Source organism: Halomonas tibetensis, from assembly GCF_042643535.1.
GTDB classification, from domain to species: Bacteria; Pseudomonadota; Gammaproteobacteria; order Pseudomonadales; family Halomonadaceae; genus Halomonas; species Halomonas tibetensis.
Genome location: NZ_JBHRSQ010000004.1, coordinates 113253 through 170235, shown reverse-complemented (window position 1 = coordinate 170235; position 56983 = coordinate 113253). Strand labels below are relative to the sequence as shown.

The following is a 56983-nucleotide window of genomic DNA, read 5'->3' as shown; positions in this document are numbered from 1 at the left end:
CCAGGCCGGCAGCTTGACCCCGCCAGACAAGCCCGACGCGGCTATCAATACCCACCGTTGCTTCGCCCTGGCTGCTGCAGGGAGATCGGGCATCACAGACTGCCAGCGCCTGACTCTGGACCGAACTGCTCATGGTCATTGCCAAGGCCAGGATAATAACTGCACCGAAAGTTCTCATGGCCGCGCACTCGGATAGGTGGTGGGGAGAGTGGTCTGCACTTCCAGCCATATCTGTTCTTCATTCAGGGGATTGTTTCCCCATAGCCTGTCCTGCAGCCGGTTGCCGGAGTAGCTCAGCGTGAGTGCCAGGCCGGACCGGTTGGTGTCGGGCTCGCGAATGGTCCAGTTGAGCTGGCCACTGGCGTAGCGGTTTACCTCTCGCTGAGCAAAAAACGGGTCGTCCTGAGCATTGTAGTGATCGAGGCTCAGATCGATGCGTGCGGACAGGCGATCGGGAATCAGGTCTGCCGTGGCCCCAAGGCTGTAAAGCTGCTGGTCGATACTTTCTCCGCCTGCCCGATAGCGCGTGCGAGTATCCTGAATGCCTGCCGTGATGTAGTAGCGGTCAGACAGCTCAAGGCCCAGCTGCCAGCCGAGATGCTGTAAATGGGTGTCCGGCTGCCAACCGGTGTGGTCGGTCAAACGATCGATTCCCGCCTCCACCGACCAGTTCCAGCGTGGTTTCTGGAAACTGGCAGATACCTGTACGCCTTCGGTGGTCAGGTCTTCGGGAAAATAGCTGGACGGTGTCGACAGGTGCTGACGTCTTGTGCGGTTCAGGGACAAGGTGTAGCTGGGTTGTCCGAGATGGGCCAACAGACTGCCAGGTTCTGGCTCCTCGTAGTCGCTGAAACCTAGCTGTGCCTGCCAGCGCTTTGTTTCCGTGGTGGGATAGCTGGCATTGCGGTCAAGATTATTCTCTTCAAGCGTGTAGCTGGTATCCCAGAACCATTTGTCATGTTCGCCGGAAACGAAAAGACGGCGCATGTAAAGATCGTTGGGAAGCGTGCGATGAGCAATGCTTCGATAGAAGGCCCCCACCTGTTGAGCCTCTGCGCCGAGACGCCAGTAAACGGGAGTGTCTGCTTCCGATGGCTTGGGGTCGAGGGTGACGAGTCCTGACCAGGCACTATCACTGACCGCTTCGAAGCCGAAATCGCGACCATCGAAGTCATAGTGGCTGTTGGCATGCTCGAGCCGCATGCGAAGTGATCTGTCCATGAAAAAACCATCCATGACGGCGTTCCATGCATATCCATCGTGGACACTGTTGGCCGGATTTGCCGGCCAGCTGCTGGCGTTTGTTCCGCTTACGCGTCCGCTGAGGTAGGTGGCGCTGAACTGAATCTCCGTGCTTTCCCCTGGCTCCCAGCGACTCTGCCAACGTCCTCCGGTGATTCGGTTGTCGGCATCTTCCAGTCCGATCCCGTCTCGGAGCCCCAGGGCTCGAGTCCCTTTCATGCTGAAGAGTTTAAGGTCGCTTTGCATGCGGTCGAGCCTGATATCACCGGCCATGCCGCGCTGTTGATAGCCGTCCATGACAAGGCTTGATTCGCCCATGCTCTGGTCCCCGGCGGTGACGCTGGTTGAATCGGTCTCGGCAAGGATCGTCATGCGCGTCATGTCCAGGCGCCGCCCCGTGGTGCCCTGGCTGGCTCGGTTGACGTATTCCAGGTCGGCCTGTCCCTCGAAACGCAGATGATCCGTCTCCAGCTCGGAATACCATTGGCTGAAGCCGCTGGCGTTGAACGCCTCGGGGCCGCCCATGTTGTGCTCTGCCAGCCGCTGATTAACGGTCAGTTCCGTGTTTCCCTCCAGGCTGACGCTCTTGAGACTGCTGCTATGGCGGACCTCGAAATGCCAGTAGCCGATTTCTCGCACGGTGCCGTCCTGACCATAATACATCAGGCGAAGGTGATGTTCCCCCGTGTCCAGTTTACGCACTGGGCGGTAGAGCAGGTCATCATTGCGCCATTGCACCATGTCGCTGATGTCGATGTCGTCGAGCTCCAGGTGGAGCTGCGTCCGCTGGTCAGTCGTCAGAGGTGAGGAAAACGTCAGCTTCAGGTCTGCATTGGCAGGCAGAAAGCTTCCGGGTGCCGATTCGCTGAACTCGGCACTCCAGTGCTGTGGTGGGGGTGATGCCAACGCCGTTAGTGCCGGAATGAGACACAGCATTGGCAAGGCGCATGCCGTTGGTTTCATGTCCCTATGCCCCTTGATGATTATTATGCGGTGGCCGAGAAGGTGGTGAAGGCTCTGAATGTCTGGCCAAGAACGAGGGCGCTGATACGAGTCCGTGAGCGTTGGAATGGCATGCTGGCCTCCAGGGCATTGTTCTTCGTCTGATCGAAACGTACCGGGTTCACAGGTAGGTCGTTGGGACGAGGGAAGGCGTTCACTGTTTTTAACGCTGAGCATTATTCTTTTTTCAGCCTAGTGGCTTATTGACGAGCCGCCAGCGTCGTCTTTATGCACTGTCAACGGCCTCAGGACGATGAAAGATGCGGCGGTCACGGGGTCGGTCCTCTTGAGGTATTGTCAGCTCGGGGCGGGCAGTTCACCATCCTTCGCTTACCCTTTAAAAAAGATGGAGCGCCGCTATGAGCAATACCCCTCAGGATTCCCGCCGCCGCCACTCCGCCACGGTGGTGGATGGCCCAGGCAAGGCGGCCAGCCGCGCCATGCTGCGCGCAGTGGGCTTCACCGACGACGACTTCGCCAAGCCCCAGGTGGGCATCGCCTCCACCTGGAGCAACCTCACCCCCTGCAACAGCCACATCGACGAGCTGGCACGCCACGCCAGCGACGGCGCCGATGCGGCGGGCGGCAAGGGGGTGATCTTCAATACCATCACCATCTCCGACGGCATCGCCAATGGCACCGAGGGCATGAAGTACTCGCTGGTGTCGCGGGAGGTGATCGCCGATTCCATCGAGACGGTGACCGGCTGCGAGGGCTTCGACGGCCTGGTGGCCATCGGCGGCTGCGACAAGAACATGCCGGGCTGCGTGATGGGGCTGGCGCGCCTAGACCGGCCCAGCGTGTTCGTCTACGGCGGCACTATCCTGCCGGGCAAGGGCCATACCGACATCGTCTCGGTGTTTGAGGCCATGGGTGCCCACAGCCGCGGTGATATCGACTTGATCGAGCTCAAGCAGATCGAGGAGACGGCGATTCCCGGGCCGGGTTCCTGCGGTGGCATGTACACCGCCAACACCATGGCCTCGGCCATCGAGGCGCTGGGCATGAGCCTGCCGGGTAGCTCGGCCCAGAATGCCGTCTCCAATGACAAGCGCGAGGACTGCGAGGCGGCCGGTGCCGCCGTGCTCACGCTGCTCGAGCGCGATATCCGCCCCTCGCACATCATGACCCGCGAGGCGTTCGAGAACGCCATCACCGTGGTGATCGCGCTCGGCGGTTCCACCAACGCGGTGCTCCACCTGATCGGCATGGCCAGCACCATCGGGGTAGACCTCTCGCTCGAGGACTTCACCCGCATCGGCAAGCGCGTGCCGGTGCTGGCCGACCTGCGCCCCAGCGGCCACTACATGATGAGCGAACTGGTGGCCATCGGCGGGATCCAGCCGATGATGAAGCTCCTGCTCGAGGCCGGCCTGCTGCATGGCGACTGCCTGACGGTGACGGGGAAAACCCTGGCCGAGAACCTGGCGGAGGTGGCCCCTTACCCCGAGGATCAGAAGATCATCGCGGCGCTGGACAGCCCCCTCAAGGCCGAGAGCCACCTGCGCATCCTGCACGGCAACCTGGCGCCCGAAGGGGCAGTGGCCAAGATCACCGGCAAGGAGGGCACGCGCTTTGCAGGCACGGCGCGGGTGTTCGGCTCCGAGGAGGAGGCCCAGGCACGCATCAACGATGGCACCGTGGTCTCCGGCGACGTGGTGGTGATCCGCTACGAGGGGCCGAAGGGCGGGCCGGGCATGCGCGAGATGCTCACGCCGACTTCTGCGATCATGGGCAGGGGCCTGGGCAGCGAGGTGGCGTTGATCACCGACGGGCGTTTTTCCGGTGGCAGCCACGGCTTCGTGGTGGGCCACGTGACCCCCGAGGCCTTCGACGGCGGCCCGCTGGCTCTGGTGGAGGACGGCGACCGGATCACCATCGATGCCGAGGCCGACACCATCGAGATCGATCTCAGCGACGACGAGCTGATGCGCCGTCACGCCGCCTGGCAGCAGCCGGCACCGCGCTATACTCGCGGCGTGCTCGCCAAGTATGCCAAGACGGTAAGTTCGGCCTCCACCGGGGCGGTCACCGACGCCCTCGACTGAGACTTTTGCGCGTCTGAGCGCGGGCACCGATACAATAGCGCCCCCGCCGGGAGACCGGCGGGGGCGTTTGCTTGCATGACGCCACATGACGATGCCTCGGCTGCTGGAGAGATGCGTCTTGGAGCGTCTTCCGGGGCAGTTTGTTTGCTCAGACAGTTAGCCGGATCGACGTCGGCTCATCGGTGGGCTTTCTCGAGCGCTCCTCTAGGCGACCAATAACCGCGGCCCTGTCGTAGCCGAGTGCTCGCAGCGCCTCCAGGCAGTCCGTAGCGCGGTTGGCGGGAACGCTGGCCAGAAGGCCGCCTGCGGTCTGGGGATCAAACAGCAGCGGGTAGCGGGGATGCTCGACCCAGTCAGCCTGATCGTGAATGGCGCGGCGCAGCCGAAGATTGGCGGGCTGCAGGGAGCTCAGGATGCCGGCGGCGGCGGTCTCTTCGGCGCCATCGAGGATGGGCAGGGCCGCCAGATCGAGCTCGGCATCCACGCCGGAAGGCATCGTCATCTCCACCAGATGGCCCAGCAGACCAAACCCGGTGAGGTCGGTGCAGGCACTGGCGCCGTGCTCGCGCAGGCAGGCTGCGGCCTGCCGATTCGACTGGCACATGTTCTTCAGGGCGGCGTCGATCCAGCGCCCCCGGGCGGCCAGCCGGGCATGGGCGGCGAACAGCGTGCCGGTGCCCAGGGGCTTGGTCAGGATCAGCACCTCCCCGGGTCGCATCCCGCCCTTGCGCAGTACCTCGGTCATGTCTTCATCGACCAGGCCGTTGACGGCAAACCCCAGCGCCAGTTCGCTGCCCTCGCCGGTGTGCCCGCCGACCAGGGCGCAGCCGGCCTCGTTGAGCACCTCCACGGCGCCGGTCATCATCTGGCGGACCGTCTCCTCCACCTTGGCCTCGAGCCCCTGAGGCACGGTGGCGATGGCCGTGGCGGTCTGAGCCTCGGCGCCCATGGCGAAGATGTCGCCCAGGGCGTGGTTGGCGGCGACCTTGCCGAACACGTAGGGGTCGTCGATGAAGGCGCGGAAGAAGTCCACGGTGTGCACCATGGCCTTGCCCGGCGGCACTCGAACCACGGCGGCGTCGTCCGGCGCGTGCAGGCCGATCAGCACCTCCTCGCGCGCCACCGGTGCCAGATTGGCGATGGCCCGGGACAGCACCGAAGCGCCGACCTTGGCCCCGCAGCCGCCGCAGCGCATGGCGGCTGCCGAGATCGCCTGATCGTTTTCGGCCTCGTCGAGGGGGACGCGGTTGGCGCCGAGCGGCTTCGCGGGGCCTTCCGGCATCGATGGCAGGTCATTGAGCTGAGGCATAAATCGGGACATGAAGCGTCGGTCGATGCTGTCCTTCCAGCGCCATACCCAGTTGCCGGCGAGGCAGAGGCCGCCCCGGGAGGCCACGGCGTGGCGATCGCCGGTGCTGATCAGGGCGAGCCATTTGGCCTGGGGGTGGTAGGGCGTGAGCGGCCTTCCGGTCACGGCGGCACGGAGGTTGTCGGCCAGCGGTCGGCCCTGGCGCACCGCGAACACCCCGGCCTTCTCGCGGGGGTGGTGGATCTGGCTGGCGATGTCGCCAGCGGCGAAGATGCGCGGATCCGACGGCGAGCGCAGGGTATCGTCGACCTGAATGAAACCGTCGTCGTCGAGGGCCAGGCGGGTGTCGCGCAGCCAGGCGGCCCCACCGGCGTTGGTCACCCAGACGATCTCGTCGGCGTCATGCCAGTGATCATCCGCGTCTTTCAACCGCCCCGCGGCCACCTCGACGATGTCCGTACCGGTACGTACGGCAACATTGCGTCTGACGAGGGTATCGCGGAAATGCGCCTGTACTCGGGCGTTGTGGGTCGGCAGGATCGACTCGCCGCGGGTATAGAGCGCGAAGGAGAGCTCGGCCGGGTCGCGCCCCCGGGCGGCCAGCTCTTTGCCCAGCCGGAACTGCATGGCGAGCAGCAGTTCGACGCCGCCGGCACCGCCACCGACCACCGCGACGCGGGTTTGCCCCGGGTGCTCCTCGATGCGATGGAGCAGCGTCTGCCAGCGGTCATTGAAGCGGTGAATCGGCTTGACCGGGATGGCATGGTCGCCGGCGCCGCCGACCAACTCCATACGTGGGGTCGAACCGATGTTGATCGACATGACATCGTAGGACACCGGGGGGCGTGAGCGGCACAGCACTGTCCGCGCATCATGGTCGATGCCGATGGCCTCGTCGCTATAGAAGCGGGCTCCGGCATACTCTGCCAGGCGTCGCAGGTCGATGTGCACGTCGTCGTAGCGGTAATGCCCGGCGATGTAGCCCGGCAGCATGCCCGAGTAGGGGGTATGGGTATCGCGGCAGATCAGAGTGAGCCTGACGCCCGGTTCGGGTTTCATGGCGAAGCGTTTGAGCACCCCCACGTGGGTGTGCCCGCCGCCGACGAGGACGATATCCCGTAACGCGGGTAACCCCGGGGGCTGCTGCGATGGCTGCATGGTAAGGCTCGCTCCAGATTGATGAGGCAACACAGTGATCAGGCAATGGGGTGATCAGCCAATGGGGTGATCAGGCATTGCCTCTCAGTCTAACCGCCAAGGAGGACCAGCGGGCGGTCGGCCCTGCCTTTCACGACGACGCCCCCGCCGGTCTCCCGGCGGGGGCGTTCTGTGGTGCCAGCGTGGCGCTGGCATGGGGGGCTCAGGCGCGGCTGACCTTCACCGGCAGGCCCTGGCGCACGCTGGCGCCGCTGATGGGTTCGAGCCAGGTGCCGTCCACGTTGCGGGTCGGGTCACGGAAGCCCAGGTCGTTGATGTTGATGCCGGCGCGCAGCCAGGGCATGTCCGGCTGGGACTCGCCGTCGATCACATGGGGCGTGGCGCCCAGGTCGCGGTGGCCGTAGCCGTGCTCGATGCCCAGCGAGCCGGGCATGACGCTTTCGCTGACCAGCGCCAGGCCCACCACGCTGCCTCCGGGGCTCTCGATGCGAATGGTATCGCCATGGCCGATGCCGAAGCGCTCGGCGTCCTCTCGATGCATCTGCACCGGGTTGTAGGGCTTGATCATGCGCAGCCGCTCGTTGCCGATGGCGTAGGAGTTCATCAGGTTGGACTTGAACGAGAACGCCAGCAGCGGCCAGTCCTCTTCGGTGAACACCTCACGCATGGCCTGCTTGTTGGCCAGCAGCGGCAGGCTGTGGCAGGGCGTGCCGCGGTTGGGCTTGCCGCTCATGGTGTCGATGCTGGTGCCCACGGTCTCGTTGTAGACGCAGAGCGTCCGGCGCCAGGCGTTGGTCAGTCGCTCGCCTTTGAAGTGATCGCTGGCGTCCTCGAAGCGCCCGCCGCGGGCGTAGAGGTAGGCCACCCGGTCGCGCTCCTCCTGCTTGAGCGTGCGCTCGAGGCGTGGCAGCAACGGGTCGAGTCCGGCATGGGCGATGTCGCTCTCGCTGGCCTCGGGTAGCGGTTCGCCCTGGAAGGCGATATTGGCCGCAGCGCGCAGGTAGTAGTCCTCGGCGCGGTTGAGCGGGTGCAGGCTGCCGTCGGCATCGGGGATCGCTTCGTCGCCGAAGCCCGCCAGGCCCAGGCGCTTGGCCACGGCGATGAAGAAACTGTCCATGGTGACCGGCTCGCCCTCGGCGGTCTTCTGCTGTCGGGGCTCCACCACCGGCCAGCAGGCAGTGGTCATCTTGCCTAGCGCACCCTTCCAGGCGCCTGTAAAGCCCCATACCTCGTACATCACCGAGTCGGGTACGACATAGTCAGCGTAGCGGTTGGTTTCGTTGATGAAGCCGTCCACCGCCACGAATAGCCCCAGGCGCTTGGGGTCCTTGAGCTTGTCGGCGATCATCGCCTCGAGCCCGGCCTGGCCGTAGATGGGGTTGGCCATGCAGCCGATCACCGCCTTGATCGGGTAGGGGTAGCCGTCCAGCGCCGAGGGAAGGTGCTCGGTGAGGGTGGGCGGAGCGAAGGAGCGCCACGGCGCCTTGGCCGGGTAGGGGTTCTCGCCCGCCGCCACCTTGCGCTGGTACTCCGAGGAGCGCTCGTAGGGGAAGCGCGAGCGGGAGAGGAACACCCCCTGGGGGCCACGCTTGCCGGGGAAGTTGGCCAGGTCATAGCGCGGGCCGGCGCCGGTGCCGTTGAAGGTCCCGCCGCCCACGGCGCTGCCGCCCTTCATGTTGTAGTTGCCGGCCAGCAGGTTGAGCATCTGCACGCCGAAGGCGGCGTAGAAGCCGTTGCCGGACATCATGCCGCCGTGGCAGTTGACCACGGCGCGGCGGCCGTGGCTGGCGTAGCGGCTGGCCAGCTCGACGATGGTCGCCTCGGGAATGCCGCAGTGCTCGGCATAGGCGGCCAGCTCATGCTCATGGGCCGCCTCGCGCAGCAGGGTCATGCTGCTCTTGACCCTTACGGTGGCTCCGTCGGGAAGTGCTACCTCGCGGTCGACGAACAGCTCGGCGGCCATCGCCTCCTCGCCGTGCACCAGCTCGCCGTCGACCACCACCATGGGGGCGTCGGCGTCGCTGTCGGCTTCCGCCAGGCCCAGATCGCTGGCACGCAGGAAGTGTCCGCGACGCGAATGGTTTTCGGTGTCGATCACCAGGTGGGTGGCGTTGGAGTGGGTCGCCTCGCCGGCGGCGTCCGCGGCGGCCTTGCCCGGCAGTTCCAGGAATGCCTGGGCGTAGCCTTCGTTGTCGAGCAGCCAGCGAATCACCGCCATGGCGAAGGCGCTGTCGGAGCCCGGGCGGATAGGTACCCAGCGGTTATTCTCGGCAGCGTGGGAGGTGGAGGCGTTGAGCGCCGGGTCCACCACCACGTACTCCAGGGTGCCGGCGGCGCGGGCCTGGGCGATCAGCCGACCCTGGCGCTTGAAGGGGTTGCCGGCCTGGCTCGGCGCGGTGCCGATGTACATGATGAAGCGCGCGTTCTGGATGTCCGGCTTGACGTGGGCGTTGGCACCCAGGTCGTTCATCACCGCGCCGGAGCCCATGCGGAAGGCCAGGCCGCAGTAGGAGCCGTGGTGGCCATAGTTGCGGGTGGCGAAGGCGTTGAGGGTGAAGCGCTTGAGCAGATCGGAGCGGCCGTAGTCGGTGGCTTCCATCACCATCAGCTGGTTGGCCCTGGGTCCGAATTCCGGGTTCTCCGGATCGATCAGGGTGTCGTGGTCGTGGATGGCGCGCAGGCCGTCTACGTGACCCTCGCCGAACAGGTCTCCGCCCTCGCAGACCTCCTCGATCAGCTGCTCGAAGGAGATCTTCTGCCACTCGCGGGCGCCGCGTTCGCCCACCCGCTTGAGGCAGTGGTCGACCCGGAAGGGACTGTAGAGCTGGCTCATCATGGCGTTGCCGCGGGCGCAGGCGGTGGAGCGGTTGACCTGGCCCTGGCCGCCGTAAGCGCTGACGTGGCGCAGCGCCTCGGACACCGGGGTGCGCATGGGCAGGTGGTCGTCCGCGGAGAGCGGGTGATAGGGGTTGCCGGAGACGCGCAGCACCCGGTCGCTTTCGTTGTCGACGCGGACCCGCACGCCGCACTGGGTGGTGCAGCCGTAGCAGATGGTGAAGGCGGTCCGCTGGTCCGGGTTGAGGGTCAGCTCACCGGTATCGAGGTCGACCCGATACTCCGGCGCCAGAGAGTTGCCGTGGATGCGATCCTTGGGCTTCTCGCCGGCGCTGCCGGTGACGCCCTTGGCCATCTTGGCAAGGGGGTCGGAGTAGCCGGCGACGAAGGTGGCGGCACCGCCGGCGGCGACAGCGCCCTTCATGAAGCGGCGGCGTGAGGTATCGACAGGGGGCTTAGCCATGGCTGGGGGCTCCTTCAGTGGTTGCCGCAGCGCTCCGGGCGTCGGGGTGTGCAGGGCTATCGGATGGTGCAGGGCTATCAGGGGGCAGGTCGGTAGCGCTGCCGCCCTGGCTCGCCTGGCGCCAGGGAATCAGCAGGTCGATCACCAGGACCGCGGCAAGCCAAAGGCCGAAGGTGCCGACGATGCCAAGCAGACCGGAAGAGCCCGCGGGAATGCCGTAGTGGTGGAAGCCGGCGCTGTTGCGTGCCACGTGTTGCACGTCCATCAGCACCACCCAGCGGAACATCCAGCCCATGTGAATGGCCACCAGGCCCAGCACCCAGGCCCAGGCGAAGAGCGCCGGACGGCGGGCGGCGGGGCGGGTGAGCAGATAGAGCACGGCGCCGAACAGCGCCACGCCGGTCAGGCCACCCCACAGGGCGGTGCTGCGCCAGGAGGGGCTCTCCCGCACGGACTCCAGCGCCGCGGCCACCGAGCCGACGTTGGCGTTGATGCCATCGAGAAACCAGCTCCCGGCGACGAGACCCGCCACCACGCAGGCGCCCAGCAGTACCTTGAGCATCTGGGTGTTGGTGGCCATGTCCCGCATGCCGCTGACTCGGTTGAGCACCAGGGTCAGACCGGCAGCGGTGATGAAGCCGGTGGCGACCAGCATCGGCGGCAGCCAAACGGTGTTCCACAGCGGGCGCGCCTTGACGATGGCAAGCTCCGCCCCGGTGTAGAGCATGATGCCGGTGGAGAGCACGAGGGTGCCCAGGCCCACCAGCACCAGCAGCGCGCGAGGGGTGGCGCCATTGCCCAGAGAGAGCCAGCGTGCAGTGAGCCCCATAAGGCCGTCTGCCTGGCGGTTGGCCTGCAGCGCGGGACGCCAGGCCAGCCAGCTGAGCACAAGCACGCCCACCACGTAGAGCGGCAGGATCAGGCTGCCGATGGACATCCAGGAGCTCGAGGTGGAGAAGGCGTAGAAGTGCCAGAAGCGCAGCGGCTGGTGAAGGTCGGCGAGCAGCGCCACCGGGGCCACCAGGGTGGTGGTCAGGCAGGCCAGCAGGGCGAGGCGCGCGGTAGGCAGCCACTTCTCCTTGCCGAACACCAGCGCCGGGGCGGCCAGCCACAGAGTGGCGTAGGAGATGGCGATCAGGAAGAAGTACTGCACGGCCCAGGGGTACCAGGCGATGGCGTAGCGCGGAGCGAGCAGCTCAATGGCCATGGAATTCATAACCCATCTCCTTGCCTTGGGGATCGAGGACTTCCAGGGCCACCGGCTCGGCGAGCGGGCGCGTGGTGAAGCGCTCGTCCATGCCGAGATAGAAGACCTGGGGCAGGGTGTTCTTTTCAGGCTGCAGCACCATGAGCGCGTCGCGGTGCTCGGCGATCATGCGGCTGATCTGGCTTTCCGGGTCGCGCATGTCGCCGATGATCCGCGCGCCGCCCACGCAGCTCTCCACGCAGGCCGGCAGCAGGCCGGCTTCCAGGCGATGGGCGCAGAAGGTGCACTTGTCGGCGGTCTGGGTCTTGTCGTTGATGAAGCGTGCGTCGTAGGGACAGGCGTTGACGCAGTAGGCGCAGCCCACGCAGCGGTCGCTGTCTACCACCACGATGCCGTCCTGGCGTTGAAAGGTGGCTTCCACCGGGCAGACCGGCACGCAGGGCGGGTTTTCGCAGTGGTTGCACAGGCGCGGCAACATGAAGGTGGCCAGCTCGCCGGTCTCCTGGTGCTCCACCTCGTACTGGGAAACGGTGGTGCGAAACTTGCCCAGCGGGGCGTCGTTTTCGATATGGCACGATACGGTGCAGGCCTGGCAGCCGATACACTGGCGCAGGTCGATGAGCATGCCGTAGCGCTTGGTGGGATCGCCTTCTCGGCGCGGCGGCTGGCTGTTGATTCCGGCGCTGGCAACGCTTGAAAGCGGTATCAGGGCGGCACCCGCGCTGAGGCGGGCCAACTGGCCGAGAAGGGAGCGGCGAATATGATCCATGGCGCCTCCGGTGGCTGGGTGTCGCGGGGAATTGCCCTGCGGCGGTAAAGAAGGATGACACCGGAAAGATTACCTTCGACCAAGGTCGGGGCGCTTGATATGAATCAAGAGATTGTTAGCATGCTCTTAATGTTCGCGTAATGTTCGCGCAAGTCTCTGGCGGGAAAAAACGACCCATAAACGCACACGCCCCAACGGGACATCGTCGGGGCGTGCGATTTGAATGGGGTGCGACGGCGTCAGTGCGAGGTGGGCTGTCGATCGATGGTGCGGTGGAGAAGCTGCAACTCTTCGACCGATAGATGCTCGATGCGGCCGGAGAGCAGATCGCTGACCTTCTGGGCCGGCAGGCCGGCGCGTCGGGCAATGTCTCGGCAACCAAGGTCTGATACGGCGATCAGCCGGCTCACGATGCGCATGAGGCGTGAGCGTTTTTCCAGGTCCCTGACGTCGAGGTCAGGGCTACTTCGCGGGGGGTCGGAAAGATCCGCGCCGTGGGTGTGACGTGCAGTACTCATGATGCTCCAGTGGGCGATTGCGACATGCACACTATGGCGGCTGTTTGGCGATTTTGCCAGTGTCGATTCGATGATGTTTTGGTGGCACGCTCATGGCGGGCTCCGGTCGTCCGCGGGGTGCCGCGAGGCACTCCGCGGATGGCCTAGAACAGCAGGCCGGGCAGCCAGAGAGCGATGCTCGGGTAGGCGACTATCAACGCCAGGCCGAGGATCTGCAGGGCGACAAAGGGCAGGGCGGAGCGGTAGATATCCACGATCGTTATGGACTTCGGGGCGACCGATCGCATGTAGAACAGGTTGTAGCCGAAGGGGGGCGTCAGGTAGGCGGACTGCATGCTTAGGATGAAGAGCACCGCAAACCAGGTGGTGTCGAAGCCCAGTTCGCGCACGATGGGCACGTAGAGCGGCACCGTGATGAACAGGATGGCGAAGTCATCCAGGAACATGCCCAGCAGGAAGAAGCTGAATAGCATGAAGATGATCACGGTATAGGGGGACAGGGAAAAGTCATCGATCATATCGCTGATGACCATGCCGGCACCGAGGCCCATGTAGATTCGGCTGAAGAAGACCGCGGCAATGGCAATCCAGATCAGCATGCCGGTGATCTTTGTGGTGCTGAGCATCACATAGCGCAGCAGCCCCCAGCTGAGTTTGCCGCGCATGGTGGCGATCAGCAGGGCCCCGGCAGCGCCGACCGCGGACGCCTCGGAGGGTGAGGTCACGCCGCCGATGATGCAGCCGAGAACCGTGACCACCAGCAGTCCCGGCGCAATGATATGGCGTAGGGACTGCAGCTTCTCCCTGGTCGTGTAGCGTTCCTCCGGCGGCGTGGCAGGCCCGAGCGATGGATTGAGCCGGCAACGGATAAGAATGTAGATCATGTAGATACCGGCCAGCATCAGGCCCGGCATCAGGCCGGCTGCGAACAGCTTGCCCACCGATTCCCTGGCCAGGAAGGCGTAGACAATCATCAGCACGCTGGGTGGAATCAGAAAGCCCAGCGCGCCTCCGGCCATGATGGTGCCGGTGACCAGCCGCTTGTGATAGCCACGCTTGAGCATGGCCGGCAGCGCGATGATGCCGAGGCTGACGGTGGCCGCGCCGGAGACGCCGGCCATGGCGGCGATCAGTGCACAGATCAGCACCGTGCCCACCCCGAGCCCACCGGGGACGCTGCCCATCAGCTTGTGGATCATGCCAAACAAGTCATCGGTGATACCCGACTTCTCGAGTACGAGGCCCATGAAGATGAACAGCGGCAGGGAGACCAGCAGGAAATTGTCCATGGCGCTGTAGGCAGAGGCCAGGAGCAGGTCCACGCCGCCCGGGCCGAACATTACATAGGCGCTTCCCATGCCCGATATCATCAGTGCCAGGGCCAGCGGGGCTCCCATTGCCATGAGCACTATCATGGAAAAGAACATGATGGCGGTTACTGTGAGGGGCTCTAGGTTAGCCATATTGCAGCCCTTCTATTGGCACGCTTGTGCGGCGTGCCATGAATGAGGTGGTTCGCGGAGAGAGACTCATTGGTCTGGTTCATCCTCGTCGCTGCGGGGGTCCTGGAACGTAACGCCGGCCAGGCGCAGGCCTGCGCGTAACAGCTCCGCCAGGCATTGCAGCATCAGCAGGGCCACAGCCAGCGGTATGGTCGCCTTGATCGGCCACAGCGGTGGGCGCCATACGCTGCGATTGGAGAATTCTCCGATGCTCCATGCGTGGTAGGCAAAGTCCACGGCCATCTGAAGGACGATCGCGAGGACCACCAGGGAAAGGGTGAAGATCACCACGTCGCAGAAAGCCTGGGCACGACCCGGCAACAGGCGATAAATGACGTCGCTGCGCACGTGGCCCTGATGACGAAGGGTGTAGCTTCCCGCCAGGATGCTGAGTGCACCGAAGAACATGGTCGAGAGCTCATGCCCCCAAATGGTGGGGGAGTTGAGCATGTAGCGAGCCACGACTTCAAAAATCAGTACACCGATGATGCCTAGCGTCAGCCAGGAGGTGGCCCTCCCGACCCAGTCGGAAAGACCATCCTGCACCCTTAAATAGCGGGTGACTTTACTCACTCAGCCGTCCTTGCTCGATGGCGTTGTTGATCAGGATCTCCACAGCACGGGCATTGCGCTCGGATTTCTCGGCTTCCGCTTGCCAGATAGGCAGCGCGGCCTCGGCCATACGCATGGAATCTTCTTCCGGCAGCACGGCGAATTCGAACAGCTCACCCTCGTCGATGATGCGCTGGTTACCCTCTTCCAACCAGTTGTGAACATCCTCCAGGTACTGGTCAATCCCGTCTGTCAGGATTTCCTGCTGCTCTTCGGTGAGGCCTTCCCAGGTTTGCGGATTGATCAGGGCGTTCTCGGTCCAGCCCGGGTTGAGCAGATTGATATCGGTGTAATACTTCGCGACTTCCTGAAGTTTGAGCTGCTCATATTCCACCGGTCCGCCATAGATGGCACCGTCGATGACGCCTGTCGAGATGGCGATATAGAGCTCCTCGCCCGGCAGGAAAACCGTCGGAATATCAAACTTTTCCAGAACAGTGGCAATGGAGCTGGTCGCGCGTAGGCGCATGCTGGCCAGGTCTTCCAGGCTGGTAACGGGCTCACGGGTCAGCAGGCCATAGTCGCTACCGAAGCCGCGGCCGATCAGCTTGACGCCCTGCTCTGCATAGGCTTCTGCTACCAGCTCATCGAGACCCTGTCGGTCGAAGATGTCGCGGGCTTCCTCAACGTTTACCCAGGCACCGGGCAGGCCACCTTCGATGGTGCCGATGCTGACGCGCCCCGGCCAGTAGCTGCCTACACCGTGAGCGATATCGATGGTGCCGCGCGCCACGGCATCCACGAACTGATCGCTGTCGACCAGTTCGCCGCCGCGGAAGGACTGGATGCGGATCGAGCCGTTGCTGGCCTCGCTGACCCGATCACGCAGGTCGGCGGCGATCTGATCAACTTCTGTGCCATAGAAGGTATGCATGCGCAGGCGCACGGTGTCGGCATAGGCCAGCTGGCTGGCAACGACCGATACGGCTACCGAAGTGGCCAGGGTACTTTTGAGTAAGGTTGAAAGCTTCATGGAAGGTGCCTCTTTCTGCTGCAGTTGGGAGTTGTATATTGTTGCCTGTAGATCTGTGCCACAGACCATATCTGCTCCTCGAGTAAAGCATATGGAAAAGGCCTGTTCCATAAAAATTTCGACATAAATAGTATTATGTCGACACTTGTTGCTTTGATTGCTAAGTAACTTTTGTATCGCAGAAAGTCACTATTTTTTAGCTACGTTGACATAATTTAAAAATGTAGATATTTTTAAGGGGAACTCTCACCGCTCATCCCCTGGAGCCCCCGACATGACCGTTCTCGCCCAGCTTCCCGCCCTCGCCATGCCCCTTCCCGCCGACATTCGAGGCTTTACCCTGGCGCCCTCCGCGGCGTCGCCGCGCCTGCTTCAACTGACCATTACTCGCGATGTGGTCGCTGCCTTCCTCAAGGCCGTCGCCGAGTGGCCTGTTCAGGCGCTTGAGTACAAGTCCATGCTGCGCTTCCGGGTGGCGAAGATCCTCGACGACCTGTGCGATAACACCCTGCAGCCGGTGCTGGTCAATACCCTGGTGGATCGCGCCACCGGTGGCTTTCAGGTGGTGCCCGAGGGACTGGATTCTGTCGAGCAGGCCGACGACATGGTCAAGGTGGCAACTGCAGTAGCGCATCTGATGGGGCGTTCCAACTACGACGCCATGAGCGGCCAGTACTTCGCTCGCTTCGTGGTCAAGAACGTTGATAGCTCGGACAGCTACCTGCGCCAGCCGCACCGGGTTATGGAACTGCACAACGATGGCACCTTCGTCGAGCAGGACACCGACTATGTGCTGATGATGAAGATCGACGAACAGCACATGGAGGGCGGTAACTCCCTGCTGCTGCACCTGGACGACTGGGAAGGTCTGGAGCGCTTCTATCACCACCCGCTGGCGCGCCGTGAGATGCGCTGGACCGCGCCGCCCAGCAAGAACGTGGGCAAGGATATCTACCATGCGGTCTTCGACGTAGATGCCAGCGGTCTGCCGATCATGGCCTACATTGATCAGTTCGTGCAGCCCAAGAACTTCGAGGAGGGCAACTGGCTCACGGATCTTTCCGAGTCACTGGAGAACAGTCCGGCGATTCTTTCAGTGCCGAATCCGGTTGGCAGTTTCCTGCTGATCAACAATCACTTCTGGCTGCACGGCCGTGATCGTTTCACGCCGCATCCGGAGCTGCGCCGCGAATTGATGCGCCAGCGCGGCTACTTCACCCACGCCAAGACCCTGCGCAAACCGCGTCAGGTCTAAGGGTAACGTCGCAAGCAGCGAGTTACCCTGACCAGGCCACGCCGTGACCACGGCGTGGCCGTCTTATTGCAGGAGCGAGGAAGGCATGTACGATTTCATTATCGTGGGCGGCGGCATCCTGGGGATGTCCACCGCCATGCAGCTCAAGCAGACCTATCCGGAACGGCGCATGCTGCTGCTGGAAAAGGAGGCGGGGCCTGCACAGCACCAGACCGGACACAACAGCGGGGTGATCCACGCTGGGGTCTACTACACGCCCGGCAGCCTCAAGGCGCGCTTCTGCCTGGAGGGCAATCGGGCCACCAAGGCCTTCTGCGACACCCACAAGATTCCCTACGACAGCTGTGGCAAGCTGCTGGTGGCCACCAGCGAGCTTGAGATGCAGCGCATGGCTGCGCTGTGGGAGCGCACCGAAGCCAACGGCCTCACGCGCGAGTGGCTATCGGCCGAGGCGCTGGCCGAGCGAGAGCCCAATATCACGGGGTTGGGTGGTATATTTGTGCCCTCCAGCGGCATCGTCGACTACGCCGAGATCACCCGGGCCATGGCCGCCGAGTTCGAGCGGATGGGCGGGGAAATCCGCTACGGCTGCAAGGTCACCGGCCTGGAGGAGCGCCGTCATGAAGTGGTGGTGACCACCGATACTGGCGAGTTCACGGGGCACTATCTGGTGACCTGCTCGGGACTGATGGCCGACCGGGTCATCCGCCTGCTGGGGCGTGACCCGGGCTTTACCATCTGCCCCTTCCGCGGCGAGTACTATCGGCTGCCGGCCAAACACAATGACATCGTCAACCACCTTATCTACCCCATTCCCGACCCCTCCATGCCGTTTCTGGGCGTGCACCTGACGCGCATGATCGACGGCAGCGTGACCGTCGGTCCCAATGCGGTGCTGGCGCTCAAGCGCGAGGGCTATCTCAAGCGCGATGTCTCGCTCACCGATATGGCGCGGATGTTCACCAACCCCGGTATCCTCAAGGTGCTGGGCAAGAACCTGCGGCCGGGCCTGGTGGAAATGAAGAACTCGCTGCACAAGCGTGGCTACCTGGAGCTGGTGCGCAAATACTGCCCGGGTCTGGTCCTTGAGGATCTCGAGCCCTATCCGGCCGGGGTGCGCGCCCAGGCGGTCTCTCGCGATGGGAAGCTGGTGGACGATTTCCTGTTCGTGAATACCCGTCGCACTCTCAATGTGGGCAACGCCCCGTCGCCCGCGGCCACGTCTGCCATTCCCATTGGGGCCCATATCGTCGAGCAGGTTAAGACGATGGTGGAAGAGTGAGGTGATGTACCGAGCAGAGGTGCGATCCCGCGGCGCTGCAGGGCTCACTTGCGGAATTGCCGAATAAAACCAGGAACGTAGAAATATGGCCGTTGGCTTCTCACGCACAGGGCGTGCTAGCTTTCGTTCTGGCGTGATGATTTCTCGCGCCGATAACTCTACAAGATAATCGGGTTTCAGCCCGGAGGATTGCCATGCAAGCCATCAAGTACGCCGTCGCCGCCTCGCTGATTGCCACGGCCCCGCTGGCCGCGGCGCAGCAGCTCTCCATCGCCACCGGCGGTACCGGCGGCACTTATTACCCTCTCGGCGGCGGCTTGGCCGAGATGATCAACAACCACATCGAGGGTGCGAGCGCCGTGGCCGAGGTCACCGGGGCGTCGGTAGAGAACATGGGCCTCGTATGGCGCGGCGATTCCGACCTGGCGCTGGCGCTGGCTGATACTGTCTACCAGGCCCATAACGGCACCGGCGACTTCGAAGGGCGTCAGCTTGACAATATCCGCGCTCTGGCATCGGTCTATCCCAACGCCGTGCAGCTTGTCTCCCTGGCCGATTCCGGTGTCGAGACCCTTCAGGACCTGAAAGGTAAGCGTGTCTCCGTCGGCGCCCCGGGCAGTGGCACCGAGCTCAATGCCCGCGCGTTGCTGGAGGCCAACGGCATCAGCTACGACGATTTCGATCCGCGCAGGCTGAACTTCAACGAGACGGCCGACGCCATTCGCGACGGCGATATCGAGGCCGGCTTCTGGAGCGTGGGGCCGCCCACCAGCTCCATCCTCAACCTGGCCACCACTCGCGACATCCACCTGATTCCCCTTTCCGACGAGGAGGTGGCCAACGCTCGCGAGGCCGAGCCGGTCTTCGCTCCTTACCGCCTGCGCGCTGGCCTCTACGACGGCATGGACGACGCGGTTCAGACCATCGGCATTCCGAATGTGTTGGCGGTGAGCAGCGAGATGGACGACGATCTGGCCTATCAGATCACCAAAATCCTTTTCGAAAACACTGACGAGCTGATCGCGGTGCATCCGGCTGCCAACGACACCACCGTGGAGTTCAGCATCGATTCGACCCCGATCCCCTTCCATGCTGGCGCCCTGCGTTACTACGAGGAGATCGGTGCCGAGGTTCAGGACCACCAGCGCCAGTAAATCGACCGGGCCGGGCGCTTCAGTGCGTTCCGCGATCCTGACTGCAAGCCGCCGCGCCTTCGTGCCGGCGGCTTTGCTGCTATGCCTGCTGTTGCCGCTTTCGGTGCTGGCCGCGGAGGGCTGGCTCGAAGTGCATGACGATGACGGCCGCCGGATCGCCGCGTTGCCGATGCCCGAGGGTGAGGGCTGGTGCCTGGAGTGGAACCATTCGGTGGAAGGCTTCGCGGTGCTCGACTGCTACCGCCATCGCGACGGCCGCATGGTCCTCGAACGCAGCCACCTGCCCGACTTCGCCGCGGGGCTGGATCATATCCCCGGCCGCGGTCGCCAGGTCTCCGACGGCGAGGGCGGCTACTGGATCGAGGCGATCGACGAGCCGGTTCCAGGCAACGCCTATCTCCTGAGGGTGGGGAGCCTGCGAGTGGATCACCGTTTGGTAGTCGAGGGTCAGCGCATCAGTTTGAGCCGCCTGGCCGCCAACCGGCGGGTCACAATTCGCCTGACCCTACCGGACTGAAACACGACCCTTCGAGATAAACACGATGAGCGATTCGGACAACTCACCCATTGTCCCCGGCAGCCAGGCGAACCATGCCCGGCCGGTACTGTGGCTGATCACCCTGGTGGCGGTGGGACTCTCGCTGTTCCAGCTTTATTCTGCCGGCATTCAGCCATTAGGGCTGTTCTATCAGCGCAGCATTCACCTGATGCTGATCATGCTACTGGCCTTCCTGATGTTTCCGGTGTTCGGGCCTCAGCGCCGTCGCGGTGCTCTGGGCTGGGCCATCGACTGCCTGTTCCTCGTCGGGGCTCTGCTGACAGGGGGCTATCTGGTGATCTACCTGGACGACATCTTCGGACGTGCCGGGTTCTGGAGCCAGACAGACATCGTGGTGGGCTGTATTGCCGTGGTGACCGTGCTGGAGGCGGCACGCCGGGCGGTGGGGCTTGGCATGACGATCATCGGCCTGATTGCCATCCTCTATGCCTTTTCCGGCCCTCGAGGCGAACTGCCCTGGCTGGGCCAGTTCCTGCCCGGCATTCTGGAACACCGCGGCTACAACATTGACCGTTTGGTGGGTCAGCTCTACCTGGGACAGGAGGGCATATTTGGCCTGCCGCTGGGTGTCGCCGCGACCTATATCTTCGTCTTTGTGCTGTTCGGTGCTTTCCTGGAGATCACCGGCGCCGGCAAGTTCTTCATCGACATGGCCTATGCGGCGACCGGTCGCCAACGGGGCGGCCCCGCCAAGGCGGCGGTCATCGCCTCAGCGGGCATGGGCTCGATCTCGGGCAGCGCTATTGCCAACGTGGTGACCACCGGCGCCTTCACCATCCCGTTGATGAAGCGCCTGGGCTACCAGCCCAAGCAGGCTGGCGGTATCGAGGCGGCGGCCTCCACCGGTGGCCAGATCATGCCGCCACTGATGGGGGCGGGGGCCTTCCTGATCGCCGAGTACACCCGGATGCCCTATCTGGAGGTGGTCAAGGTCAGCATCGTGCCGGCCATGATGTACTTCGGCACCGTCTACCTCTTCGTGCATATCATTGCCCTGAAGCAGGGAATGCAGGGCATGGCCAAAAGCGAGCTGCCGCAGATGCGCGATGTGATGCGCCAGGGCTGGCACTTCCTCCTGCCGCTGGGGGTGCTGGTCTGGCTGCTGGTAATGAACATGTCGCCGATGCGGGTGGGCTACTACGCCGTTATCACCATGTTGGCGGTGGCGGTGCTGCGCTTTCTGGTGTGGTTCCTGTTTGTCGCCCCGCGCCAGGGCCAGCCCGTCACCCCTGCAGGCATCGGCGAGGCGCTGTGGGCCGGTTGGCATAAACTGGTCCAGGGCCTGGCGCTGGGTGCGCGTAACGCCGTGGCGGTCTCCATGGCCTGCGCGGTGGCCGGCATCATCGTCGGGGTGGTGGGACTGACCGGATTGGGGCTCAAGTTCTCAGCGATGATGCTGGCCTTCTCCGGGGGTAATCTGCTGCTGGCGCTGATCATGGTGCTGCTGGCCAGCCTGGTGCTGGGCATGGGCCTGCCGGTGACCGCCAGCTATATCGTGCTGATCGTACTGGTGGGCCCGGCGCTGACCGCCGAGTTCGGCGTTCCGCTGTTGATCGCGCACCTGGTGGTGTTCTGGTACTCCCAGGACTCCAACGTGACGCCACCGATTGCGCTGGCCGGCTTCGCCGGGGCGGCGATCGCCGGCAGCAAGCCCATGGAGACAGGGTTCCAGGCGTGGAAGTTTGCCAAGGGGCTCTACCTGATACCGCTGTTCATGGTCTACAACCCGGAGCTCATCATGGGCGGCCCGCCGCTGGTGGTGGTGTGGACCGCGTTGACCGGCTTCCTGGCACTGGCGGCCTTCGCCGCCGCCCTTGAGGGCTATCTCTTTGTTCGCCTGGCCTGGCCGCTTCGTGTGTTGCTGCTGCCGGCCATTGTGGCGGTTTTCTACCCGAACCTCATGGTGGAGGCGGCCGGAGCCGCCGTGATGCTGACAGTGATCGCCGGCAACTGGCTGGCCAGCCGACGTGAGAACGCCGCGCCTTGCTCATAAATCGTGACGTTCCATCCACTGAGCGATAGCGGCACCAATCTCCCGGGGCCGGTCTTCTTGAAGGTAGTGGAGGCCTGGCCCCACATTGACAACCTCGGTATTCGGCAGTCGATCACGATACCCGGCGGCCACGTCAGGAGAGACAAGAAGACCGGGGTCGGCATGGATAAGCAGTTTCGGCAGAGCGGACTTTTGTAGCCAGTCCATGTAAGCCATCTGGATGTCATAGATTTCGGCTGGTTCGCCACCGATGCAGAGGTTCTGTGGAAACTTGCAGAGTATCCGCCGTGCTACCGGGTCAGTCCATGGAGCACGGTAGGCATCCAGTTCGTTTTTTTCCAGCGTACGCAGCGTCATTGCAGGCAGTATGCTCTCGATAAACAGATTCTCGTCGACCATCATGCGCTCGGCGTTCTGCTGAGACGCGCGAAGGGTCTCGAAGAACTGCCGTGTCTCGGTATCGAAAGCCTCATAGCCTGGAATCGGAAATAACATGGACTCCATGAAAGCCAGCCCCTTGATATGTTCAGGGTGGCGTCGTGCGTAGTGAAAGCCGAGGAAAGATCCCCAGTCGTGCCCCACAATGGTCAGGTGCTTGAGATCGAGGCGCTTGATAAAGGCATCAAGGTAGCGGATGTGGTCTTTGATTTCGTAGTGGATATCGGGCCGGTCTGACAGACCGTAGCCGATAAGATCGACAGCGATCAGGCGTCCCTTCCCTTCAAGTTCGGGCAATACCTTTCGCCACAAATAACTCCAAGTGGGCTGACCGTGCAGGAAGAGCACCGGATCACCATCACCATGCTCGACATAGTGCATCCTTGATCCGAGCACATTCGCATAGTGAGATGTATAGGGGAAGTCTTTGGGTTTGGTCGCACTCATGACGGCTTGCTCCCTTCCGAATGGATGATGGACTTGTAGGCGATGTTATCCACGCGGGTCGTCTCCGGGATTGATGTTGCGGGTTGCCCCATCAGCGGGCAGCGACGCCACTGGGTGCGTCCTTGGCGTGGTACTGCAGGAACTTCAGGACCAGTCGGTTCTGCTCCTTGGTCAGCTGCGTGAAGCGCTCCTTGGCCTTGAGCTGTCCAATCCACTGGTTGGCCAGAAAGTGATCGGGCATGTGGGCGACGTGGCAGCTGGAACAGTCGTCGTTATAAATCTGCCGAGCGTAGCTCCAAACGGGTTCGATGTTCGGGGCTAGGTTCTCCTTGGGCAGCCAGATATCCAGGCTGACAGGTATCCAGGTCTGACCCGTGTCGGGCAGTACCTGCGCCTCGCCAACGGTTGCTTTCTCCACGGTTGGTTTGGCCATGACGGCGGTCAGGATACGTTGCCCCGGCGCGCCGTAGATAATGCTCTCTGCCCCTTCCTGGCGCCAGCCCGAAACCTTGGCGTGTAGCCAGTCGCTCTCGCGCTGCAGGATTTCGAGTTGCGTTGCCGGCAGCAGTTGTCCGGCCGCCTGTTCGCCGCCTTGTTCCAGAAAAAAGGGCAAGGTGTCCAGGGTATAGGCGTGCTCACCAAGATCGGCCTCTGCGGCATCTTCTCTCAGCGCATCGAAGGCGCGGGCGAAGGACTGAGACATATCGGGCAACTTGTGGGCAATGCCCTTGTGGCAGTCAATGCAGGTTCCGCCGGTCTGTTGGGCTTCCATATGGCGCATCCGGGCTTCTTCTTTCTGTGTAGCCAGCGTCATGGCATCAAAGGTGTGGCAGCTGCGGCACGTGAGAGAATCGTTCTCCTGCATGCGCTCCCAGACGGTGTTCGCCATGCTCAGACGATGCTCCTCGTACTTTTCAGGGGTGTCGATGGTCCCTAATAAATGGTGATAGAGATCCTTGCTGGCCCTGATCTTGGCCTCAAGGTACGGCCAGCCCTCCGCGGGTACGTGGCAGTCCGTGCAACTGGCGCGGACGCCGCTAGTGTTCTGGAAGTGGACGGTCTGCGCGTACTCCTCATAAGGAGTCCCCATCTCATGACAGGAGACGCAGAACTTGTTCGAACTGGTAGATTTGAGTGCTGTGTGCACACCGCCCAAGCTAACGAGGGCGAAAGCGACCCCGAATATGAAAATCGCACTCCATGCCAGGGGACTCGGTCGCCGCAGCCAGCCCCATACTTTCTTGAGCATGTCGGACTCCTTGGATGTCATTTCGGTTGACTAACTAAAAACGGCCGCGCTCCTGCTGGAGTGCGGCCGTTGTTTAACAGCCATCAGGCTGTCGGCGGCGGCTCGAAGGCCGTTACCGGCAGCGTTTCGCCGGTGTATTTTTCTACATCGCCGATAGCGGTATGGCCGCAATTGCCCTGGGCCAGTCTAGATGTGCCCTTATCGACGGCTAATACGTTGGCGCTACCGTACTTGTCCAGGCTGCCGGGCTGGCCGCGTTCGGCGGGGTCGTACCATCCCCCCTCGCTGATGCAGATGACGCCTTCTCGGATGCGATCAGTGACCATAGCACCGACAAGGACCGCGCCCCGATCATTGAAAACCCGGACAATGTCGCCGTCGACAATGCCGCGAGCGTCGGCATCTTCGGGGTTGATCCACACCGGCTCTCGGCCATTGATGGTGTACCTTTCTCGCAGATTGGCCGCGGCCGAGAGTTGCGAGTGAAGTCGATACTTAGAATGAGCCGAATTAATGTGCAGGGGGTACTTGGCCCCTTCGGCGCCGGTCCATTCCACCGGCTCCATCCAGGTCGGATGGGGTGGGCAGTCGTCGTAGTTCATATTTTCGATGGCCCTCGAGAAGATCTCGATCTTGCCCGACGGCGTGCCCAGAGGCTCCAAGAGGGGTTGCTCTCGGTAGTCGGCGTAGCGAACGTAGTTCATTGCCGCTTCGTCGGGCTCGAACACCAGGGGCTCGTTGCTGTCCCAGAACTCATTGAACGCCGGCATGTCAATGCGTCTCGCTCGCCCCTGGTCGTAGGCCGCATCGTAGAACTGCTGGATCCACTGCATCTCCGTCTTTCCCTCGTCTAGGCCGTCGCCGTAGCCCAGTTTCTTGGAGATCGCGTTGAAGATGTCGAAGTCCGACCGGGATTCGAATAGCGGATCGACTATCTTGTGCATCCCCGCCATCAGGCGCAGGGAGTAGCTCCCTCCTTGCTCGATGTCGTTGCGCTCGTATGAGGTATTGGCCGGCAGGACGATGTCGGCGAACTTTGCCGTTGGCGTCCATACCATGTCGTGGACGATGACCGTCTCCGGCTTCTGCCACGCCTTGACCAGACGGTTGGTATCCTGGTGGTGGACGAATGGATTACCGCCAACCCAATAGATCAGTTTGATATCCGGGTAGGTGACCTTGCCGCCATTGAAGTCGATGGTCTCGCCTGGATTGAGTAGCATGTCGGCGATGCGAGCCAACGGGATTGACGCCAGGCCACTCTTCTCAAGCCATGCAGCGCCCTCGACGGCCTTGCCGGTTGCCGTGATGCCCGGCAGGATTGGCGCATTGGCGGTCGGTGTACCGCCGTTGGAGTAATGATAGGAGAGACCAAAGCCGCCGCCGGGCAGACCGATCTGGCCAAGCATGCTGGCCAGGGTGACCAGGGTCCAGTGAGCCTGTTCGCCATGGTCCATGCGCTGCATGGACCAGCCACTCATCAGCATGGTGCGGTTTTCAGCGAAGTCTCGGGCCAGTTGGCGAATGACATCGGCGGGGATGGTGGAGATGGTTTCAGCCCATTCCGGCGTTTTTTCGATGCCGTCCGCGGCATTGCCCATGAGGTAGTCCTCGAACACCTCATAGCCAACGGTGTATTCGTCCAGGAAGTCGGTGTCGTGCAGGCCTTCGTTGGCCAGCGTATGACAGATACCGAGCATAATGGCGACGTCGGTTTGGGGTCGCGGAGCGATCCATTCCGCGCCCAGATAATCGATGGTTTCGGAGCGCATCGGGTCGATGGCGATAACGCGGGTGCCTTTCTCTTTCAGGGCCTCAAGGCCCTCCATACCGCCGTGTTCGGCCAGGATCCAGTCGATCTTGTTGGTGATGGATGGATTGGCGCCCCAGAGCACGACCAGTTCAGAGTTTTCGACCACCACCGGCCAGGCAGTCTGCTGTTCATAGACCTCTAGGCGGCCGACCACATGCGGCATGATCACCTGAGAGGCACCGGTCGAATAGTCGCCGGTGTGGTTGATATAGCCGCCGTGCAGATTCAGCATGCGACCCAGCAGGTTTCGGCAATTGTGCAGCTTGCCAACGCTTTTCCAGCCGTAGGACCCCCCGAAGATTGCCTCGTTACCGTGTTCGTCCTTGATGCGCTGAAGTTCTTTGGCGACCAAATTGATGGCCTCGTCCCAAGACACGCGGACAAATTCCTCGGACCCTCGAGCGGCATCGTTGGCCTGTGGGCCGTTTTTCAGGTAGCCGGCGCGGACCATCGGGTACTTGATGCGCGATGCCGAATAAACGCTGTCGGGTAGGCCCTCCAACATCTCTGGGGGGTGCTTATCGGCGGCGACCGGCTCGGCGGCAACGAACTTGCCGTCTTCAACAATTGCTTTGAAGACGCCCCAGTGGGAGCCCGACAGGATACTGCCAAACGCTTCTTGCGCGGCAGCGAAGCGCGCCGGTACCAGTACCGATGCGCCGCCGAAAGCCGCCAGAGCGGCCAGGGCAGATGAGCCTTGCAGGAACCTGCGACGGCTCAGGCTACTGCCTTGCGTCGACTTGGTTTGAAATCCCATGGTAGCCTCCATTTGTCCGAGAGTGTGACTATCCGGCCTGGCATTCGCACCGCTGACCGCGATTGTAATTTGAGTGTAGAGCGCGCCTGTTAATGGCCGTCGAGCACCATGTAAATTTCTAACGCCGTCTTGTTATCGAAATGTTAATTGGTGCCTGGCGGAGCGTAGAATTCGTTCAGCGCTGCTTCCGTCAGGCGGGCAGCGGCGGCATAGTAGCCATCCGGATCGTCGCGGATCACTCGGTCGCGGAAAGTGCCGAGCCAGGGCCGCATCTCCGCCTCGACAAACACTATCTGAGCCCGGTGCAATTCGGCCGACAGGGCATCGTCCTCCGTCACCTCGCGTTCGGAAAGCGCGGCCAAGGCTGCGAGTTGAATGCCCAGGTGATCGGAGGGCTCCGGCACGCCATCTCCGACGCTTAAACCATGAGCAGAGAGGAAGCTTGCCGTCCGCTCTGTGGCAGCACCGTGGGTGCGGCCTTCTTCGTAGATGGACGCATAGGGATGAGCCGCCATTGGGCCGCCGGCACCCAAAAAAAGCGTTCCAAAGCGACCGGCCAACGCCAGCGCCGCATTGGCGTCGCTACCTTCGCGACTCCTCAAGGCACGCAGTGCAGACAGCATCGCCTGCGTCTCGTCAGCCAGGGCGGGCATGTTGTTCAGTTCGGCCACCGCTTGATCGCTTTCGTCAGCACCAAGCAACCCGACGACCTTGGCATCGGGTTCGCGCAGAAATACCGATGACAACCAGGCAAGAAGATGAGCGCGATCCGACGCGGGCAAGGACTGGGGCATGAAACCTCCGGCTATGGGATGAAATGTTAAAAACTGAAGGCATACCCAACGCCGTGCACCGTCACCAAGTGGCGAGGTTCGCGCGGGCTGTCGCCGATTTTGTGGCGTAAACGATTCACCAGAACATCGACCGTGCGGTCGCTGGACGCCCACTCCCGATGACTGATGTGGTCCAGCAGCTGGTCGCGGCTCATCACCTTGCCCTGGTGGCAAGCGAGGGCGGCCAGCAGGTCGAACTCTCCGCGGGTCAAGTGGACTCGATTACCTCTGGCATCAAGAAGTTCGCGCCTTTCGACACTGAGACGCCAATCGGAAAATACAATGTCACTCTGACCCTGAGTGACACTGAGTAGCGTTTGACCACGGACCATGAGACGGCGAATCCGAGCAGCGATTTCGCGTGGGTCGCGGTGGCGGTCGACTACATCATCAGCGCCCAGTTCCAGGCCTAGGATGCAGTCGGTGGCGTCAGCCTTGGTACAGAGGACAATAACTCCATACGTGCTCGCCCGGCTCAACGTCGCCACTAAATTGTTTCCGCCGGGTGGCGGCATATTGGTGTCCAGCACGATGACGGCCGGTCGCGATCCGTTGATGTGATCGGCAGAATGCTCGGCATCAGGTTCGAGTTTGACATCGAGGTCGCAGTTACCGAGCAGCACGATCAGATCTTGATGATCGTGACAATTTTGGCCGGTAATAAGGATGCTGGGTTGTGGCTTCATCGGTTTAATACTCGCAATCACCCTGTCTGAGTCAGGAATGAGTCAGTCACTGGTTCTAAGCATCAATCAGGCATCAATCCAGTTAGCCAAGTGACTTCTCGATGCGAATTAACTTGCCTGGGGCAGGGTTGTCTTGGTTGCGAGGATCGAGGCACATGAATCGAGTTCCTTGGCTGGAGCCGGTCATCAGTTCGACTGCGAGATAGTGGCGTCCTCCCAAGATGCTATGGCCAGCTTTTTGGCGGTAGGCGATATATCTTCTAATATGATAGTGATTTTAGCTTTACCTGCCAGTACTCAGTGGCTGAAGGTTGATTCATGTCAAGCGCTCGGGCATCGCTGTCCAGCTGACTCACCGGAAGGCCCAACACGACAAAGGCCCGCCAGGTCATGCAGGGCGGGCCTTTATGCATTGCGGCGGGAAAGGTTACTGGGTGGAGGTGTCCGCCTCGACCTCGACGTCCGCCTCGGCTGTGGCATCAACGTCCTCCTGAGAGGAGTCGGCGGCTTCATCAGTGGCATCGGCCGTGCCGGAGGTCATCTCCCTGGCGTTGTCCATCAACTCGCTTGCCTTCTCACGGGTAGCTTCCACGGCGTCGGCGGTGACCTCGCGAGTTGTTTCGATGGCATCGGCAGTGACATCGCGAGCTGTTGCGACGGCATCGGCAGTGGCGTCGCTGGCGGCGTCCAGGGCACTTTCGGTTTCACTGGCGACTTCTTCACCCGCGTCACCCAGGGTCTCGCCGACTTCCTCGGCTTCTGCCTCCGCGGCTTCGAGGGTCTCTTCGGCGGCCTGCTCGGCAGCCTGCTCTGTCGCTTCAGCGGCCTGCTGGGCCTCCTGTTCTACGGTATCTTCCTGTGTGCTGGGTTCGCTGCCCGAATCGCAGCCGACCAGGATCAGTGAGCCGGCCAGTGCCGTGACAAGAATCAGTGAGCGCTTCATGGTCAATCTCCTTCGTTGAGTTCCCTGAGGGGGGCGTATCCTGGCTGGTTTACCGCTACGACCATAGCAGGCAACGACGCAGGGAGCATGAAAACCAGTGTCGTCAAACAGAGACAGACTGAGTGGTCAAGATGACGGCGAGCGTCGGCGCGGCTAGAATGTGCCGCTTTCCTGATTCGCACACGTTATCGTGTGCCCTTTAATATGAACAGGCAGTCGCCGAGGAGCCGTCCATGCAGTCCGAACAGTCGCCGAAGGTTGGCGTGATCATGGGGTCGAAATCCGACTGGCCGGTGATGGAACACGCCGTGGCGATGCTCGAACGTCTGGGCGTGCCCTGCGAGACCCGCGTGGTCTCGGCTCACCGCACCCCGGACCTGCTGTTCGATTATGCCAAGGGTGCCGCCGAGCGGGGCCTTCAGGTGATCGTCGCCGGTGCCGGCGGAGCGGCGCATCTGCCCGGCATGGTGGCCTCCCAGACCGCGCTGCCCGTGCTCGGTGTGCCCGTGGAGTCAAAGGCGCTCAAGGGCCTGGATTCGCTGCTCTCCATCGTGCAGATGCCCGGCGGCATTGCCGTGGGCACCCTGGCGATCGGCAAGGCCGGTGCCACCAACGCGGGCCTGCTGGCGGCCCAGATCGTCGGCCTGCAGGACGAAGCGGTGCGCGCCGCCGTGGAGGCGTTCCGCGCCGAGCAGACCCGCACGGTGCTCGACCATCCTGATCCCCGGCCCGACCCGCAACCCAATTCCTGATCGCAAGCGACGAGTGAGAAGCCAATCATGAATATCGGAGTCCTCGGCGCCGGCCAGTTGGGTCGTATGCTGGCCCTGTCAGGCTATCCCCTGGCCAACCGCTTCACCTTCCTGGATACCACCGGCCACCCCAGCGCGGGGATCGGCGAGGTGATGATCCATACGGACCAGCACCACCTTCTCGAGGACTTCCTGGCCAGGGTGGATCTGGTCACCTATGAGTTCGAGCACCTGCCGGTCTCCCTGGTCCAGGCCATCGAGGAGGTCAGGCCGGTCTACCCCTCCAGCGAAGCGATCCGCGTCTGCCAGAACCGCGCCGAGGAGAAGGCGTTGTTCGACCGCCTGGGCATTCCCACCCCGGCCTACCGCCTGGTGGAGCACGCCGACGAGCTCGAGGCCGCGGCCCGAGAGCTGGGCTGCCCGGTGGTGGCGAAATCGGTCACCGAAGGCTATGACGGCAAGGGCCAGGCGGTGCTGCGCGACCCCGGCGAGGCGGCGGAGGCCTGGCGTGCCATCAACCACCCGAAGCTGATCGTCGAAGCCTTCGTCGACTTCGTGCGCGAGGTATCGATCATCGCCGTGCGTGGCCGCGACGGCGAGGTGGTCTTTTACCCCATGGCCGAGAACCAGCATGTGGACGGCATCCTGCGCTACTCCATCGCACCCATGCCGGATCTGGATGACAGCGTGCAGCAGACCGCGGACGATTATATCCGTGCGCTGCTCGACGAACTCGACTATGTGGGCGTGCTGACTTTGGAATTGTTCCAGACCCGCGATGGGGTCCTGCTGGCCAACGAGATGGCGCCCCGAGTGCACAACTCCGGCCACTGGACCATGGACGGTGCGGTGACCAGCCAGTTCGAGAACCACCTGCGGGCCATCCAGGGGCTGCCCCTGGGCGACACCGCCGCCCGCATGCCCACCTGCATGGTCAACGTCATCGGCCGCGAGGGCGATGCTGCCGAGATTCTGGCAATTTCCGACGCTCACCTTCACCGCTACGACAAGAGCGAGCGCCCTGGCCGCAAGCTGGCCCACGTCAACCTGATGGCGCCCACCCACAAGGTGCTGATGGAGCGGGTGCGCGCCTGCGCGGCTCTGCTGCCCGATGCCCCGGTGCCGCGCTTCAGTTTCGAGTAGGCCGGACTTTCTCGCCGACAGCAGCAAGACATCCACCGACTAGGAAGCGACAAGGTGACCCTACCCGACTCCCTCTCCTGGCTGCCCGTTGATCCGAGTCTTTCCTCGGTTACCCTGATGCTGCTGGGGATGATGCTTTCCATCAGCATCCTGGCCGATGTCGTGGCTCGTAGGACATTCCTGCCGCGTATCTCGCTGCTTGTGCTGGTGGGGGTTGGCGTGGCGGTGGTCCAGCAGGTTGTTCTGGGTCAGCAGGGGGGGGCTCCGCTGGGCGGGCTCAGCGAGCCGCTGATCCAGGTGGCTCTGGTGATGGTTGCCTTCCTTCTCGGTGGCGAATTGACCCTGGATCGCCTGCGCAGTCTCGGACCCTTGATCCTGATCGTCTCGATCTCGGTGATAGGTGTGGGGACCCTGGCGGTGGGTGTCGGTCTGCTGGCATTGGGGTTCCCGGTCGTAGTGGCGGTATCACTGGCGGCCATCTCGGTGGCGACCGATCCTGCGGCCGTGCAGGAAACAGTGCGTGCCAGTGGTGATACCCGGCTACGGGCTCGCCTGCTGCTGGGTATCGTCGCCATTGATGACGGCTGGGGTATCGTGGTCTTCGGGCTTGCCATGGCCATACTGGGGTGGATGCTGTCCGGTGATGGTGAGTTGGCACTGCTCGAAGCGGCCTGGGAATTGGGCGGGGCGATACTGCTGGGAACCGCGATAGGGTTGCCCGCGGCCTGGTTGACGGGTCGCCTGGCCCGGGGCGAGCCGACCCAGTTGGAAGCACTGGCTCTGATCCTGTTGCTTGCCGGTATCTCATCCTGGCTAGGGGTCTCGTCCCTGCTGGCGGCGATGGTCACCGGGGCCCTGGTGGCCAATCTTTCCAGACACCACACGCGCTCGTTCAACGAGATCGAGCTGATCGAGTGGCCTTTCCTGGTATTTTTTTTCGTGTTGTCGGGGGCCAGCATCGATCTCTACCGCTTCGGCGATGCCCTCGGCCTGACGCTTGCCTATATTCTGTTGCGCCTGTTCGGCCGTTATCTGGGGGGACTCCTCGGCGTACGTCTGGCTCGAAAGCGCCAGGCCGATCTCCCGGGCAATATCGGCCTGGCCCTGACACCTCAGGCTGGGGTAGCGATGGGCATGGCCTTGCTTGCTGCCGAGCGTTTTCCGGAGCACGGCCCCATGTTGTTGTCGGCGGTCGTCGGCTCGACCGTGGTCTTCGAGATGCTGGGGCCTCTGCTGGTCAAGAAGGTGCTGCGCTGAGTAAGTTCCCCTAGCAACGCAAGGGCCCCGCCGAAGCGGGGCCTTTTTTCTTCCTTTCTCTATAAGTTGTCAGCTGTGGTATCAGCTTTCCTTCTTCTGGCTCATGATGCCGAGGGCTCCGAGGGCGACGCCGATGATGACCATGACGGCGACGACCCAGATCGGGCTATAGAAGGTGGTGTAAACCTCCCAGCCGAGCAGATCGATGATCAGCGAGAAGGCGGTGGAGGAGCCCAGCAGGTGGCCACCCAGGGTGCCGGCGGTGGCGAAGAAGAGACCACCGATGAGCGCCAGGATCACCAGCGCCCAGCGACGGGCGCCGTCGAAGGCGGCCTCCCCGGCCCGCCACACCAGGGCGGTGAGCATGACGAAGATGCCCAGCGACCAGAACGCCATCAGGATGTGGTTGCGAGCCAGCGGACTGTAGAGGTTGGCCTCCAGAGGCCAAATCAAGAAGCCGCTGACGATACCGGCCAGGGCGCCCAGCAGGCTGAGTACCAACACTGGCAGCAGGGCCGCGCGGCAGAGTTCCGCCAGTCGGCCGGTCATCACCGCGCCGTAGAGGATCATCAGGGTAGCGAGCGCCCAGAAGGCCAGCGGGAAGTGGATGAGCATATGGTGTGTGGCGGCCATGTCAGCGACCTCCCTGGCGGTGGCGGGTGAAGCTCGGCAGCAGGCCGAGGGTGACGCCGAGCATGGCAAGCAGCCCGGCGAAGAGTGTCAGGCCCCACTGGCGGATGATGGTGTCGTTGAACTCCATCTCCACGCCGTAGAGGGCGAGTTGCTTCTCGCTGTGACGTGCTCGCACCGGCGTGCCTTCGGCGATATCCTCGGCGCCCGCATGGGCTTGGCTGACCAGTAGCGGCCAGTTGACCTGACCAGGATAGAAGAGCGTCACTTCTTTCCAGTCATTGGACCAGTCAGGCGAGCGGCCCTGGAAGCGGTTGGCGGTAATGTCGGCATCGTCACGTCCCAGTCCCAGGGAGTAGGGGTGCGAAACGTGGTGCCAGCGCCCTGCGGTGGCGTCGCGGTGTACCGCCATGGCCACCGAGTAAAGGCCCTGGTCTTGCAGGATCTTGTCATCCAGCGGGTTGCCGGTATCCAGGGCCCGAACCAGGGTCACGTCCCAGTAGCCGTCGGCCCAGCGGGCAGGGCCTTCGTGCACAATGATGTCGCCTCGAGAGCCGGCCGTTTCGCGAAGCAGACGCCGTGGGATGGTGTCGCCTTCCTGCCAGTCATGGTCCGGGTCGAAGGGAACCGCGAAGACCTCGGCCAGGTAGTAAAGGCTGTCGAAGTCCAGGTTGCCGGATACGATATCCTCCCAGCGCATGGCGTACTGGTCAGTTTGCTCCGGTGAGAACATCCACTGTGGCTGGCCGGCATCGCCGTCCCAATTGGTGGAGTAGGGGCTACGGCCCTCGTCGCCACTGCGCGCTTCACCGACCCACTGGTCATCCGAGAGACCTATCGGGTTGGCGCGATGGGAGCGCCAGTGCCAGAGGTCGAGGAAGTAGCCTGCCTCACGTTGGGCCTGAAGGGTCTCCGGCGCCTGGCGGCTGGCCCAGTCGCCGAGATCCATTCGGGTCGCCGGTAGCGACTTGGACACTTCTTCCGGGGCCTCGTCGGTGAAGCCAACGGCCCCTGCCCCGATGGTCATGTAGCCACCGTAGCGACTGAACTCTGGCACGCTGCCGTCGTCCATCAGCATCGTGACGCGATCCTCCTGGAGACCGTCGGGCACGGAGCCCGCGACGCCACGGCCCTTGCGAACCCACTCGCCACCCTCATAGACCAGCATGTCGTGAAGGATGCCGGGGTTATCTGTCGGCCAGCGGTAGCGGAAGAACATGTTGGTGTTGTTGTAGGCGGCCTGCACCTGCAATGGAAATGTCAGCGTTTCCGGGATCGCGATATTACGCTCTAGGTCGTTTTCGATCACCCCGGTACCCTGGGTGACCCAGGCTAATCCGAGGGCAATCGGCAGCCCCAGGACCAGCCAGGGCCCTGTTCCCTTGTCATGTGTTCCCATGTGAACTCCTGCTCTAAAAGGGACAAAGTATTATTGTGCCCTTTCAGTGTGGACCCGCTTGAAAAGTATGTCCTGATACAAATCAACATAAGTGCGGCAACACGCCGCAGGGCTTGCAGGTTGAGACCGATGGTTGACACGGGGCGGGGGCTATTGAACAGACCGTGCATAGCGCCGGGTCATTGCTGTTCGATCCTGGTGTTAAAAACGCAAGCGGCCCCGCATCTGCGAGGCCGCTGTTGACTGCCTGGACGGATGCCCAGAGTTGAAGATCACTCCTCGCCGAAGTACCTGGCGTGGATCTCGTCGTAGGTGCCGTTATCACGCAGGGTGGCCAGCGCCTCGTTGAAACGCTCGGCCAGGGCCTCATCGCGCTGTCGGAAGGCGATACCGAAACCTTCACCGAAGTACTCTGCGGGCTCGCTGACCATGCCGCCTACCACCTGGTAGTCGCCGTCCTCGCTGTTGAGCAGGGTGGCCTGGCCGACCACGAATTCCAGGAAGACGATATCCAGTCGCTGAGCCTGCAGGTCCAGCACCATGTCGTCCGCGGTGGAGTAGCGGTTGACGGTGGCAATACGCCCGTAGTTGTCGGTGGCAAAGTTGTCATAGGTGGTGCCCCGCTGGACGCCGATGCTCTTGCCGGCGAGGGTCTCCTCGTTGACCTCCGAGAGCTCACTGCCTTCTGGGGCGAACCAGGCGCCGGGGATGGTGATGTAGGAGTCGGAGAAGAGCACGGTCTGGCGGCGCTCATCGTTGATCGACATGGAGGACATGATGGCGTCGTAGTTGCGCGCCAGCAGGCCGGGGATGATGCCGTCCCACTCCTGTTCGACCCACTCGCAGGTCACGCCGATCTCGGCGCACAGGGCGTTGCCCAGGTCGATGTCGAAGCCGGTCAGCTCGCCGTCTGCGGTGCGATACTCCATGGGCTCATAGGGCACGTCAACGCCGATGCGCACATGATCGTAGTCGCGGGCCTGGGCGGTGCCGGCAGCGATGGCCATACCGAGGATCGAGACGGTCAGCAGTTTCTTCATTCAGTCACTCCTTGTCATGAGGCGGCACCCGAGGTGCCTACGGGGTCGACTCTAGCCCAGCCGCCGCAGGCCTGAAAGCCTCAGGTGTTGGATTTTTAAACGTATGTTTGACGCTGGGGTTCGGGTCAGCTCGCCGTGGCTCAGCTTTGAGGCCGGAGGTGGGCCAGCAGGCGCTTCTCCAACCAGCGGAAGAAATAGAGGATAGTGAAGGTCAGGCAGAGATAGATCGCCGCCACGAACAGGAAGGCCTCGAAGGGGGCATAGAAGCGCGCGTAGACAAAGCGCGCCGCGCCGGTGAGATCCATCAGGGTGACCACGCTGGCGATGGCGCTGGCGTGGAGCATGAAGATGACCTCGTTGCCGTAGGCGGGCAGAGCGCGGCGGAAGGCGCTGGGCAGGATGATCCGGCGCATCATCAGGGCCTTCGACATGCCGTAGGCTCTGGCCGCCTCTATTTCCCCGCGAGCGGTGGCCTTGATGGCGCCACGGAAGATCTCGGTGGTGTAGGCGGCGGTGTTGAGGGTGAAGGCGATCAGCGCCGGGTAGAAGGCCTCGCGCAACATCGGCCACAGGAAGGTCTCCTGGATGCCGTCAAAGAACACCACGCCGTAGTAGATGATGTAGAGCTGTATCAGCAACGGCGTGCCGCGGAACACGTAGGTAAAAAGGTAGATCGGCAGGCTGATCAAGCGCCGGCCCGAGCTGCGGCCGATGGCCAGCGGCACGGCCAGCACCAGGCCGATCACCAACGACAGGAACACCAGCTGGGTGGTGGTCACCAGGCCGTCCCAGTAGTAGCCGATGGTCTGGGGGGTAAAGATGACGTTGCCGGCCAGCAGGTCCTGGAACCAGAGGGTGATGTCCGGCATATCAGTGTCCTCCGTAGCCGACGTTGTAGCGCTTCTGGAGCCACACAAAGAGCCACTCCGAAACGCTGGCGATCAGCAGATAAACGACCGCTACCGGGATCAGGAAAGTGAAGGGCTCATGGGTGGCCCGTGAGGCCTCGGCGGCCACCCGGACCATATCGGTGAGCCCGATCACCGAGACCAGCGCGGTCGTCTTGAGCAGCACCATCCAGTTGTTGGAGATGCCGGGCAGGGCGTGACGCATCATCTGCGGGAAGCGAATACGCCGGAACACCAGCCAGGGGCTCATGCCGTAGGCCTTGCCGGCCTCGATCTGGCCGTTGTCCACGGCCATGAAGGCACCGCGGAAGGTCTCGCCCATGTAGGCGCCGAAAATGAAACCGATGGTCAGCGCGCCGGCGGCGAAGGCGTTGAGGTTGACGTACCAGTCGACGCCGAAGCGGTCGTAGATCGCATCGGTGACTACGTTGAGCGCCATCTGGCCGCCGAAGAACAGCAGCATCATCAGGACCAGATCCGGCACGCCGCGGATGACCGTGGTGTAGAGGGTCGCGAGCCTTTGCAGCAGCCAGTGGCGGGACATCCTGGCGCTGGCGGTCAGTAGCCCCAGCAGGACAGCCAGCGCCAGCGACAGCACCGCCAGCTGAAGGGTGACGCCGGCGCCTTCCAGCAGCCGCGGGCCGTAGCCATGAAGATCCAGCATAGTGCTCTCCGCTCAGTACTTGGGGGCCAGGAACTGCTTCAGGCGCGGCGACCGGGGGCTCTCGAGGAGTTCCCGCGGGGGGCCGGCTTCTTCCACTACCCCCTGGTGCAGATAGATCACCTGGCTGGAGACGTCCCGGGCGAAGCCCATCTCATGGGTCACCACGATCATGGTGCGCCCCTCGTCGGCGAGTTCGCGCATCACCTTTAGAACGTCCCCGACCAACTCCGGGTCCAGCGCCGAGGTGGGTTCATCGAACAGCATCACCTCCGGGTCCATGGCCAGCGCCCGGGCGATGGCGCCACGCTGCTGCTGGCCGCCGGACATCTGGGCCGGGTAGGCGTCGGCGCGGGCGGTGAGGCCCACGCGCTCGAGCAGGGCGCGAGCCTGCTCGACGGCTTCCTGCTTCGGTTTGCCGAGCACGTGTACCGGCGCTTCGATGATGTTCTCGAGCAGCGTCATGTGGGCCCAGAGGTTGAAACTCTGGAACACCATGGAGAGCCTGGCCCGCATGCGCACCACCTGTTTCCAGTCGGCGGGCTCTCGGCCGTGGCGAGTCTGCTTGAAACGGATCTCCTCACCGTGGACGATCAGGTCGCCCTCGTCGGGCTGCTCGAGCAGGTTCATGCAGCGCAAGAAGGTGCTCTTGCCGGAGCCAGAGGCGCCGATCAGGGTAATCACGTCTCCCTTCTGGGCACAGAGCGACAGTCCCTTGAGGACTTCTGTATCGCCGAAGCGCTTCTTGATGTTGCGTACTTCCAGTGGAATCGGGGTTTCGGCCATGAAATAGGCTCCGGATCAGGGTCGCCGCGGCGACACGCCGTGGGCAAGCGGCGCTCGGCAGGGGCGATGCCAACGGCGCACACGCCAGCTGGCCGGGGCGTGATGGCGCACGGTCGCGCAGTGTGGGACTGGTGCGGATCGGCAAAGGAGCATGATTTTACTCTCCAGTTATGGTTGTTTTAAGGTTTTTCTTCTGCCGATGCTGACCCTTGCATCTGAGCGGAGACCTACTCCGTCGGCGGTGGCTCCGGCTGCACGAGCAGGGCGGCGCGGGCGCCGACCTCTACCGAGGCGTTGGGAAAGACCACGGCCAGTGGTGTCGCGCCGACCCGGGTCTCCCCGGCTTGGCTATCCTCGGCCAACAGGGTCTTGGGAGGAAAAGCCGTAAAGTTGGGCGTGTCGTCCGGAAAGGCGAGGCGAAACGCCACGGACTCTCGGATCAGCTCGTGCTCAACTCGAAAAAAAGCCATCCGTCCGGGTGGCGCCCGGGGAGGTTCGCGCCCTTCGAGGAGCGCCGCCAGAAGTTCCGCCACTGGGGTCAGGGATGGGAGGTCATTGTGCCCGAAGGGCAGGGCGCGGCCCAGTTCCAGAGTAAACGCCTGGGCACAGTGGTAGTGCTTGCTGTAGTGGGAAAAGGTCCAGCTGTGCCGGTGCTGGTGCAGTACCGCCTGGATCTCGGCGGCGGCTAGCCAGCGCCACTGCTCGGCCTTCACAGCAGTTCGCTCGGTGAAGGGACTGACCACGAAGCGCGGGTAGTGACTGTCGCGAATGGCGGTGTGCAGATCGTAGTGCAGTCGCGCGAGCCCGGTGTGGCGGGCGAAGAAGGCGTCCACCGCGTCCATCAGCGCCCTGGCGCGATCGGCTTCCCTGCCGGTCTCAGGGAGGTCGGGACGAAACAGGCGGTTGAGGTTGGTGCCGATGAAGCGCACGCCCTGGCGTGTCGCCTCCGGGTTGCCGAGGATCACCAGAGTGGGGGCGCCGAGTCGCAGTTCCCCCCTCGCCAGACGCCCCATCAGCCCGTCGAGCAGTTCCATGGGGGCGGTCTCGTTGCCGTGGATGCCCACCGATAACACGCAGGCCCGGGCGGCAGGCCCGGGCTGGTCGGGTACGAGTTCCAGCAGGCCATGGCCGTGCCATCGGAAGTGTCCACCGGGCAGTTGGCCCAAGGTCGGCAGCTCGGCCTCTTCGAGGCTTTCCTGCAGCCAGTTCTCGATGGGCTTCTCGATCATTGTGTCAGGACTCCATGCGCCAGGATGCGCAGGCCTGGCCCTGTTCCACCTTAATTAGCTCCTCGACCGGGAACTCCAGGCGCTCGGCACGTTCTGCCAGGGCGCGGTAGGTGGCATCAGGCAGGGTCGGGGTGCGAGCCAGAATCCACAGATAGTCGCGGTCCGGTCCTGCCACCAGCGACCATTGATACTCGTCATCCAGGGCCAGCACGTTGTAGCCGCCGTAGAAGGGGCCGAAAAAGCTCACCTTGAGCCGGCCCACGTCCTCGTCGCCGATGAAGTAGGCGCGCCCCTCTGCCTCGCTGGCCTCGCCCTCGTCGAGCTTTACGCCGCGATTGAGCACCCTTACGCCCCCGTCGTCGCGCAGGCTGTAGTCGGCGGTGACGCAGTCCAGCCCGCGTTCGAAGGAGTGGTCGAGCCGGGCGATCTCGTACCACTCGCCCAGGTAGCGGTCGAGCTCGAAGCCGGTGACCGGCTGGGTACCCTTGGGGATGCCGGTACAGCCGGCCAGCAGCAAGCCAGCGCCCAGGGTGGCCAGCAGGGGAAGGTGAGGCATGTAAAGCTCCTTGGCGTAATGTCGTCGTCAGCGGACGGCTGTGACCTTTGCAGCATGGGGGAGAGCGACGGGCCGGTCTAGACTGGCCGACTGCCGAATCACAGGAGTCCGCCATGACCGATCATGTCCGTGATCACGATGCCCATGTACTCAACGACCATTATGATGCCCTCACCACCGGGAGTGGGGAAAGCCTGGTGGCGAGGCTGCGGGCGGTCTTCCACGACGCGGGCTGCGATCTGGAGCACCTGACCCTGGACGAGGTCGCCGGCATCGACCAGCTGCACCTGGGGGGGCGAGCCGCCAGCCGCTCGCTGGCGGCTCTTGGGGCGCTTCGCTCGGATCAGCGGGTGCTGGACGTAGGCTGTGGGACAGGCGGGGCAAGCCGTCTGCTGGCCGACGAGGCCGGCTGCCAGGTGGTCGGCGTTGACATTACTGCGGCCTTCGTCGAGGTGGCCGAGTGGCTGAGCGCGGCTACCGGTCTGGCTCAACGTACTCGCTTCCTGTGCGCCGATGCCGCCCGCACCCCGCTGCCGGATAGCTCCTTCGATGTCATCTGGTGTCAGCATGCGCTGATGAACATGCCCGATATGGCCGGTGTGCTGGCGGAGTGGCGTCGGCTGCTGGTGCCCGGCGGACAGGTATTGCTGCATGAGGTGGTGGCTGGCGAGAATCTCGAGCCTCTGGCGCTGCCGGTACCTTGGGCGCGCACAGAGGCAACCAGCCACCTGAAGGGGCGCGAGTCGCTTCAGGCGAGCCTGGAAGCGGCGGGGTTCGTGCCGGTGAGCGTGCGCGATGTCACCGAGACGGCACTGACCTGGCATCAGAAGCATGTGCGCCGCGAGGCCGTCGGGGAGAAGACCGCACGCCTGCCCGGGCCGGCGCTGATCTTCGGCGATGAGTTCGTCGAAATGGGGCGCAACCTGCGCGACAATCTGGCCGCCGGCAAGGTGCGAATCCTTGATGGAGTATGGAAACTGGCGTGAGTTGAGGAAGGCGCTTCGGCGGGGCCAGAAACCCCGCCAAGGCCAAGTTCAGCGGGTATCGCTCAGACTGACGTAGCGGCGAGCGCGTACCTGGTAGCTGAGCGGATGCAGCACCAGCCAGGCGGCGATGGTCAGGCCAATGATAGCGCCGATCATCGCTACCCAGTCGAAGGCGGTGGCCACATAGCCGAGCTGCGAGTGGGTAAAGACCGGAATCCACCACAGCCCCGAGAGGCCGACCGCCAAGGCCGCCAGGTTGGCGCCCAGGCAGCGATATTGCAGTGTTTGGTAACCGCGCCAGCGGGCCACCAGCTGGACAACCACCAGCACCCCCCCAGCACCGACAATCATCCACAGGAAGGGGGCCAGGGCGTACATCAGGATGGTTAGTGCACCTTGAATTGTCATGATCGTTTCTCCTCAGGCCTGGCCTTCCAGCACGGCATAGTAGGCCGGCTGCAGCATGCGGTCCTTCATGACCCAGGCCGCCCATGACTCGTCGCGGGGGTCGATGAAAGGAAAGGAGGGCAGGAAGTCCATATCGTTGTCGTAGCCGAACTCCACCAGCATCGCCTTGCCGATGTCGGTGATCAGCGGACAGGACGTGTAGCCGTTGTGGCGGGCCGGCAACGGCTGCTCCTGCATCTGGGCCAGCAGGTTGGCCTCGACCACCGGAGCCTGGGCCTTGACGCTGGCGGCGGTCTTGTTGATCGGCGCGCCGATCACATCGCCGATGCCGAACACCTCCGGATAGCGGTTGTGCTGCATGGTGTGGATGTCCACATCCAGCCACTCGCCGCGGAAGGGCCCTTCGCGGGCGATCAGATCGCTCTCGCGGACGAAGTCCGGAGCGCTCATGGGCGGCACCACATGGATGAAGTCGTAGTCGACCACCTCGGTCATCTCTCCCTCGCGACCGAACTCCTCTTGGCGGAGCTCGTGGTGGGAGGTAAATTCGCTGGCTGGGCCGACGAAAGTGAACTCGGCCTTCTGGGCGCCGGGGTCGATAGCCGAGAGCCGATAGTGGTGACGACGGTTGATGCCCTCGTCGTCGAAGCGCTGCTTAAGGAAGTCATTGATCCAGGGCTGGCTGAACATGCCGGCACCGGGCGTCAGGTAGTCGAGTTGGAAAGCATCGCGACGGCCCGTGTCCCGAATACGCGATAAGGTGGTGAAAGTCATCTTGATCGGAGCGCCGGCGCACTTCACCGGGGTGGGGGCCGCGGTAAACAGCCCCTTTCCGCCACCCTTGGCCAGCCAGGCATCAATGGCATCTCGAGTGCGAGTGGCGCCCTCGATGCTGGCATAAACGCTGCCAATCCCGTGGGTACCGACCAGATCCGGCGACATGCCGTCGATCAGGTGATAGTTGAGCTGCAGGCCGGTCGCCACCACCAGGTAGTCGTACTCCAGTACGCGGGCATCGGCCAGGGAGACCCGTCGCTGCTCGGCATCGATGCCGACGGCAGGCTGGCGCACCCACTCGACCCCTGCGGGCACGAAGTCGGCATTGGGACGCATGGTCTTGCCGGACTGCCACACCCCTGAGGCCACCAGGGTCCAGCCCGGCTGGTAGTGGTGGATCTCGCTGGGCTCGACCAGCGAGATGCGGGCACCCTCCAGGCGACGAGAGAGCCGGTTGGCCATGGCCATGCCGGCGGCGCCGCCGCCGAGGATGACGATGCGGGCGTTGGTGTTGAGCGTGCTGGCCTGAAGGCTGCCCAGCGGCAACAGACCGGCAGCACTGGCGCCCAGCCCAAACTTCAAGAGCTGGCGACGATCCAGGCGAACAGGGTCAAGGGGAAAGCGGGACATGACGTAACTCCTGCGTGATGGGTCAGGATTTAGTTGTTATATCCTTATAACCTTTGATTTATAACCTAGCCGTAATCTACCTGCACGTCCTCCCTTGGTATGCGGCAGCTTGACGCAAGTCAGTCCTTTTGCCGGTCTTGAGCACATGGCGAGGCTTTTTCTTGACTTCTTCTCGATGATTTATTGACCCGGGTCATCCTCGAACCGTTCATCCCTGCCATTCTGTCTGGCGGGGTAAGGCATTCGCCAAGGCCGATACCGGGATCGGGGGAGAGCAGAATGATCAAGCGCAAGCAGCGGGCCGGCTGGTGGGCCCTGTCGATAATCCTGGGGTGGCTGATACTGCTGCCTGCGGCCCACGCCAGCACCGCGGATCACACGCAGTTCGAGGAGCTGCAGGGGCCTTTCACGAGTGCCGATCAGGTGACCCAGGCCTGCCTGGATTGCCACACCAATGCCGCACAGCAGGTGATGGCGACGCGGCACTGGACCTGGGATTACGAGAATCCCCACGGCGGCGAACGGCTCGGCAAGCGCACCATGCTCAACACCTTCTGCATTGCCGACCAGTCCAACGAGGGCTTCTGCCAGTCCTGCCATGTGGGCTATGGCTGGGAGGACGATACCTTCGACTTCACCGCCGAGACTCGGGTCGACTGCCTGGCCTGCCACAATACCGGTGACTATGTGAAGAAGGGCGGCTGGGCTGGCTGGCCCAACGAGGCGCTGACAGACCTGTCCCTGGCCGCCCGGAACGTGGGCACCTCTTCACGGGAAACCTGCGGCACCTGCCACTTCTACGGCGGCGGCGGTGACGGCGTGAAGCACGGCGACCTGGACTCGTCGCTCTTCCATCCCCATCGCGAGCTCGATGTTCACATGGACGCCGAGGGGCTCGACTTCAGCTGCAGTACCTGCCACCAGACCGAAGGCCATGACGTGCCCGGCAGCCGCATCCAGGGTACCGCCGTGGATGACCATCCGGCGATTACCCGCGGCAGCCAGGAGGCGCGCAATCCGGCCACCTGCCAGGCGTGCCATGGCGATACGCCCCATGAGTCGGGCGCCATGGCCGAGCGACTGAACGCCCACACCCGCGCCCTGGCCTGTCAGACCTGCCATATTCCCGAGTTTGCCCGGGGTGGCGTGCCCACCAAGATGGAGTGGGACTGGTCCACCGCCGGCCGCCTGGATGAGGAGGGCAACCCTATCCAGATCAAGAACGAGGACGGCTACGTCATCTACGACAGCAAGAAGGGCGACTTCGTCCCGGGCGAGAACGTGGTACCCGAATACCTCTGGTGGAACGGCAACACGACCTTCGTGACCGCCGAGACGGTGATCGATCCGAGCGAGCGGGTGGGGGTCAATACCTATCACGGCACCCCGGGCGCCAAGGATGCCCGCATCTGGCCGGTCAAGCGGGCGCTGGGCAAGCAGCCCTACGACACCGTCCACATGACCCTGCTCCAGCCCCAGGTCGCCATCCCCGGCAACGAGACTGCCTTCTGGTACAACTTCGACTGGGACAAGGCGCTGGAGGCCGGCACCGAGGCGGCCGGTCAGCCCTTCAGCGGTGAGTATGACTTCGTGGATACCTCGATGCTCTGGCCCATCACCCATATGGTGGCGCCCGGCGAAAAAGCCCTGACGTGTGGCAGCTGCCATACCGATGATGGTCGGCTGGCCGGCGTGGAGGGGGTCTGGCTGCCGGGGCGTGATCGCCACCAGCTGCTTGACCGCTTCGGCTTCGGGCTGGCCGGCCTGATGCTGCTGGGTGTCGTCGGCCACGGTGCCCTGCGCATCGCCAACCGCAACCGCCGCAAGGAGCCCTGAGATGAGCCAGCGCATCTACCTTTTTACCCGTTTCGAGCGCTTCTGGCACTGGGCACAGGCGGTCCTGGTGATCACCCTGCTGGTCAGCGGCTTCGCGATTCGCGGGGTCCATTCGCTGATCCCCTTCGGTCCGGCGGTGCGGCTCCACGAGACGGCGGCCTGGCTGCTGATCGGCCTTTGGGTGTTCGCCATCTTCTGGCACTTCACCACCGGCCAGTGGAAGCACTACATTCCCACTCTCGAGCGCATCGGCGCCATGGTGCGCTACTACGCCTTTGGCATCTTCAGCGGCGCTCCCCATCCCTACAAGGTGACCGTGGAGCGCAAGCACAATCCCCTGCAGCGCCTGGCCTACCTGAGCGTCAAGCTGGTGATCAATCCCCTGATCTGGATCTCGGGGCTGATCTACCTGTTTTGGGGCAGCGTGCGCGACAGCGTGCCGGCCTTCCTCGGCCTGGAGCAGGTGGCCGGGCTGCATGCCCTGGGGGCTTTCCTGATGCTGGTCTTCCTGATTATCCACGTCTATCTGGCCACCGCGGGCCATACGCCGCTGGCCCTCATCAAGGCGATGGTCACTGGCTGGGAAGAAGTCCACGACAAGGCCCAGGTGAAGCACCCGCCACGGGCACCCTGACGCCTTCGCCCCGACGGGGCCTGGCACGGCAAAGCGGCCCCCGCCATGGCGGGGGCCGCTCCGTTTCCTTCTGTTTCCTATAGGCCCTTCGAGAGAGCGCCCTTCGAGAGAGCGCCCTCGGGAGCGGGCGCCTCAGCCCTCGAGGCGTGCGGCGATGGCCCGGCCCAGGCTCTCGGTGTTGCCCTTGCCCCCCACGTCGGGGGTGAGCAGCGTGGTGTCGCCCTCAGCGAGCACCGCCTCGAAGGCGGCAATGATGGCGTCGCTGGCCTCCGGATGGCCAAGGTGCTCGAGCATCATGGCACCTGACCAGATCTGCCCGATGGGATTTGCGATGCCCTTGCCGGCAATGTCCGGGGCGCTGCCGTGGACCGGCTCGAACAGGCTCGGGAAGCTGCCCTCGGGGTTGATGTTGGCCGAGGGCGCCACGCCGATCGTGCCGGTGCAGGCCGGCCCCAGGTCGGAGAGGATATCGCCGAACAGGTTGCTGCCCACCACCACGTCGAACCAGTCCGGGTGCAGGACAAAGTTGGCGGTCAGGATGTCGATGTGGAATTTGTCCACGGCTACGTCGGGGTAGTGCTTGCCCATGGCGGCCACGCGCTCATCCCACCAGGGCATGGTGATGGCGATGCCGTTGGACTTGGTGGCCGAGGTGAGCTTCTTGCGCGGGCGGGAGGCGGCCAGCTCATAGGCGAACTTCAGCACCCGGTCGGTGCCGTGTCGAGTCATCACGGTTTCCTGGATCACCACCTCACGGTCGGTGCCCTCGAACATCTTGCCGCCAACGCTGGAGTACTCGCCCTCGGTGTTCTCACGCACCACATAGAAGTCGATATCGCCGGGCTCGCGGCCGGCCAGCGGGCTCTTGATGCCCGGCAGCAGCCGGCAGGGACGCAGGTTGACGTACTGGTCGAAGCGGCGACGGAACTGCAGCAGCGAGCCCCACAGCGAAATATGGTCGGGCACGGTCGCCGGCCAGCCTACCGCGCCGTAGAAGATGGCGTCGAAGTCCTTGAGGGTCTCGAACCAGTCATCGGGCAGCATCTTGCCGTGCTCGGCATAGTAGTCGCAGCTGGCAAAGTCGAAATGCTCCAGCTCAAGCTCGATGCCGAAGCGGGCGGCGGCGGCCTCCAGGGCGCGCAGCCCTTCGGGCATCACTTCCTTGCCGATGCCGTCGCCGGGGATCACTGCAATGCGCTGTGCCATGGTTTCACTCCTGCATGTTGGTTCACTTTGACGGACTGGCAAACAGTCTAGCCTCTGACAGAAGCGAGATAATCAGGCTAGGATGCAATTCATTATTGAATTCAGATGGAGAATGGCGTGGCACAGTTCGACGACCTGGCGTTCTTCCAGCACCTGGCCCGAGCAGGCAGTCTGACCGCCACCGCTCGTATCCTGGGGCTATCTCTCTCGGCGGTGAGCAAGCGCCTCAAGCAGTTGGAGGCGCGCCTGGGGGTGAGCTTGGCCAGCCGCACTACCCGTCGCCTGACCTTGACCCCGGAGGGCGAGCGCTATCTGGTGCGCGGGGCCGCGATTCTCGAGGAACTGGGCGAACTTGAGGAGGCCCTGGGGGCCCAGCGAGCCGAGCTTTCCGGGCCCCTGCGAATCAATGCCACCTTCGGTTTCGGTCGGCGCCACGTGGCGCCGCTGCTGTCTGACTTCTGTGCTCGTCACCCGGAGGTGGATGCCTCACTGGAGCTCTCCAACTTCCCGATGATGCCCGGCGAGCAGGGGGTGGACATCTCCGTACGCATAGGCAAACTGCCCGATTCACGACTGATGGCGAAGCTCATCCTTGCCAACCGTCGGGTGCCTTGCGCGGCGCCAGCCTATGTGGCGCGCATGAGCCGCCTTGACGCGCCCGCGGATCTGGCCCGGCACCCCTGCCTGGTGCTTCGCGAGAACGACAGCGACTTCGCGGTGTGGCGTTTCCAGCACCGTGGCGGTGATGGCGAGGAGCAGTCAGTGAAGGTCTCGGGCCCGCTGGCCAGCAACGACGGCGAGGTGATTGTGCGGCTGGCGCTGGACGGCCATGGCGTTATGCTGCGCTCGCGATGGGACGTCCACGAGCACCTGGCGGCCGGCCGGCTGGTCGAGCTGCTGCCTGACTGGCAGGGGGTACGAGCCGACTTCCATGCCGTCTACCGGCAGCGCCGGCACGTGCCGGCCCGCATTCGCACCTTCGTCGATCACCTCGCGAACGGCATGAATGAGCGGGTGGCGATACGCGACAACCGCCACTTTCCATCAGACACCATGTCAACCAGCTAGCAAACAGGTCGACCTGCCGTTGTCCGAGGATCTCCACCGTCCGCTCTCGGCAAGAATCACTGAGCGGCGAAATATTCGCCGAAGGCCTCGATCACCGTATCGATATCGTCTTCGCCGATGTCGCGATGGACCACGAAGCGCGTCGAGTAGAGCAGCTCGGCGATAATGCCTCGCGCCTTGAGGTGCGCCACCAGCGGCTCTCGGTGAGCTTCGGGGAAGTGGGCGAAGAGCATGTTGGTGGCAACCGAACTCACCTCGACCCCGGGCAGGGCGGCGATGCCCTCGGCCAGGCGGGCGGCCCTGGCATGGTCATTGGCGAGGTCGGCGACATGGTGGTCCAGGGCATGGTGGCAGGCCGCGGCGATGATGCCGGACTGACGCAGGCCGCCGCCGAGCACCTTTCGCCAGCGCCGCGCCTCGTCGATCAGCGTCTTGGAGCCGACCAGCACCGATCCCATCGGGGCGCCGAGTCCCTTGGAAAAGCACAGCGAGACGCTGTCGAAGGGGGCGCAGAGGGCCGCCAGGGGGGTGTCGGTGGCCACCGCCGCGTTGAACAGCCGGGCGCCATCCAGGTGCGTGGCCAGGCCGTGCTCTCGTGCCAGGTCCGTGGCCGCTGCCACGTAGCTGGCGTCCATCACTCGGCCTCCGATAGTGTTCTCTAGGGCCAGCAGGCGGGTCCGGGCGAAGTGGAAGTCGCGGGGCTTGATCGCGGCGCGGATCTTTTCCAGCGGCAGCGAGCCATCGGCGGCGTGCTCCAGGGGCTGGGGCTGAATGCCACCGAGTACCGCCGCGCCGCCGCCCTCGTACTTGTAGGTATGGGCCTGCTGGCCGGCGATGTATTCGTCGCCGCGCTGGCAGTGGGCGAGCAGGGCGGCCAGGTTGCTCTGGGTCCCGGAGGGGAAGAGCAGGGCGGTGTCCTTGCCGGCACGCTTGGCCACGGCGGCCTCGAAGCTCGCCACGCTGGGGTCGTCACCCCAGACGTCATCGCCCACCGGGGCGGTGTGCATGGCGTCGCGCATGGCAGGGCTGGGGCGGGTGACGGTGTCGCTGCGCAGATCGATCATGGGCGCCTCCTCCGGATGGTGGTGAATGGCAAATCAGTGGCGGTCGGGATGGGCCGACGCAGAGCGTTCGGCGGACAGCCCCGGCAGCCGGGTCAGGGGGTTCTGGCGGAAGTAGCGAACAAGCAGCTCGAAGAGCGCCGGATAGGCCCCATCCAGCAGGTCCGGAGCGGTGAAGAAGGCTTCACAGCAGACCGCGAAACATTCGCCCGGGTGTGTCGCGGCGTAATCATCGATGGGGGTCTCCTCGCCGCGCTCGAGATGCGCCTGTAGGTCCTCCCAGGCCCCCATGAACACCTGGTGCCACTCGCGAGGGTCGATCTCCCGCGGCAGCGGCGGGAAGCCATCCACGTCCAGGGAGTTGCCCAGGTCGAGCTTGTGGGCAAACTCGTGAATCAGCACGTTGAAGCCGGTGAAGTCGCCGCTCTCCATCAGGTCGGGGAAGGCCACTACCACCGGTCCCTGGTGGGAGGTCTCACCAGCGCGTTCGTCTTCGTACTCGTGCATCACGCCGAACTCGTCCATCTCCTCTACCTGGCGCCGGAAGGCATCGGGCAGGATCAGGACTTCGTGGACGTTGGCAAAGGCTTCGATGTGCTCCTCGTCGCTCCAGCCCAGGGTTAGCAGGCAGGCCTGAGCCGCCAGGCCCAGCTGGGCGGGCAGGTCGAAGGGGGTGTTCTCGGCCAGTTCCGGGTGCAGGCTCAGCCGCTTGGCGTGCAGAAACTGCCATGCGCGATTGCCAAGGCGGTCCGCCTCCTCGGCGGGCGCAGCAGCAAGTAGCGGCAGCCTTGCCCGGGCCTCCGCCCAGGCCTTCTCGGGGAAGGGGTGGCGGGCGGAGAATTGGCGTTCACGCCACCGGCGCAGGTGACCCAGCATCGGCTCGGCGCTCCTCAGTTCTCTTCCAGGTCGGCCCCTGATTTCCAGGACCAGTCGCGCCAGCGCAGGTCGAAGAGGTCCTTGCGGCGGTCCTTGAGGTTGGTCACCGAACCCTCGTTACGCACCATGGTCAGCCGGGTCAGGTCCAGATCCGAGAAGAAGATCATCTCGGTGTTGGGGGTGGTCTCGTTGAGCACGGCGTCGTGGGGGAAGGCGAAGTCCGAGGGCGAGAAGACCGCCGACTGGGCGTACTGGATGTCCAGATTCTCGATGGAGGGGACGTTGCCCACGCTGCCGCACAGCACTACATAGCACTCGTTCTCGATGGCCCGAGCCTGGGCGCAGTGACGCACCCGCAGGTAGCCGTTCTTGGTGTCGGTCCAGAAGGGGACGAAGAGGATGTCCATGTCCTGTTCGGCCAGCAGGCGCGGCAGCTCCGGGAACTCCACGTCGTAGCAGATCAGGATGCCCACCCGTCCGGCGTCGGTGTCGAACACCAGCAGACCGTCGCCGCCCTCGATCACCCAGTCGCGGCGCTCCTGGGGGGTGATGTGCAGCTTGGCCTGGCTTTCCAGGGTGCCGTCGCGATGGCAGAGATAGCTGACGTTGTAGAGACGGTCGTCCTTGCCCACCTCGATCATCGACCCGGCGACGATATTGATGTTGTAGGAGACCGCCATGCGCGACAGCTCGGCCTTGAACTTTTCGGTGAAGCTGGCCAGGAAGCGGACGGCTGACATCTGGTCCTGCTGGGCGGCGCGGTCCTGCAGACCCATCAGCGGGGCGTTGAACAGCTCAGGGAAGACCGCGAAATCGCTCTTGTAATCGGAAAGGGCATCGACGAAGTACTCCACCTGCTGCAGCACCGCCTCCACCGAGTCGAATTCGCGCATCTGCCACTGCACCGCGCCGATCCGTACCTGGGTCTTGCGGGTATCGAGTACCAGCTCGGCCGGCTCATAGAGGAAGTTGTTCCACTCCAGCAGGGTCGCATAGCCCTGGGATTTCTCATCCTCGGGCAGGTAGTCGCGCAGCAGGCGCTTGACCTGGAAGTCGTTGGCCAGCTGGAAGGAGAGAATGGGGTCGTGTATCTCCTTGCGAGTCACCTTGTCGATGTACTGGGTGGGAGAGAGCTCCTCGGCATGATTGTGATAGTGGGGAATGCGTCCCCCTGCCAGGATGGCGCGCAGATTGAGCGAACGACACAGCTCCTTGCGGGCATCGTAGAGCCGCCGGCCCAGGCGGTAGCCGCGGTAGTCCGGGTGGATCAGTACGTCGAGTCCGTACATGGCGTCGCCGTCAGGATCGTCGTGGATCACCTCACGCTTGCCGATCAGATCGTCGTACTTGTGCGGGTTGGTGAACTCTTCGTAGTCGACCCGCGAGGTCAGCGCCATGCCGACCAGTCGGCCGTCGTCCTCGATGACGATCTGGCCGTCCGGGAAGGTGGCGATCAGGGTGTCGATGGTGTGCTTCGTCCAGGCGCCGCCGATGTCGTGATAGATGGCATCCATCAGCGTCTCGAGCTGGGGGTAGTCCTCGGGCGTCAGGTTGCGAAGCGTAAGGTGCAGGTCTTCGAGGGACATGGTGTGTCCTTGTCAGTCGGTCAGATGGCGGAGTTCGAGTTTAACATGGGCGGTCGGCATCGCTCGGCGCGGGGGCGGGCCGTGGACGCAGCAGCGGCCGGGTCAGGGTCTGGGCCATGATCACTCCGCTCAGGATCAGGACTCCGCCGAGGAAGTGAAACAGCGCGATGCGCTCGCTCAGGGCGACCATGGCGATCAGGGCGCTGAAGAGCGGCATCAGATTGATGAAGATGCTCGCCTGGCTGGCGCCGATCTGGCGAATCGCCAGCATCCACAGGAAAGTCGTGATGATCGAGGCCGGGATCCCGGCATAGAGGATCAGGCCGATATTGCTCCCATCCACCGGGGTCATCGGGCCCATCAGGTAGGGCGGCAGCAGAAACAGCACGGCGAAGATCACCTGGGCGTAGAGTAGCACCCAGGGGGGCAGGCCGATGGGCCAGCGCTTGAGCATCACCCCGTAGAGGGCATAGCAGGTGGCGGCCACCAGCATCAAGGCATCGCCCCTGGCCACCGTCAGTTCCAGCAGTGACAGCGGATTGCCACGACCCAGCAGAATGGCCACGCCTACCAGTGCCAGCAGGCCGCCGGCTATCCCCCCGAGGCTCGGCGGCTCGCGCAGGATGAGGGCGCTGAGCAGTACGGTGAGCAGCGGCACCATGGCGGCCAGGATGCCCATGTTGGTGGCGCTGGTGGTCTCGGCGGCCACGTAGGCGAGCCCCTGCCACAGGCCCATGCCGAGCAGGCCCAGTACGGCGAGCTTCGGCCACTCGCGATAGATCGTTGAACGATGCTTCCACGCCGCCGGGGCCAGAAAGGGGGTGAGCACCACCAGCGCCAGCAGCCAGCGCAGGAAGGCGATGCTGCTCGGCGCGATGGCGTCCACGGTGAGCTGGTTGATGGTCATGTTGCCCGACCAGATCAGCACGGCGCCCAGCGGAGGCAGGAAGTAGAGCAGCGGCATAGCGTCCTCGGTACGTTGAAGCGGGACCTCGTGGTGTCTGAGGCCTGGAAGGGGGCATGATAATCGGATGATCCGTGACATCCCATCGCCATCTGAACGTGGCATCCTCACCCCACCCCTTTCTGCAGGAGAACCCTAATGACGATTTACCAATATGGAGAGCACCGCCCCGAACTCCATGACGATGTCTACGTAGCCGAGACGGCCGACGTGATCGGCCAGGTTACCCTCAAGCGTGGCGCAAGTGTCTGGTACCAGGCCGTGCTGCGCGGTGATACCGATCACCTCGAAGTCGGTGAGGAGAGCAACATCCAGGACGGCGCAGTGTTGCATGCCGACCCCGGCTTTCCGCTCAGGGTGGGAAAGGGCGTGACGGTGGGGCACCAGGCGATGCTCCACGGCTGCATCGTCGGTGACAACAGCCTGATCGGCATCCAGGCGGTGATCCTCAACGGCGCGGTGATCGGCGAGAACTGCCTGGTGGCGGCTGGCGCCGTGGTCAAGGAGAACGCCAGCTTCCCCGACAATTCGTTGATCGTTGGCGCGCCGGCCAAGGTGGTCCGCGAGCTCTCGCAGGAGGCCATCCAGGGGCTGAAGAAGAATGCGGCTAACTATGTTGAACGCGGCCGCCTGCATGCCCGGGATCTGGTGCGTCTCGATTGAGGTTCTGAAGTCGGGATCGTTGTTGTTCTGATCATCGTCATTCGGGTCAAGGCATCAGGGCACTGGCGATACTCAGCAACCGTTGATCCTGATATCGGTCGGCGATCAGTTGCACGCCGACGGGTAGTCCCTGGAGCGTCCAGTGCAGTGGCAGGTTGATGCAGGGAACCCCCAGCAGGGTCCAGGCACGTGAGTAGATCGGGTCGCCGGTGCTTTCGAGACCCTCGAGGGCAACGCCCGTGGCGCTGGGGGCAATGAGCACATCGAAGCGTTCGGCGAACTGTTGCGCGAGGGCGAGCTTCGCGCGATCGGCGGCCTGTCGTGACTGCCAGTAACGCCCCAGGGAGATGCCTTGCCCCTCGTCCAGCAGCGCTATCAGAGCCGGACTCATCGACGCCTCGAAGCGGGCGCGCTCGCTGGCCAGGGCGCGCGCGGCTTCATAGGCCAGGATGACCCTCTGGTGCGTCACGAGGTCGTCGAATGACTCGCCCAGATCAACGGGGCTGAGGTGGGCACCGAGCGCGACCATCCTCGTGGCGGCGTCTTCCAGGGCGGCGCTAGTGTCTGGCGATGGCAGAGGAGTGCTGGGCACCCGGCAGAGGCCGACGCGCACTCCCTCAAGCCCCTCCAGAGGAGTGATCGGGTCGCTGCCGGTGAGGGCAGTGAACAGTGTGCGCGTATCCTCCATGTGTCGGGTAAACCAGCCCAGGGTGTCCAATGACGGCGCCAGTGCCTTCACGCCGGCGACGCTGAGCGTGCCGTGGCTGGGCTTGAACCCCACGACGCCACAGTAGCTGGCGGGACGGATGATGCTGCCCACGGTCTGGGTGCCGAGGGCCACCGGTACCATGCCGGCGGCGACGGCGGCCGCCGAACCGCTCGAGGAGCCACCCGGGGTGCGTGACGGGTCATGGGGATTTCGCGTCCTGCTGGGTTGGAAGTAGGCGTACTCGGTCGAGACCGTCTTGCCCATGGGCAGGGCGCCGAGGCGAATGAGCTGGGTGACGATGGCCGCATCCATGTCGGAGCCGTCGACGTGGTGGTATCCCTGTGTTCCCCAGGTGGTGGGCATCCTGGCCGTGTCGATGATGTCCTTGATGCCTACCGGGACACCGTACAGGGCAGGACAGGGCTGCCCGTCATCACGTCCCGCGATGGCGGGCTCGGGGGCCAGGCACTCCCAGGCCTGTAGGCTTGGGTCCATGGCGTTGATGCGCTCCCGACAGGCCATCCACCAGTCAAGCGGCGAGAGTTCGCCGTCGGCGAGCCGGTGCCGGAAGCCAGCCAGGGTCATGCGGTTCCAATCGGTCATGCGCGTTCGCTCCAGACTGACCTGCTGCTTGAAGGTGGACAAGAGGTGCCGGGACTGAGCGGCCGATCAGGGGGCTGGGGGCTTGCCGAGCAGGTCGAGGCCGGTACCCAGCTCCTCCTCGATGGCCTGGCCGATGGCCAGCAGCCGCGCATCCTGCCAGGGGCCGGCCAGCACCTGCAGCCCGACCGGCATGCCGGCGCTGTCCTTGCCGACCGGCATGGTCAGCCCGCAGAGCCCCATGAAGTTCGCAATCACGGTGTTTCGCAGGGCGTGCATGTTGGCCCTCGCGTAGGCCCCCTCCGGGAGCAGGCTCTCCAGGGTGGGCGGGGTGAGGGCCACGGTGGGGGTCAGCATGGCATCCACGTCGGACAGACGCGTTGCGGCTGCGGTTGTCAGCTTGTCGATGACGGCGCGCCGGCGCACGTACTCCCAGGCCGGCATGTCGTCGGCGGCCTTTACCCGGGCGGCGACATTGGGGTCCAGGGCATCGATCATCTCGGGCAGTTCGGTCTTGAGGAACGCCGCCAGTTCGGCAGCGGCCAGACCTCCCTGCTGGAACAGCGTGAAGACTTCATCGGTGTGGGGCAGGTCAAACGTGATCAGACGAGCCCCGGCGGCCTCGAGTTGGCGGATGGCGGCTTCGACGGCTTCGGCGACGCCGGGGCTGCAATCGTCCCAGAAGAAGGCACCCGGTACGCCGAAGGTGAGATCGGCCAGCGCCGGCGGGGCCGGGACGCGGGTGCCATGCCTTGTCAGTACGCCATCGAGGGCGTCGAAGGCGAAGGCCAGGTCATCCACGCGGTGGGCCAGCAGCCCCGGGGTATCCAGAGTACTAGAGAGCGGTACAATCTGGTTCGTCGACCAGCGGCCGACGGTGGTCTTGAGTCCGGCGACGCCTGTCATGGCGGCTGGAACACGCACCGAGCCAGCGGTATCGGTGCCCAGGGCCAGGCTCGCGGTGCCGCCGATCAGTGAAACGCCTGCCCCGGCACTGGAGCCGCCGGGCGTGCGGTGGGCGTCGAGGTCCCAGGGATTGCGGGGAGCGCCCCAGTGGGCATTGGTTCCCAGCCCGCCAAAGGCAAACTCCACCGAGTGGGTCTTGCCCATGACGCTGGGTAACTGAGCGAGCAGTGCAGCGATCATGGGCCCTGGCTGTTCCCACTGCTGAGGAAGCCGCCGTGACGAGCCGGCATAGGTCGGCAGGCCCGGCACCGCATAGATGTCCTTGATCGAAACAGGAATGCCCATCAGGGCGCCGGCATCCCCCCCTTGACGAATCAAGGCATCGGTGGCCTCGGCAAAGGCCAGAGCGGCTTCGCCGTTCCAGGTCAGGTAGGCATGGTCGTGCTGGCCGCGGATTCGGTGGGCTTCCACGGAGGCCTCGGCCAGGGCCCTGGCGGTCAGCGTGCCGCTGCGCAGCCCGGCGTACTGGTCTCGCAGCGGGCGCTTCAGAGGTGAGTCGGTCATGGCGTGCTTCCTTGTTGTCAGTCGCAAATCTCGAAGATCGATTCGACTTCGACGGCGGCGTTGCCGGGCAGGGTGGCGACGCCGATCGCGGTGCGAGCATGGCGTCCGTGTTCGCCGAACAGGGCGATGAATAGCTCCGAGGCGCCGTTGATCACCAGCGGCACGTCGTGGAATCCGGGCGCCACGTTGACGAACCCGTTCATGCGTATACAGCGCACGACACGGCTCATGTCACCCTCCACCGCGTCGCTGAGCGAGGCCATCAGGTTCAGCGCGCACGCCTGGGCGGCGAGTTTGCCTGTCTCGAGGTCGAACTCGGCGCCCACCTTGCCCGGGTAGAGCACCTCGCCGCCTCGCTCGCAGATCTGGCCGGCCAGGAAAAGCTGGTTGCCCAGCCTCGACCATGGCAGGAAGGCGCCGCGGGGACGCGGGATGGCGGGGAGGGTAAGGCCCTGTGCCGCCACGGCCGCTTCGATAGTCTGAGTCATATCAATCTTTCCTTGTGGTGAGCAGCCGCTCGACGGCATGCGCCAGGACGCGGACCGCGACCTCGGCGTCAACGCGCTCAATATGTTCATCGGGATGGTGACTGATGCCCGCCCGGCAAGGAGTGAAAAGCATGGCCGTAGGGCACAGGTGGGCGAGGTGGATGGCGTCATGGAAGGCCCCGGATACCAGCCGCGGGGCCTGGGGGCAGAAGGCCTTGACGGCATCGTCGAGGACGGCGACCAGGTGGTGATCGAAGGCCACCGGGGCCACCTTCGAGGTCGCTTCCAGTCGGACCGTGCAGTTGGACCACTCCTGTTCTGCCAACCTCTGGAATGCCGCATCCAGGGTGTCCAGCACCGCCGGGTCCGGATGGCGAAGGTCGATGGTGAAGCGGGCCTGCTGGGCGATGGTATTCACCGAGTTGGGCGTCAGGGCGAACTTGCCGATGGTGAAGCGCACCTGATCGTTCAGGGCCGACACGGCCTGCTTCAGGGCGCCGACCAGAGCATGGGCCCCCATGAACGCATCGCGACGCGACGCCTCCGGCGTGGTGCCCGCATGGTTAGCCTGGCCATTGACCTCGACCTCGTACCAGTTGACGCCCTGGATGCCGGTGACCACGCACACAGGGGCTCCCTGTGCCTCCAGCACAGGCCCCTGCTCGATATGCAACTCCAGGAAGGCGTGGGGTACGACCGGTATGTCCCGAAACTGAGCTCCCTGTGCCTCGAGCAGCGCCAGGCAGTCGGTCAGCGCCTCCCGGAAGGTCACGCCGTCATCGTCACGTGCGGCGAGGATCGTCTCTGCGTCGCGCCGGCCGGCAAACCACGATGAGCCAGAGGCGCCGGGCGCGAAACGCGCGCCCTCCTCGTTGGTCCAGGAGACGACCTCGACCGGCCGCTTGTGAACGATCTGCTGTTCGGCAAGTGCGCGCACTACGGCCAGGCCTGCCACCACGCCCAGGGTGCCGTCATAGGCCCCGGCGCTGGGCTGGCTGTCGAGGTGGCTGCCGATCAGCAGGGGGGGTAGCGAGGGATCCTGACCCTCCCGGCGCAGGAAGACGTTGCCCATGTCATCGTAGTGGGCGCTGCAGCCGAGCGCCTTGCCCTGGTCCATCAGCCACCGCCGCGCACGATTGTCCTGGTCGTCCAGTGCCAGGCGGCGAATGCCGCGGGGAGGGAGGGCGCCGATCTTTGCCTGGGCCTCGATATCGGCCCAGAAGCGGTCACCGTCGACCGCCCTTGCCAGAGAGGAACTCGTTTGCATGGTCGGTCTCCTCAGTAGAGCAGCGAAGGCAGATAGACGCTGATCCACGGCACATAGGTGATGACCATCAGGGCAATCAGCATGATCAGGATCAGCGGTAGGCAGGCCTTGAAGACCTCCTGGAGCGACATTTTCGAAATCGCCATAGCCACGAACAGGTTCAGCCCGACCGGCGGTGTGATCATGCCGACGGAGAAGTTCACCAGGGTGATGATGCCGAAGTGGACAGGATCCACGCCGACCTGTGCGGCGATCGGCTGCAGCAGCGGCGAAAGCACGATGATCGCCGAGGCACTGTCGAGGAAGAAACCGGCAACGATCATTACCACGTTGAACAGGGCCATCA

General features: G+C 63.9%; 50 protein-coding genes (2 of these 50 only partly in view). 14 read left to right on the top strand and 36 right to left on the bottom strand.

What is annotated here, in order from left to right; all coding sequences use genetic code 11:
• On the bottom strand, window positions 1–133 hold the beginning of the coding sequence (locus ACFODV_RS00955) for a hypothetical protein (protein ID WP_379753269.1). It extends 1052 nt beyond the left edge of the window; only the first 133 of its 1185 coding nucleotides appear in the window; it begins with the start codon at window positions 131–133; the stop codon falls past the left edge of the window.
• Window positions 134–174: 41 nt separating this feature from the next.
• Window positions 175–2205: a hypothetical protein gene (locus ACFODV_RS00950; protein WP_379753266.1), complete on the bottom strand. Its 2031-nt coding sequence runs from the start codon at window positions 2203–2205 to the stop codon at window positions 175–177.
• Between the two features lie 398 nt (window positions 2206–2603).
• On the opposite strand from ACFODV_RS00950, the gene ilvD reads away from it, so the two are divergent.
• Window positions 2604–4292, top strand: coding sequence for a dihydroxy-acid dehydratase (gene ilvD, locus ACFODV_RS00945; RefSeq protein WP_379753263.1), 1689 nt, complete (start codon window positions 2604–2606; stop codon window positions 4290–4292).
• Between the two features lie 148 nt (window positions 4293–4440).
• Here ilvD and selD read toward each other — a convergent pair whose 3' ends face one another.
• The 8 genes from selD to dctP form a co-directional block, all read right to left on the bottom strand.
• Window positions 4441–6759, bottom strand: a complete 2319-nt coding sequence (gene selD / locus ACFODV_RS00940; RefSeq protein WP_379753260.1) for a selenide, water dikinase SelD — start codon at window positions 6757–6759, stop codon at window positions 4441–4443.
• A 202-nt stretch (window positions 6760–6961) separates the two neighbouring features.
• Window positions 6962–10057, bottom strand: coding sequence for a molybdopterin dinucleotide binding domain-containing protein (locus ACFODV_RS00935; RefSeq protein WP_379753257.1), 3096 nt, complete (start codon window positions 10055–10057; stop codon window positions 6962–6964).
• A complete protein-coding gene (nrfD, locus tag ACFODV_RS00930) occupies window positions 10050–11273 on the bottom strand; it encodes an NrfD/PsrC family molybdoenzyme membrane anchor subunit (protein WP_379753254.1) in 1224 nt (407 codons plus the stop codon). Before nrfD ends, ACFODV_RS00935 begins: the two co-directional genes overlap by 8 nt.
• The gene (dsrO, locus tag ACFODV_RS00925) at window positions 11254–12033 is read right to left on the bottom strand and encodes a sulfate reduction electron transfer complex DsrMKJOP subunit DsrO (RefSeq protein ID WP_379753251.1); all 780 of its coding nucleotides are present in this window, start codon (window positions 12031–12033) and stop codon (window positions 11254–11256) included. Before dsrO ends, nrfD begins: the two co-directional genes overlap by 20 nt.
• 239 nt (window positions 12034–12272) lie before the next feature.
• The gene (locus ACFODV_RS00920) at window positions 12273–12551 is read right to left on the bottom strand and encodes an XRE family transcriptional regulator (RefSeq protein ID WP_379753248.1); all 279 of its coding nucleotides are present in this window, start codon (window positions 12549–12551) and stop codon (window positions 12273–12275) included.
• A gap of 143 nt (window positions 12552–12694) precedes the next feature.
• Window positions 12695–13954: a TRAP transporter large permease gene (locus ACFODV_RS00915; protein ID WP_379753245.1), complete on the bottom strand. Its 1260-nt coding sequence runs from the start codon at window positions 13952–13954 to the stop codon at window positions 12695–12697.
• 126 nt (window positions 13955–14080) lie between these two features.
• Window positions 14081–14626 carry a TRAP transporter small permease subunit gene (locus ACFODV_RS00910; RefSeq protein WP_379753242.1) on the bottom strand — a complete coding sequence of 182 codons (546 nt, stop codon included), beginning with the start codon at window positions 14624–14626 and terminating at the stop codon, window positions 14081–14083.
• Window positions 14619–15638 (bottom strand): TRAP transporter substrate-binding protein DctP, encoded by a 1020-nt coding sequence (gene dctP, locus ACFODV_RS00905; protein ID WP_379753239.1) that lies wholly within the window; start codon window positions 15636–15638, stop codon window positions 14619–14621. The genes ACFODV_RS00910 and dctP overlap by 8 nt, the downstream gene beginning before the upstream one ends.
• A gap of 274 nt (window positions 15639–15912) precedes the next feature.
• On the opposite strand from dctP, the gene glaH reads away from it, so the two are divergent.
• The 5 genes from glaH (at window position 15913) to ACFODV_RS00880 (ending at window position 21881) form a co-directional block, all read left to right on the top strand.
• Window positions 15913–16893: a glutarate dioxygenase GlaH gene (gene glaH, locus ACFODV_RS00900; RefSeq protein ID WP_379753236.1), complete on the top strand. Its 981-nt coding sequence runs from the start codon at window positions 15913–15915 to the stop codon at window positions 16891–16893.
• A gap of 85 nt (window positions 16894–16978) precedes the next feature.
• Window positions 16979–18175, top strand: coding sequence for an L-2-hydroxyglutarate oxidase (gene lhgO, locus ACFODV_RS00895; RefSeq protein WP_379753233.1), 1197 nt, complete (start codon window positions 16979–16981; stop codon window positions 18173–18175).
• Window positions 18176–18369: 194 nt separating this feature from the next.
• Window positions 18370–19329: a TAXI family TRAP transporter solute-binding subunit gene (locus ACFODV_RS00890; RefSeq protein WP_379753230.1), complete on the top strand. Its 960-nt coding sequence runs from the start codon at window positions 18370–18372 to the stop codon at window positions 19327–19329.
• 130 nt (window positions 19330–19459) lie between these two features.
• Window positions 19460–19846, top strand: coding sequence for a DUF1850 domain-containing protein (locus ACFODV_RS00885; protein WP_379753298.1), 387 nt, complete (start codon window positions 19460–19462; stop codon window positions 19844–19846).
• A gap of 25 nt (window positions 19847–19871) precedes the next feature.
• On the top strand, window positions 19872–21881 hold the full coding sequence (locus ACFODV_RS00880) for a TRAP transporter permease (RefSeq protein ID WP_379753227.1): 2010 nt from the start codon (window positions 19872–19874) through the stop codon (window positions 21879–21881).
• Here the strand turns inward: ACFODV_RS00880 and ACFODV_RS00875 are convergent.
• The 6 genes from ACFODV_RS00875 to ACFODV_RS00850 all read right to left on the bottom strand — a co-directional run bounded on the left by ACFODV_RS00875 (window position 21876) and on the right by ACFODV_RS00850 (window position 29047).
• Complete coding sequence (locus tag ACFODV_RS00875) at window positions 21876–22766, bottom strand: haloalkane dehalogenase (protein ID WP_379753224.1); 891 nt, start codon at window positions 22764–22766, stop codon at window positions 21876–21878. The genes ACFODV_RS00880 and ACFODV_RS00875 overlap by 6 nt on opposite strands.
• A 91-nt stretch (window positions 22767–22857) precedes the next feature.
• Window positions 22858–24015, bottom strand: coding sequence for a NapC/NirT family cytochrome c (locus tag ACFODV_RS00870; RefSeq protein WP_379753221.1), 1158 nt, complete (start codon window positions 24013–24015; stop codon window positions 22858–22860).
• A gap of 83 nt (window positions 24016–24098) precedes the next feature.
• The gene (gene torA, locus ACFODV_RS00865) at window positions 24099–26585 is read right to left on the bottom strand and encodes a trimethylamine-N-oxide reductase TorA (protein WP_379753219.1); all 2487 of its coding nucleotides are present in this window, start codon (window positions 26583–26585) and stop codon (window positions 24099–24101) included.
• A 143-nt stretch (window positions 26586–26728) separates the two neighbouring features.
• Window positions 26729–27379, bottom strand: a complete 651-nt coding sequence (locus tag ACFODV_RS00860; RefSeq protein ID WP_379753217.1) for a TorD/DmsD family molecular chaperone — start codon at window positions 27377–27379, stop codon at window positions 26729–26731.
• 26 nt (window positions 27380–27405) lie between these two features.
• Window positions 27406–28104 (bottom strand): winged helix-turn-helix domain-containing protein, encoded by a 699-nt coding sequence (locus tag ACFODV_RS00855; RefSeq protein ID WP_379753214.1) that lies wholly within the window; start codon window positions 28102–28104, stop codon window positions 27406–27408.
• 427 nt (window positions 28105–28531) lie between these two features.
• A complete protein-coding gene (locus ACFODV_RS00850; RefSeq protein WP_379753211.1) occupies window positions 28532–29047 on the bottom strand; it encodes a hypothetical protein in 516 nt (171 codons plus the stop codon).
• Between the two features lie 233 nt (window positions 29048–29280).
• On the opposite strand from ACFODV_RS00850, the gene purE reads away from it, so the two are divergent.
• Genes purE through ACFODV_RS00835 form a run of 3 tightly spaced genes read left to right on the top strand, consistent with a single transcriptional unit; the run spans window position 29281 to window position 32199 of the window.
• Complete coding sequence (purE, locus tag ACFODV_RS00845; protein ID WP_379753208.1) at window positions 29281–29799, top strand: 5-(carboxyamino)imidazole ribonucleotide mutase; 519 nt, start codon at window positions 29281–29283, stop codon at window positions 29797–29799.
• Window positions 29800–29826: 27 nt separating this feature from the next.
• Window positions 29827–30942 (top strand): 5-(carboxyamino)imidazole ribonucleotide synthase, encoded by a 1116-nt coding sequence (locus tag ACFODV_RS00840; protein WP_379753205.1) that lies wholly within the window; start codon window positions 29827–29829, stop codon window positions 30940–30942.
• 54 nt (window positions 30943–30996) lie between these two features.
• Window positions 30997–32199 (top strand): cation:proton antiporter, encoded by a 1203-nt coding sequence (locus ACFODV_RS00835; protein WP_379753201.1) that lies wholly within the window; start codon window positions 30997–30999, stop codon window positions 32197–32199.
• 81 nt (window positions 32200–32280) lie between these two features.
• Here ACFODV_RS00835 and ACFODV_RS00830 read toward each other — a convergent pair whose 3' ends face one another.
• From ACFODV_RS00830 to ACFODV_RS00795, 8 genes are all read right to left on the bottom strand, one after another.
• A complete protein-coding gene (locus ACFODV_RS00830; protein ID WP_379753198.1) occupies window positions 32281–32832 on the bottom strand; it encodes a hypothetical protein in 552 nt (183 codons plus the stop codon).
• Between the two features lies 1 nt (window position 32833).
• On the bottom strand, window positions 32834–34228 hold the full coding sequence (locus ACFODV_RS00825; RefSeq protein ID WP_379753195.1) for an ethylbenzene dehydrogenase-related protein: 1395 nt from the start codon (window positions 34226–34228) through the stop codon (window positions 32834–32836).
• A gap of 272 nt (window positions 34229–34500) precedes the next feature.
• Window positions 34501–35268, bottom strand: coding sequence for a transporter substrate-binding domain-containing protein (locus ACFODV_RS00820; protein ID WP_379753192.1), 768 nt, complete (start codon window positions 35266–35268; stop codon window positions 34501–34503).
• A 140-nt stretch (window positions 35269–35408) separates the two neighbouring features.
• Window positions 35409–36137 carry an ABC transporter permease gene (locus ACFODV_RS00815; RefSeq protein WP_379753189.1) on the bottom strand — a complete coding sequence of 243 codons (729 nt, stop codon included), beginning with the start codon at window positions 36135–36137 and terminating at the stop codon, window positions 35409–35411.
• Between the two features lies 1 nt (window position 36138).
• Complete coding sequence (locus ACFODV_RS00810; protein WP_379753186.1) at window positions 36139–36840, bottom strand: ABC transporter permease; 702 nt, start codon at window positions 36838–36840, stop codon at window positions 36139–36141.
• A gap of 12 nt (window positions 36841–36852) precedes the next feature.
• Window positions 36853–37623, bottom strand: a complete 771-nt coding sequence (locus tag ACFODV_RS00805) for an ABC transporter ATP-binding protein (protein WP_379753183.1) — start codon at window positions 37621–37623, stop codon at window positions 36853–36855.
• A 227-nt stretch (window positions 37624–37850) separates the two neighbouring features.
• Complete coding sequence (locus ACFODV_RS00800; RefSeq protein ID WP_379753180.1) at window positions 37851–38852, bottom strand: succinylglutamate desuccinylase; 1002 nt, start codon at window positions 38850–38852, stop codon at window positions 37851–37853.
• A 4-nt stretch (window positions 38853–38856) separates the two neighbouring features.
• Window positions 38857–39408, bottom strand: a complete 552-nt coding sequence (locus ACFODV_RS00795; protein ID WP_379753178.1) for a lipocalin family protein — start codon at window positions 39406–39408, stop codon at window positions 38857–38859.
• A gap of 113 nt (window positions 39409–39521) precedes the next feature.
• Between ACFODV_RS00795 and ACFODV_RS00790 the strand changes: the two genes are divergently transcribed.
• Window positions 39522–40394 carry a class I SAM-dependent methyltransferase gene (locus ACFODV_RS00790; protein ID WP_379753175.1) on the top strand — a complete coding sequence of 291 codons (873 nt, stop codon included), beginning with the start codon at window positions 39522–39524 and terminating at the stop codon, window positions 40392–40394.
• Window positions 40395–40442: 48 nt separating this feature from the next.
• Here ACFODV_RS00790 and ACFODV_RS00785 read toward each other — a convergent pair whose 3' ends face one another.
• Both ACFODV_RS00785 and ACFODV_RS00780 read right to left on the bottom strand, forming a co-directional pair.
• Window positions 40443–40802: a hypothetical protein gene (locus tag ACFODV_RS00785; protein ID WP_379753172.1), complete on the bottom strand. Its 360-nt coding sequence runs from the start codon at window positions 40800–40802 to the stop codon at window positions 40443–40445.
• 12 nt (window positions 40803–40814) lie between these two features.
• Entirely contained in the window at window positions 40815–42209 is a 1395-nt protein-coding gene (locus ACFODV_RS00780) for an NAD(P)/FAD-dependent oxidoreductase (RefSeq protein WP_379753169.1), read from the bottom strand.
• Between the two features lie 279 nt (window positions 42210–42488).
• On the opposite strand from ACFODV_RS00780, the gene ACFODV_RS00775 reads away from it, so the two are divergent.
• Window positions 42489–44045, top strand: coding sequence for a tetrathionate reductase family octaheme c-type cytochrome (locus ACFODV_RS00775; RefSeq protein ID WP_379753166.1), 1557 nt, complete (start codon window positions 42489–42491; stop codon window positions 44043–44045).
• A 1-nt stretch (window position 44046) separates the two neighbouring features.
• Window positions 44047–44679, top strand: coding sequence for a cytochrome b/b6 domain-containing protein (locus tag ACFODV_RS00770; protein ID WP_379753163.1), 633 nt, complete (start codon window positions 44047–44049; stop codon window positions 44677–44679).
• A 132-nt stretch (window positions 44680–44811) separates the two neighbouring features.
• Here ACFODV_RS00770 and ACFODV_RS00765 read toward each other — a convergent pair whose 3' ends face one another.
• Complete coding sequence (locus ACFODV_RS00765) at window positions 44812–45885, bottom strand: tartrate dehydrogenase (protein WP_379753160.1); 1074 nt, start codon at window positions 45883–45885, stop codon at window positions 44812–44814.
• A 117-nt stretch (window positions 45886–46002) separates the two neighbouring features.
• Here ACFODV_RS00765 and ACFODV_RS00760 point away from each other — a divergent pair, with 117 nt between their 5' ends.
• Complete coding sequence (locus ACFODV_RS00760) at window positions 46003–46953, top strand: LysR family transcriptional regulator (RefSeq protein WP_379753157.1); 951 nt, start codon at window positions 46003–46005, stop codon at window positions 46951–46953.
• 56 nt (window positions 46954–47009) lie between these two features.
• Here the strand turns inward: ACFODV_RS00760 and ltaE are convergent, their stop codons facing one another.
• Genes ltaE through ACFODV_RS00740 form a run of 4 tightly spaced genes read right to left on the bottom strand, consistent with a single transcriptional unit; the run spans window position 47010 to window position 51440 of the window.
• Window positions 47010–48017 (bottom strand): low-specificity L-threonine aldolase, encoded by a 1008-nt coding sequence (gene ltaE / locus ACFODV_RS00755; RefSeq protein ID WP_379753154.1) that lies wholly within the window; start codon window positions 48015–48017, stop codon window positions 47010–47012.
• 33 nt (window positions 48018–48050) lie between these two features.
• Complete coding sequence (locus tag ACFODV_RS00750) at window positions 48051–48890, bottom strand: M90 family metallopeptidase (RefSeq protein WP_379753151.1); 840 nt, start codon at window positions 48888–48890, stop codon at window positions 48051–48053.
• Window positions 48891–48904: 14 nt separating this feature from the next.
• On the bottom strand, window positions 48905–50476 hold the full coding sequence (locus tag ACFODV_RS00745; protein ID WP_379753148.1) for a GNAT family N-acetyltransferase: 1572 nt from the start codon (window positions 50474–50476) through the stop codon (window positions 48905–48907).
• 40 nt (window positions 50477–50516) lie between these two features.
• Window positions 50517–51440, bottom strand: coding sequence for a DMT family transporter (locus ACFODV_RS00740; protein ID WP_379753145.1), 924 nt, complete (start codon window positions 51438–51440; stop codon window positions 50517–50519).
• 138 nt (window positions 51441–51578) lie between these two features.
• On the opposite strand from ACFODV_RS00740, the gene ACFODV_RS00735 reads away from it, so the two are divergent.
• Entirely contained in the window at window positions 51579–52103 is a 525-nt protein-coding gene (locus tag ACFODV_RS00735) for a gamma carbonic anhydrase family protein (RefSeq protein ID WP_379753142.1), read from the top strand.
• 46 nt (window positions 52104–52149) lie between these two features.
• Here ACFODV_RS00735 and ACFODV_RS00730 read toward each other — a convergent pair whose 3' ends face one another.
• From ACFODV_RS00730 to ACFODV_RS00710, 5 genes are all read right to left on the bottom strand, one after another.
• Window positions 52150–53415: an amidase gene (locus ACFODV_RS00730; RefSeq protein ID WP_379753139.1), complete on the bottom strand. Its 1266-nt coding sequence runs from the start codon at window positions 53413–53415 to the stop codon at window positions 52150–52152.
• Window positions 53416–53481: 66 nt separating this feature from the next.
• Entirely contained in the window at window positions 53482–54882 is a 1401-nt protein-coding gene (locus ACFODV_RS00725; RefSeq protein ID WP_379753136.1) for an amidase, read from the bottom strand.
• Between the two features lie 17 nt (window positions 54883–54899).
• Window positions 54900–55370 (bottom strand): RidA family protein, encoded by a 471-nt coding sequence (locus ACFODV_RS00720; RefSeq protein ID WP_379753133.1) that lies wholly within the window; start codon window positions 55368–55370, stop codon window positions 54900–54902.
• A 1-nt stretch (window position 55371) separates the two neighbouring features.
• Window positions 55372–56637, bottom strand: a complete 1266-nt coding sequence (locus ACFODV_RS00715) for a M20 family metallo-hydrolase (protein WP_379753131.1) — start codon at window positions 56635–56637, stop codon at window positions 55372–55374.
• An 11-nt stretch (window positions 56638–56648) separates the two neighbouring features.
• Window positions 56649–56983: the end of a TRAP transporter large permease gene (locus ACFODV_RS00710; protein ID WP_379753128.1), read on the bottom strand. 940 nt of this gene lie beyond the right edge of the window; the window shows 335 of its 1275 coding nt (coding positions 941–1275); its start codon lies beyond the right edge, outside the window; the stop codon is at window positions 56649–56651.

What these genes read in the sequence shown, in the direction of transcription:
- ACFODV_RS00725 (WP_379753136.1), bottom strand. Translation starts at nt 54,882, where the DNA reads ATGACCGACTCACCTCTGAAGCGCCCGCTGCGAGACCAGTACGCCGGG.
- ACFODV_RS00735 (WP_379753142.1), top strand. Translation starts at nt 51,579, where the DNA reads ATGACGATTTACCAATATGGAGAGCACCGCCCCGAACTCCATGACGAT.
- ACFODV_RS00800 (WP_379753180.1), bottom strand. Translation starts at nt 38,852, where the DNA reads ATGATCGAGAAGCCCATCGAGAACTGGCTGCAGGAAAGCCTCGAAGAG.
- ACFODV_RS00720 (WP_379753133.1), bottom strand. Translation starts at nt 55,370, where the DNA reads ATGACTCAGACTATCGAAGCGGCCGTGGCGGCACAGGGCCTTACCCTC.
- selD (WP_379753260.1), bottom strand. Translation starts at nt 6,759, where the DNA reads ATGCAGCCATCGCAGCAGCCCCCGGGGTTACCCGCGTTACGGGATATC.
- ACFODV_RS00775 (WP_379753166.1), top strand. Translation starts at nt 42,489, where the DNA reads ATGATCAAGCGCAAGCAGCGGGCCGGCTGGTGGGCCCTGTCGATAATC.
- ACFODV_RS00715 (WP_379753131.1), bottom strand. Translation starts at nt 56,637, where the DNA reads ATGCAAACGAGTTCCTCTCTGGCAAGGGCGGTCGACGGTGACCGCTTC.
- ACFODV_RS00780 (WP_379753169.1), bottom strand. Translation starts at nt 42,209, where the DNA reads ATGTCCCGCTTTCCCCTTGACCCTGTTCGCCTGGATCGTCGCCAGCTC.
- ACFODV_RS00850 (WP_379753211.1), bottom strand. Translation starts at nt 29,047, where the DNA reads ATGAAGCGCTCACTGATTCTTGTCACGGCACTGGCCGGCTCACTGATC.
- dctP (WP_379753239.1), bottom strand. Translation starts at nt 15,638, where the DNA reads ATGAAGCTTTCAACCTTACTCAAAAGTACCCTGGCCACTTCGGTAGCC.
- ACFODV_RS00830 (WP_379753198.1), bottom strand. Translation starts at nt 32,832, where the DNA reads ATGGCCGCCACACACCATATGCTCATCCACTTCCCGCTGGCCTTCTGG.
- torA (WP_379753219.1), bottom strand. Translation starts at nt 26,585, where the DNA reads ATGGGATTTCAAACCAAGTCGACGCAAGGCAGTAGCCTGAGCCGTCGC.
- ACFODV_RS00795 (WP_379753178.1), bottom strand. Translation starts at nt 39,408, where the DNA reads ATGCCTCACCTTCCCCTGCTGGCCACCCTGGGCGCTGGCTTGCTGCTG.
- ACFODV_RS00860 (WP_379753217.1), bottom strand. Translation starts at nt 27,379, where the DNA reads ATGCCCCAGTCCTTGCCCGCGTCGGATCGCGCTCATCTTCTTGCCTGG.
- ACFODV_RS00745 (WP_379753148.1), bottom strand. Translation starts at nt 50,476, where the DNA reads ATGTCCCTCGAAGACCTGCACCTTACGCTTCGCAACCTGACGCCCGAG.
- ACFODV_RS00730 (WP_379753139.1), bottom strand. Translation starts at nt 53,415, where the DNA reads ATGACCGATTGGAACCGCATGACCCTGGCTGGCTTCCGGCACCGGCTC.
- ACFODV_RS00805 (WP_379753183.1), bottom strand. Translation starts at nt 37,623, where the DNA reads ATGGCCGAAACCCCGATTCCACTGGAAGTACGCAACATCAAGAAGCGC.
- ACFODV_RS00935 (WP_379753257.1), bottom strand. Translation starts at nt 10,057, where the DNA reads ATGGCTAAGCCCCCTGTCGATACCTCACGCCGCCGCTTCATGAAGGGC.
- ACFODV_RS00790 (WP_379753175.1), top strand. Translation starts at nt 39,522, where the DNA reads ATGACCGATCATGTCCGTGATCACGATGCCCATGTACTCAACGACCAT.
- purE (WP_379753208.1), top strand. Translation starts at nt 29,281, where the DNA reads ATGCAGTCCGAACAGTCGCCGAAGGTTGGCGTGATCATGGGGTCGAAA.
- ACFODV_RS00785 (WP_379753172.1), bottom strand. Translation starts at nt 40,802, where the DNA reads ATGACAATTCAAGGTGCACTAACCATCCTGATGTACGCCCTGGCCCCC.
- glaH (WP_379753236.1), top strand. Translation starts at nt 15,913, where the DNA reads ATGACCGTTCTCGCCCAGCTTCCCGCCCTCGCCATGCCCCTTCCCGCC.
- ACFODV_RS00890 (WP_379753230.1), top strand. Translation starts at nt 18,370, where the DNA reads ATGCAAGCCATCAAGTACGCCGTCGCCGCCTCGCTGATTGCCACGGCC.
- ACFODV_RS00880 (WP_379753227.1), top strand. Translation starts at nt 19,872, where the DNA reads ATGAGCGATTCGGACAACTCACCCATTGTCCCCGGCAGCCAGGCGAAC.
- ACFODV_RS00855 (WP_379753214.1), bottom strand. Translation starts at nt 28,104, where the DNA reads ATGAAGCCACAACCCAGCATCCTTATTACCGGCCAAAATTGTCACGAT.
- ACFODV_RS00840 (WP_379753205.1), top strand. Translation starts at nt 29,827, where the DNA reads ATGAATATCGGAGTCCTCGGCGCCGGCCAGTTGGGTCGTATGCTGGCC.
- dsrO (WP_379753251.1), bottom strand. Translation starts at nt 12,033, where the DNA reads ATGGATCATATTCGCCGCTCCCTTCTCGGCCAGTTGGCCCGCCTCAGC.
- ACFODV_RS00815 (WP_379753189.1), bottom strand. Translation starts at nt 36,137, where the DNA reads ATGCCGGACATCACCCTCTGGTTCCAGGACCTGCTGGCCGGCAACGTC.
- ltaE (WP_379753154.1), bottom strand. Translation starts at nt 48,017, where the DNA reads ATGATCGATCTGCGCAGCGACACCGTCACCCGCCCCAGCCCTGCCATG.
- nrfD (WP_379753254.1), bottom strand. Translation starts at nt 11,273, where the DNA reads ATGAATTCCATGGCCATTGAGCTGCTCGCTCCGCGCTACGCCATCGCC.
- ACFODV_RS00870 (WP_379753221.1), bottom strand. Translation starts at nt 24,015, where the DNA reads ATGCTCAAGAAAGTATGGGGCTGGCTGCGGCGACCGAGTCCCCTGGCA.
- ACFODV_RS00920 (WP_379753248.1), bottom strand. Translation starts at nt 12,551, where the DNA reads ATGAGTACTGCACGTCACACCCACGGCGCGGATCTTTCCGACCCCCCG.
- ACFODV_RS00875 (WP_379753224.1), bottom strand. Translation starts at nt 22,766, where the DNA reads ATGAGTGCGACCAAACCCAAAGACTTCCCCTATACATCTCACTATGCG.
- ACFODV_RS00750 (WP_379753151.1), bottom strand. Translation starts at nt 48,890, where the DNA reads ATGCTGGGTCACCTGCGCCGGTGGCGTGAACGCCAATTCTCCGCCCGC.
- ACFODV_RS00825 (WP_379753195.1), bottom strand. Translation starts at nt 34,228, where the DNA reads ATGGGAACACATGACAAGGGAACAGGGCCCTGGCTGGTCCTGGGGCTG.
- lhgO (WP_379753233.1), top strand. Translation starts at nt 16,979, where the DNA reads ATGTACGATTTCATTATCGTGGGCGGCGGCATCCTGGGGATGTCCACC.
- ACFODV_RS00765 (WP_379753160.1), bottom strand. Translation starts at nt 45,885, where the DNA reads ATGGCACAGCGCATTGCAGTGATCCCCGGCGACGGCATCGGCAAGGAA.
- ACFODV_RS00915 (WP_379753245.1), bottom strand. Translation starts at nt 13,954, where the DNA reads ATGGCAATGGGAGCCCCGCTGGCCCTGGCACTGATGATATCGGGCATG.
- ACFODV_RS00740 (WP_379753145.1), bottom strand. Translation starts at nt 51,440, where the DNA reads ATGCCGCTGCTCTACTTCCTGCCTCCGCTGGGCGCCGTGCTGATCTGG.
- ACFODV_RS00810 (WP_379753186.1), bottom strand. Translation starts at nt 36,840, where the DNA reads ATGCTGGATCTTCATGGCTACGGCCCGCGGCTGCTGGAAGGCGCCGGC.
- ilvD (WP_379753263.1), top strand. Translation starts at nt 2,604, where the DNA reads ATGAGCAATACCCCTCAGGATTCCCGCCGCCGCCACTCCGCCACGGTG.
- ACFODV_RS00820 (WP_379753192.1), bottom strand. Translation starts at nt 35,268, where the DNA reads ATGAAGAAACTGCTGACCGTCTCGATCCTCGGTATGGCCATCGCTGCC.
- ACFODV_RS00770 (WP_379753163.1), top strand. Translation starts at nt 44,047, where the DNA reads ATGAGCCAGCGCATCTACCTTTTTACCCGTTTCGAGCGCTTCTGGCAC.
- ACFODV_RS00950 (WP_379753266.1), bottom strand. Translation starts at nt 2,205, where the DNA reads ATGAAACCAACGGCATGCGCCTTGCCAATGCTGTGTCTCATTCCGGCA.